The organism is Bacillus cereus, from assembly GCF_002577405.1.
GTDB classification, from domain to species: Bacteria; Bacillota; Bacilli; order Bacillales; family Bacillaceae_G; genus Bacillus_A; species Bacillus_A cereus_AU.
On sequence record NZ_NULR01000003.1, the window covers coordinates 57672 to 114973 of the forward strand.

Here is a 57302-nt window from a genome sequence, read left to right on the forward strand (position 1 = left end):
ATAATTCAAGAAATCAACACCATGTGATAAGGTAAGTTGTTTTAAAGAACTTATTTGATAAGTACTGTATTTTTCAATTAATAGCCAATTTAAGAACTGTACAATGACATCAGCAGCTCTTTTTTGCGAGTTAAAATTGTGATCTGTTTTCCCATAGCGTTGTTTAATAAAATTGGTTGTAGGGTGAACTCTAAAAAACTTAGTCTTAGTGTCTTCAACAACTATAGTTGCATACTCCACTTGATAGTCATTTCCAATATCGACACATGCTTTCTTCACACTGAACTTGATATTTCTATTATTCGGATCCAATAGCATCCTCCTTTAGTAATCTAACCAATGCTTAAAGTCCTCCTAATTGATTAATCTCTTAAAATATCATCTTGAGATAAATTAAGTTTATCTGTAAATTACCTGTTAATCAACATATAATTCAGAATATTTATTTTAAATTTTAATTATTAGCGAAATCACCCACATAAAAGATTGTACGAAATACCGAAGCGACCAGATATTATTATTGTGAATCCAATTATGCATACGTATATGAAGTGTTCAACTTTCATAACTGGTTTAGCTTTGCAGTATGTCGCGCCGGAAGATTTTCATCAATATAGTATTGATGAATTTTTCATGGATATGACTGCAAGTATTCATTTGTTTGCGAGTAATCCGCACGAGTTCGCATTAAAGTTCAAACGAGAAATATATGAACGTACACGGATTGAAAGTACGATTGGTATTGGTCCGAATTTATTATTGAGTAAAGTAGCGATGGATGTGGAAGCAAAAAAGAATCGGGATGGAATAGCACAGTGGACGTATGACGATATACCCGAGAAGTTATGGAGTATTAGACCACTCAGTAAATTTTGGGGTATATCGTATAAAACGGAAATGAAATTGAACCGAAAAGGTATACATACAATAGGGGAGTTAGCGCAGTACCCTTTGAAATATTTAAAGCAGTCGTTCGGTGTAATAGGAGAAGAATTGCATTTACACAGTAACGGGATTGATTTTAGCAGAATAGCAGAAAAATATGTTCCTGCAACAACATCTATAGCGAAAAGCCAAATATTATTACGTGATTATTCGATAGAAGAGTTTATCGTTATTTTACTAGAGCACATAGAAGAAGTTTGTTACAGGTTGAGACGAGAAAAGAAATGCGCGCAAACAATTCATTTTTCAGTTGGATATAGTAAGGAATACGGCGGGGGAATAAAAAAGGCACATACGTTAAATAGAGCAACAAATTTAACGATGGATATTTATAATGTTTGTACATATTTTTTATATGAGCGCCATACAGGAGAACCGATTAGATCGATAAGTATTTCGCTAACCAATTTAATAAATGAAGGGGAAGAGCAAATTTCGCTTTTCGATAACATTGTACAAAGAGAAAAAGAAATGCGATTAACGAAAGTTATGGACGAAATTCGAACACGGTTTGGTAAGAACAGTATTTTACGAGGGATTTCCTACACAAGCGTCGCAACAGCAAGATATAGAAACACATTATTAGGAGGGCACAAATCGTGAAGAATGCTAACATGCCAAAAGGAAGAGGGATGGTAAAGTGGCAACCGTTTGCCAGCATGCCAGAACAGTTTGCAGTGATTAAAGAAATGATACAGGAGCAAACGAAAGCCCAGCGTCCAATCTTAACGCAAGATGCAAAAGAGGTGCTGGAAAATAAGTTATTAACTTCATTTTTAGGTGAAGAAGAGATTTTACTTACATATTATAAAGATGGTTATTTATATAAAAATTACATAACAGTAGTTGATATAAATCCAATAAATGAGACGGTTACTTGTACAGATGCTTTTTGTAATGAACGGATTTTTAAGTTTTTTGATGTGATTGAAGTGAATTAGAGGAGGGAATAGAAGTGATGATCTCTTCCTAACTTAATTATACCACGTAAATAAAGTTCAAAATAGACTGTTTCTTCTCATTTACTACTGCTACAATCAAGAACACATGCAAAATAAGGAGAGATGTTACATGAGTTCTTTCGTTCTCGATTTTCAGGAAATAGAAAAGGTGCAGCTTTCACTCGTCGGTGGAAAAGGATTGAATTTAGGGGCGTTATCAAACATGCGAGGGATACAAGTGCCAGAAGGATTTTGTGTTACAACGGTAGGGTATGAAAAGGCCATCGAACAAAATGAAGCGTTTCAAGCTTTGTTGCAACAGCTAACGAAGTTGAAAAGTGAAGACCGAACTCAAGTTGGTGAAATTAGCAGGAAGATTAGAGAAGTCATTATGGCAGTAGACATTCCTTTTGATGTTGAGAAAGCAGTTACTCATTATCTCTCACGTTTTGGCGATGAGCATGCTTATGCAGTACGTTCGAGTGCGACTGCTGAAGATTTACCACATGCCTCGTTTGCAGGTCAACAAGATACGTATTTAAATGTGATTGGAAAAGAAGCTATCTTACAACATATTAAAAAATGTTGGGCTTCTTTATTTACAGATCGAGCGGTTATATACCGCATGCAAAACGGTTTTGATCATAGTCAAGTTTCTATAAGTGTTGTCGTCCAAAGGATGGTATTCCCGGAGGCGTCGGGAATTTTATTTACTGCTGATCCGATTACTTCTAGCCGAAAGGTGTTATCAATCGATGCCAGTTTTGGACTTGGTGAGGCGCTAGTCTCAGGACTCGTCTCTGCCGATAATTATAAAGTAAAAGAGGGCGAAATCGCTGGAAAGATGATTGCAACTAAAAAAATAGCTATGTATGGACGGAAAGAAGGCGGAATAGAGACGAAGCAAATTGCTTCTAATCAGCAAAATGTTCAAACACTTACGGATCAACAAATTTTACAACTAGCACGTATCGGAAGACAGATTGAAGCTTATTTTGGTTGTCCGCAAGATATTGAATGGTGTTTAGCCAATGATACAATTTATATTGTTCAAAGCAGGCCAATTACGACTTTATATCCAATTCCAGAAGCAAATGATGGAGAAAATCACGTGTATATATCGGTTGGTCATCAACAAATGATGACGGATGCGATGAAGCCACTAGGATTGTCCTTTTTCCTATTAACGACGCATGCGCCTATGCGTAAAGCAGGGGGAAGGCTGTTTGTTGATGCTACACAAAAATTAGCCTCACCTGCTAGCAGAGATTTCTTAATAAACACGTTAGGAAAATCGGATCCACTCGTAAGAGATGCATTAACGACTGTAATCGAGCGAGATAATTTTATTACATTGTTACCGGATGATGAAAAAGGAAAGAGTGGTAGTAAAAGTGTGCCACCTACCAGTTCGCAACCAGAAATCGAGAACGATCCGGCAATTGTGATGGATTTAATAAAGAATAATCAAGCATCGATTGAAGAGTTAAAACGAAACATTCAAATGAAATCAGGATCGGCTGTATTTGATTTTATTTTAGAAGATATGAAGCAGCAATTACAAAAGATATTATTTAGCCCGCAAAGTACGGCTGTTATTATGGCAGGTATGAATGCTTCATCATGGATAAATGAAAAGATAGAGCAATGGTTAGGTGAAAAAAACGCAGCAGACACGCTGTCGCAATCTATACAAAATAATATTACGTCAGAAATGGGTTTAGCATTAATGGATGTTGCAGATGTGATTCGTCCGTATCCAAAGGTCATTGCATATTTACAGCACGTAAACGATAGTAGCTTTTTAGATGAACTCGTTCAGTTTGAAGGTGGAGAAAAGGCTCGAGATGCGATGAATGATTTTCTGAATAAATACGGAATGAGATGTAGCGGAGAAATCGATATTACGAAAACGCGCTGGAGTGAACAGCCAATTACAATTATCCCAATGATTTTAAATAATATAAGAGACTTTGAAGCGGGTGCTAGTAAACGGAAATTTGAAGAAGGGCTGCAGGAAGCTACGGAAAAAGAAGAAGAGCTAGTAGATCGATTGCAGCACTTGCCGGATGGTAAACAAAAAGTGGAAGAGACGAAGCGTATGATTCGTAACATCCGGAATTTCATCGGTTATCGTGAATACCCGAAATACGGCATGATTAATCGTTATTTCATATATAAGCAGGCGTTACTGAAAGAAGCTGAGCAACTTGTGCAAAGCGGTGTCATTCATGAAGTCGATGATATATACTACCTAACTTTTGAAGAACTTCACGAAGTCGTTCGCACGAATAAACTGGATTATGAGCTTATTCATAAGCAAAAAAATGATTACAAATTATATGAAAAACTAACGCCTCCGCGTGTAATGACGTCTGATGGAGAAATCATTACAGGTAAATATAAACGAGAAAACCTCCCAGCTGACGCGATTGTAGGTCTGCCTGTTTCTTCAGGTGTTATAGAGGGAAGAGCTCGTGTTATTTTAAATATGGAAGATGCGAATTTAGAAGAGGGAGATATATTAGTTACTGCTTTTACTGACCCTGGCTGGACACCATTATTTGTATCTATAAAAGGATTAGTCACTGAAGTCGGTGGACTTATGACGCATGGGGCAGTTATTGCACGTGAGTACGGATTACCAGCAGTTGTTGGGGTAGAGAATGCTACAAAATTAATAAAAGATGGGCAACGAATACGAGTACATGGAACAGAAGGGTATATTGAGATATTGTAGTTGTGCTTTAGATAAATAAAAAGATCGTCCGCTAAATATAGTGGACGATCTTTTTATGTTTTTAAGCTAGCTACTATTACCTGAAACTGAAAATCAAAATGAGCATATAAATTGGATTTCTTTGAATGTCCCTGTCGTAGAAGAAATTATACATGCCACGATTCGAATTCACATGCAAGAAGTAAGCGTTAAAAACATTGATGAATTAGAATGTATATCAATCTAAAACAAAGAATATTTTCAAAAATATTACAAATTAAGACAATGTATTGTGTAATGTCAGAATATTCTTTATTATATAAAAGTTGGAACATATTCAATATTGGGGAGGAATAGGGATGAAGAAAAAGCCTTTTAAAGTGCTGTCTACGCTTGCGGCGGCAGCTGTGCTTAGTTGCACATTTGGGGTTGGGGGTCAATCTGTTTATGCGGCAACGCCGTCTAATGTAGGATCTTTAAGTCCAATTGATGAAAATTTAATTCAAGAGGAGCGTTTAGCAGATGCGCTCAAGAAACGCGGTGTAATTAGTGAATCTACGTCGAAAGAAGACACATTAAAAGCTGTTGAAAAATACGTAGAGAAGAAAAAAGGCGAAAATGCTGGAAAAGAACCAGCAGCGGGGGACAGTGTTACAAGAGAAGCTGCTGACTTTTTGAAAAAAGTTAAAGATGCAAAAGCAGATGAGAAAGAAAAAGCAGATCAACCTGCTAGTGGCCCGGTAACTGGACAAGAGCCGGTTAAAGGGGGATTAAACGGCAAAGTACCAACTACTTCAGCGAAGCAAAAACAATATAACGGTGATGTTCGTAAAGATAAAGTTCTCGTATTGCTAGTAGAGTTTGATGACTTTAAGCATAACAATATTGATCAAGTACCAGGTTATATGTATTCAAACGATTTTAATCCAGAACATTATCAAAAAATGTTATTTGGTGATGAGCCGTTTACACTCTTTGATGGTTCAAAAATCCCAACATTTAAACAATATTATGAAGAGCAATCTGGTGGTAGTTATACAGTAGATGGCACAGTAACAAAGTGGTTGACAGTTCCTGGTAAAGCAGCGGATTATGGCGCAGATGCAGGAGATGGCGGTCATGATAATATGGGACCAAAAGGCCCGCGTGATTTTGTAAAAGAGGCATTAAATGCGGCTGTAGAAAGTGGTATTGATTTATCTGAATTTGACGAATACGATCAATATGACAATAATGGTGATGGCAATAAAAATGAACCAGATGGTCTGATTGATCACTTAATGGTCATTCACGCTGGAGTTGGGCAAGATGGAGGCGGTGGTAGATTAGGTGATGATGCAATTTGGTCACATCGTTGGAACCTTGGATCACCATATCCAATTGAAGGAACAAAAGCAAAAGTTGATAACTGGGGCGGTAAAATGGCAGCATACGACTACACAATTGAGCCAGAAGACGGAGCAGTTGGTGTATTCGCACATGAATTTGGCCATGATCTAGGTCTTCCAGATGAGTATGATACGAAATATTCCGGATCAGGTGAGCCAATTAACTCTTGGTCTGTTATGAGCGGCGGCAGCTGGGCTGGTAAAATTGCAGGTTCAACGCCACCGAGTTTCTCTCCGCAAAATAAAGAGTTCTTTCAAAAGAACATGGGTGGAAACTGGGCAAATATTGTAGAGGTTGACTATGATAAATTAAACCGCGGTATCGGCCTTGCGACGTACTTAGATCAAAGTGTAACGAAATCAAATCGTCCTGGGCTGATTCGTGTTAACTTACCAGATAAAGAAGTAAAAGGTATTCAGCCTGCGTTCGGTAAGAAATACTACTATAGTACAAAAGGCGATAATCTTCATACAACATTAGAAACGCCAGTGTTCGATTTAACAAATGCAACAAATGTGAAGTTTGATTACAAATCATTGTATGAAATTGAAACGGATTATGACTTCCTTGAAGTACATGCAGTAACAGAAGATGGTACGAAAACGTTAGTGGATCGAATTGGTGAAAAGAATGTAAAAAATGGTCTAGACACAACAGATGGTAAATGGGTAGATAAGTCATATGACTTAAGTAAATTTAAAGGTCAGAAAGTAAAATTAGTATTCGAATACATTACAGATGGTGGTTTAGCACCGAACGGTTTTACTTTTGATAATGCTACATTAACTGTCGATGGAAATGTTGTGTTCTCTGATGATGCAGAAGGCGAAACAAAATTAAAATTAAATGGTTTCGTTGTAGCAGACGGTTTTGATAAGAAGAAGCATAACTACTATTTAGAGTGGAGAAACTACGCTGGTGCTGATCAAGCGTTAAAATATAGCAGTGGTGTACCGTATAATACAGGTCTTCTTGTATGGTATGCAGACTCTAGCTTTACAGATAATTGGGTTGGTATGCATCCAGGCGAAGGTTTCTTAGGAGTTGTTGATTCTCACCCAGAGGCAATTGTTGGAACGCTAAACGGCAAACCAACTGTTAAAAATAGTACACGATTCCAAATCGCAGATGCTGCGTTCTCCTTTAACCAAGCGCCAGCATGGAAAGTTGTATCTCCAACACGCGGAACATATGATTACAAAGGGTTACCAGGTGTAACGAAGTTTGATGATTCTAAATCGTATATGAACGATTTAATCCCAGATGCAGGACGTAAAGTACCGAAGCTTGGATTGAAATTTGAAGTAGTTGGACAAGCAGATGATAGTTCTGCAGGCGCAGTTCGTTTATATCGTTAATAATGTAGAAGCTGTTGAAAGGGAGTCCTTTCAACAGCTTTTTTTTACAGAAACATAAATTCCAAGTTATTAATAAAATAATAGAAATTACTAAGCAAGCGGGCTTATTTCTTTAACCCAGCTGCATAAAAAGGTCCATGAACTGCGATTGTTGATAAAATATGAGCAATTTCCTCTGGTGTTTCTTTTTGCCCGCTATTTAACCATTGCTGAATGACACCTATATGAGCAGATGCCATATAAGAAGCTAAGTATTGGCTCGGGACAAGTAAATTCTCTTTCTTTATGAGAGCATCATTCGTATCTTCAAACAGTGTTTTCCACATAAAGTCTTTCAGTTTTGTTTGGAATGATAAATCCCCTTTTGGGCTAAGTACGGCTCTTATAAAATCACTATTTTCATTTAGAAATTCAAGAATAGAAGCGATAAGTACAAATGGAGTCGTTGGGGAAGGATTTGATCCAAGATCCGCAATAACTTCCGGAAATTTCTTTTTTGCAATGCTAGACATCTCATGCATAATTTCTTCTTGGCATCTCGTCATTAAATCAAATTTATCTAGATAATGTGTATAAAACGTACCACGGTTTATGTTCGCTTTCGTTGTAATATCTTTTACTGTAATGGCGTCAAAGCCTTTTTCTTCAATTAATTCCACAAATGCATTTCGTATTGCCGTTTTCGTACGAATCACGCGTAAATCTAAATTACTATCTCGCAAAGTATGTCCCTCCTAAATTTTCTTCAACATATTTATCAAATGTGTCTTATAACCGACACATTCGCGGTTTTTGATTATTGTATAAGGTTCAATGCAAACATATAATTCAAAATATAAATAAACAACACGTTGTTCGCTTATTGTAACTGAAATTAAAGGAGGGGAAAAGAACATGTTTAAAAATAAACTTTTATTATTATCACCAGTCATTGCACTACTTATTGTCTTTATTTTTTCATTAACATTATTCCCGACAGTTCAACCACAGCCAAAAAACTTGCCAATTGCAATTGTAAATGAGGATCAAGGAGTAGAAATTCCGAACCAATCTAAAATGAATATGGGGCAAACGATTGTTGATACGATTAAAAATAAATCAAAATCAGATGAAGAACCTGCGGTTAAATGGGTAGAAGTAAAAAATAAGGAATCGGTTCAAAAGGGGTTAAATAATAAAGAGTATTACGCGGCATTAGTTATTCCGAAAGAATTTAGTGCAAAACAAGCATCATTACGAACAACACAGCCGTCTTCGCCAGAAGTAGAAATACTCATAAATCAAGGAATGAATACAGCTGCATCAACTATGGCAGGGCAAGTATTACAGGCGATCGTTGATAATATGAACAATACTGTTCGTACGCAGCTACTAGATGGGTTTAAAGCAAAAGGTGCTACTTTAACAACAGATCAAGTTTCAAATTTAGTAACACCTATTGCGAAGAAAGTGACAAATGTGAATGAGGTTGGAAAAAATAGTGCGAACGGTAACTCGCCCATTTCATTATTCCAACCGCTATGGATTGCAAGTTTAGCGAGCGCAGCAATCATCTTTATTGCGATTCGTAAAATGCCAGTAGGTACACGAAAAGAAAACTTTGTATTAAAAGTAAAACAAATAGTAACAGGAGCTGTTGCGGCGCTTGTAATTGGATTTGGTCTTACATGGATTGCAGATGGAATGGTAGGATTAAATATTTCGAATGTAACGGATACGGTGTTGTTCTTATCTATTACAGCGTTTAGTTTCTTCTTAATGATTTCTGCAGTGCTCTCATTAGTTGGACTAAATGGAATCGGATTATTTGCTTTATTGCTGTTCTTCGGAGCACCATTATTATCGCTAGCGCCTGAAATGTTGTCGCCGTTTTATCAAGACTGGGTATACTCATGGTTGCCAATGCGATTTATGATCGAAGGATTAAGGGACATTTTCTTCTTCGGAAAAGGTTTAAGCTGGAATACACCTGTTACTGTGCTCGTTTGGATTGGGATAGTAAGTATGGTTGTTATACTAGCAACTGCATGGAAGTCTCGTGCAGTAAAGGGACATAAAACAGAATTACATGCTTAAAAAGAAAGGCCGTTTCACTAGTAGTGAAGCGGTTTTTATGATGAAATTTATATAGGTTTTTGCTGAAGCGAATGACCTTTCGTCTTTTCCATAGTATCGAGAGCTCTAAAGATCACGTACGTTCCAAACAATCTCACCGCGCTCGTCGTCCCACGTACTGTGATGCCGCTTAAAACCTATCTTTTCTAGCACGCGGAGGGAAGCAACATTCCAAGCGCCTACAGTCGACCAAAGTTTGTGGCGCCCAGTAGCAATCGCAGCGTCCAGTACAACGGATGCTGCCTCAGTTGCGTAGCCTTTACCGTGAGCACTACGGAACAACTCGTATGCAATCTCCGGCTCTTCAAGTGTGGAACGCCCGATAATCAAGCCGCAGTATCCGATGAAATCGCCTTCATCTAGCCTTCGAATAGTGAGAAGGGAAATGCCATTTTCGTCTGCCTTCTTGCGCATCTCAATAAGCCAGCTACGAACGGAGTCAACGGTTGGCATGTCCACACCACGTTCGCCAATTAATTTGCTCAGCCAAACTGCATCGGATTCCTCCCACATACTAAGCTCAAGTCTTTCGGTTTTCAGCTGGAACGCCATAGGTTTAAATAAAGATGGCATAGTGGTACCTCCTAGTTATATGAATGGATTCATAATAGCTTCGCATCTCAACACCACATCTGGTTGGAAACCCGATTCATTCGCGAATGTATAGTAACAGTTTACAAAAAAATAGTGATATTTTATCCGCCATTTGCCGTGCAGTAAAATCCCCACTGATTATAGTTTCACTTTATGAATAAGCAATTCCTTTGCAAAATAGACCATTGCAGCAATCTTTATTTTAGATCTACAGTTGTCCTGTTATATACACATGCTCCGAATATTTCAAAATGCATAAAATGTTATGCGAAATTAAGGAGGGGATACGATGTATAATTCGAATTATCATGATTGGTATAGACAGAATGATAAGTTGATTAGTGATATTGAAAAAGCGATTAATGGAGAGTATAGCGCTATCAGTTGCTATGCGAAATTAGCGAACATGGCCCCAAATCAAGTAGAACAAAAACAAATTCTTGAAATTCGTAACGATGAAATAAAGCATTTCCATCAATTTGTACAAATGTATACGAATTTAACTGGCAGGCAGCCGAAACCACAGATTACTGAAGACTGCCCGAATACGTACTTGCAAGGATTAGAATTCGCTATACAAGATGAGCAGAAGACAGTAGATTTTTATTTGGAAATTGCTGATGAAACATCAGATGCATCTATGAAAGAGTTGTTGCGGAGAATAGCTGCAGATGAACAAAATCATGCGGTGTGGTTTTTATATTATTTTGTGAAGTCGAAGTGAGTATTGAATACAATACTTAAGTATAAGTAGAAGAAAACCGTTTCACAGTAGTGGAGCGGTTTTCTTGCGATGAAATGCAAGTTACATAGGATCGACAAAATATAGTAGTTGAATTTGGTATATAATGTATGAAGATGAAATGAATCAAGGTTTTTACGTTGAATACGTTACAGACGAAAATGATGGTAGAACGCGTTTAACCGTTTGGTAGTAATATGAAAGGGGAACGACAATATGGAGAGAAATACAGTTGAAACTTATAACATTCGAATTGCTTCTCAAGAGGAAAGCGATAATATTATAATTCTATTAAAAGAAGTAGCACAGTGGTTACAACATAAAGAAGTAGATCAGTGGCAGTACCTTTTAGGAGAAGAAGCTACAGCTGAAATATTAGAAGCTATAAGAGAGACATATACATATGTTGTTATGAAAGAAGAAGAAATTGTCGGTACGGTTACAGTTTCTCCTAAACAAAGTGAATGGGATGAATATATTTTTGGTAAAGAGGAAGTTTCTGATTCGTTGTATATTCATAGATTTGCAGTGAAACGGAAGTATAAGGGGAATGGAATAGGAGAATGGATGTTACGATGGATAGAAGAGAATGTGCAACATGATAAAGAGTATTTGAAGTTAGATTGTGTAGGGCATAATCGGATATTGAATGATTTTTATAAGAGAAGTGGTTTTGAATATATTGGAAGTACGGATGGGCTTAGCAAGTTTCAAAAGAGAAGGGGAATGTGAATGCATCCAATTAACGTAAGTTTAGTTGAAAAGTTAATACAGGAACAGTTTTCTGAATGGGCACATTTAGAAGTGAAATCTGTAAAGCTTAGTGGGCATGATAATAGAACGTTTCATCTAGGCGATCAGATGAGTGTAAGATTACCAAGTGATGTAGCATATGCACCGCAAGTAGAGAAGGAAAACAAGTGGCTTCCTCTATTAAGCAAGGAACTTTCTTTACCAATTTCTTCTCCAATTGCGAAAGGGAATCCTTGTGAAGAATATCCGTGGCCTTGGTCAATTAATAAGTGGATAGAAGGAGAGACAGTTACGAAAGAAAATGTACGTGACTTAAATGAATTTGCGGCGGATTTAGGATCATTTCTAGTAGCATTGCAATCTATTGATGCGAGTGACGGACCGATAGCTGGAGCACATAATTTTTACCGAGGTGGGCTTATATCTGTATATGATAAAGAGGCGAGAGATGCTATCGAAAATAATAAGGACGTTTTTGATGAAACAGTATTAAAGCACCTTTGGGGTTTAGCACTTCAGTCAACTTGGAAGCGTAAGCCAGTTTGGGTTCATGGGGATGTTGCCCCAGGGAACTTACTCGTTAAGGATGGAAAGCTTTGTGCCGTAATTGATTTTGGCATATTAGGAGTAGGAGATCCGGCTTGTGATGCGGCGATGGCTTGGACATTCTTTGATCAGAATAGTAGAAACATATTTAAAGAAATATTACGTATGGACGAAGAAACGTGGAATAGAGCGAGAGGTTGGGCGCTTTGGAAGGCGTTAATTACATATGATGCAAATAAGGGGAGTAATAAGAAAGTGGCAGAAGAATCGTATCGTGTGATCCAAGTGATTGTGGATGATTATTCAATAAAGTGAAAAGGTTTATATAGCATCAGTTTTGATTGAAGTTACTTGACGTTTACTGTGCAATCAAAAGGAGGGAATATGATTGAAAGTCAAGCAAGGGAAATATGAAGAAATAAAATTGCGTGATGGCATTCCAGGTATGGTTGAATATATAGATAGCACAAGGCTTCCAGCTGATTTTCACTACTATATTCCTCCACACTGGCATAGAAGTATTGAAATTAGTTTAGTTATATATGGAGACGTTTTTTTATATGTAAATGGGCAAAAAAAGAAAGTGTCAGCTGGTGAGTTTATCTTTGTAAACAGTGGAGATGTTCACGAATTTGAAAAAGTTGAAAATATAAGTTGTGCAGTCATGATGTTAATTGTTTCTTATGAATTTCTTAAAGAGCTAAATGATGACTTTGATACATATAGATTTAATTTAAAAGAATCCGTCGTTCAGAACACAAAGCTCAAAGAAATATTTTATGAATTAAAGGGATTAGTCACAAACTCTGATGATTTAAGTTATATAAAAATTAATAGTTTAATTTATGAGATTGTTTATATTTTGTTGCGCCACTGTAAAGATGGGGAGAAAGTAGATAATGATTTTCAACTTGGAAATAAACAAAAAGAGATGATTACATATATTTATGAGCATTACGATGAAGAGCTTAAACTGAAAGATATGGCGAAACACTTTTTTGTAAGTGAGGAACATTTTTCCCGTATGTTCAAAAAATCTTTCGGATCAAATTTCACCTCTTTTTTAACTAGATACAGGCTTCATAAAGCTTATGAAGATATTATTAGCAGTACAAATTCTATACAAGATATAGCAATAAAACATGGATTTCCCAATGTAAAGTCATTCATTTCACAGTTTAAGGGGAAATATGGATTTACACCATTACAATATAGAAAAAATATGATATCAAAAAATGACAATAATTGAATCAAATATGAACAACAATAAAAATACGTTCCGTGTTACATTTTGTACATGGAACGTATTTTTATTTAGTAAATGGAAATTTACACGAGTATATAATTTTTTTAAAAATGTAAGCGTTTTAACAAGAGGTAGGGGGAATAAAAGATGACTAGACAATATAGCTTAGATTTATTAGAAAAAATTCAAGAAAAACAAGAAACCATCAATGTACAAGGTGCAGAAGTCTTAGTGAAAAACATACCAGATTGCGATGAAAAGGGAGCGATGGATCCACGTCTTTATAAAGACATGAAGGTTCAAATGAACATAATGAGATTTATGCCTAAAAATATGATAAAAATGGACGCTTCCGAAAAATCAGTAAAGAATATGAGAAAACAGTTTAATGGTATTAAAAGCGTTCCGATTGTCACTAAAGATATAAATATTATGAATGAAACAGTTAAAGCGGAAGATGGATATGATATTCCGATAAGAATCTATAATAGTATTTCTAAACGAGAGAATGCTCCAATTCTATACTTTATTCATGGTGGTGGATTTATGGCGGGATCACCAGATGTGGTAGAAGAACTTGTGAAATTAATAGTAGAAAAAACAGATATACTAGCCGTTTCCGTAGATTATCGATTAGCTCCGGAACATCCTTATCCAATTGGGCATACAGATTGTTACACTACTTTAAAATGGATTTATGAGAATGCTGAAGCATTCGGCGGTGATAAGAATAATATCTTTGTAGCGGGTGATAGTGCTGGCGGGAACTTAACTCAGTATTGTACAACGAGAGATATGGAAGATGGCAGAAACCTCGTAAAAGGACAATTGCTTCTGTATCCTACAATTAATATGTGTGACTATGAAGACGAGTTTTATTCTTGGAGTATAGATAAATATGAGATCGCTCCGAAATATAAAAAAGGATTAGAAAAACTGCTTAATGTGATGCATTCAATGGCCGGAGGGATGGCAGAAATACTTGGTACGCAAGACATTCATTCGAAGTATTTAAGTCCATATGTTGATGTAAATCCAGACTATCCATGTACATTTATTACGGTAGGAGAGCATGATTTTTTAATGATAGAATGTTTAGCGTATGCAGCTAAATTGACTAAAGAAGGAGTTGATACTGAAACAGTCCTTTATCGTGGTTTAGGGCACGCATATGGTGATAATGTAGGTGTCTATCCTCAAAGTGAAGATTTAGCGATTGAGATGGGTAATTTTATATTAAAACATAGTGGGAAGTAGGGGGGAATGATGAAAAATAAAACAGTGATAGTAAGTCTAACTTTTGCTATTTTACTATGCATATTCGCATTTACAGACCTACAGATATCCCATAGTTTATATGAACCAACTAATAAGATCGCTCTTTTTTTACAAGCTATAGGAGAAATTCCGGCGATGCTTATCGCCTTATTTTGTAGTATGTATTTATTTAAAACTAGAAAAAATAAAGGTTCAAGAGGATATTATCTATCTGGAATTGGATATGGAGTAATCATACTCTTGTTCGCTTTCATAGCTTCATTTATGTTAGTACATTATTTAACAATTTCAAAATCCTTAATTCCAATTATTATGATTTGCTTCATTGTAGCTACTTATATGATTTCTAAATTATGGAGTAAGTATGATGATGTAAGATTGAGAGATATTGCGTTAATTGGATTATTAAGTGTAGTGATCGTGTTAATTACATTTAATCTAATAAAATTAGGATGGGGTAGAGAACGCTATCGTCATATGATTTCTATAGGATCTTTTGAAGGATTTTCAAAATGGTTTATACCCCAAGGAATTGCTAAAAGTGATGAGTTTATGTCATTTCCTTCAGGCCATAGTGCGAATGCAGCGCTCGTTATTTGGTTGAGTTTATTACCAGGGTATTTTGCTTCATTCAAACGTAAAAAAATAGGTGTTTGGATTTTCATTCTTATGTGGATGATACTAGTGCCAGTTAGCCGTATTATGGTAGGGGCCCATTTTGCTTCAGATGTTACAGTTGGAGTCGCTATTTCATTAATTGTTTTTATATCTACGAAAAAGTATATATGGAGAAATAAGAAAGTTGATGTGCAGAGTATTCATGAAAGTATGTAAACACTCATTGAAATTTACAGAGTGGACTGTAATCAAAGGGAAGTCATTTTGATTCGAATGACTTCTTTTTGTTTGCCGTAAAGGTCAAATTTAACTTTCGAATATTCCTTGACAGGAATATTCGAACTTGGATATAATCGATTCAACAAGAAGATAATAGTAGTGATGATATGGATGTGTTATAACCGGAGACCATCGCTTAACGAGGTGAGTGATATGTCGGGGAAATTTCCGGGCGTGAACATGGCGACGCTGAATGCCTTATCTGAACCGAATCGTATGAATATCGTTGAACTTTTGCGTAACGGTCCTCTAACTGTTGGGGAAATTGCCGACCACTTGGGTTTAAGGCAACCACAAACTTCAAAACATTTAAAAGTGTTAAGTGATACTGGGATTGTGGAAGTGCAGGCGGAAGCGAATCGCCGGATTTATAAGTTACGACCTGAGCCTTTCCAAGCACTTGATTGTTGGATACAGTCATTTAAGCATGTAATGGAAGAGAGATTTGATAATTTAGATACGTATTTGAAGGAATTGCAAAATAAGGAAAAGTCTTAAGGAGGAATGAAGATGTCAAACAATACAATGGTATCGAGAGTAGAGAATGGCCAGGTATTAGTACTAGAGCGCGTTTTTGATGCGCCACGTGATCTTGTATTCAGTATGTTTAAAGAAGCAGAGCATTTGAAACATTGGTGGGGACCAAGAGGCTGGGAAATTCCATCATGTACTGTTGATTTCCGTCCTGGGGGAGTTTGGCACTACTGTATGAAGTGTGTTGATCAAAAACAAGGGCAATTTTTTGGTATGGAATCATGGGGTAAAGGTGTATATAAAGAGATTATTGAGCCTGAGAAAATTGTTTATACCGATTATTTTTCGGATGCTGAAGGCAATGTGAATGATTCTATGCCATCAACGGAGATCACATTGGAATTCATTGATTTAGGTGGAAAGACAAAGTTAATAAATCGTGCTGAATATGTTAACGAAAAGGCCCTTAAGACCGTTATGGATATGGGAATGCTACAAGGTATTACTGAAACTTGGGATCGTTTGAATGAACGGCTTGAGTTATTGAAATAGATTTTGTACTGTAATTTCATTTTTGACGATAGTTAAGTTTAATAAAAAATTGTAAGGGAGCGTTAAAATAAATGATTAATAATGTTGGGCAAATTATGTTATATGTGAATAACCAAGATGAAGTGAAGGGATTTTGGACAGAAAAAGTAGGGTTTATTGTAATTTCAGAGGAAGATAACGGTCAAGGAATGCGATGGATTGAAATTGCGCCGACTAAAGAAGCTGAAACAAGCATTGTTCTCCATAATAAAGAGCTTATTGCTAAAATGCAGCCTGAGTTAAATCTTGGTACACCTTCTTTAATGTTCTTCTCAAAAGACTTCGATCGTTTATATAGCGATTTAGTAAACAAAAACGTTACAGTTGGAGAAATTGTAACGATGCCTACAGGTAGAATCTTTAATTTTGCAGATAGCGAAAATAACTATTTTGCAGTAATGGAAAAGAAGTAAATTTCATTTGAAATTATGAGTGCGATGCTGGACTAAAGGCATCGCATTTTTTATTCTTGTTAAAAACGATTTAATTTTATATAATGATAAAACGATATACAATAGTATGTTATAGTAACAACAAAGGTGGGGTGAAAATGGAAATTATTCACGAAAGAGCAAAGTTACGGTTAATAGATAACAATGATGTCGAAACTTTGTTTTCAATTATAGAAGGAAATCGGGATATTTGGGCGTATTTAATCTCTAAAATGGATAGTGTTCAAGATATGCAGCAATACGTTCAAAAAGCAATAAAGGGCTACGGAAGGGGGACTCAAATACCTTTCGTTGTAGTGGATCAACGGACGAATACGATTGTAGGAAGTACACGGTTATATAATATTTCAGTAGAAGATAAGACAGTTGAGTTAGGGCAGACGTGGTATCATCCAAGTGTACAACGTACGAGTATAAATACAGAGTGTAAGTACATGCTTCTCCAATATGCTTTTGAAAAACTGCATATGCTAAGAGTGCAAATTAAGACGGATGTAAGAAATGAAAAGGCACAACGAGCAATCGAAAGGTTAGGCGCGGTGAAAGAGGGCGTACTGAGAAACGAAAGAAGATTGCCAAGTGGATATGTGAGAGATGCAGTTGTGTACAGTATAATTGCAAGTGGATGGCCAATTGTGAAAACTCGTTTATTAGAAAAACTAGAGTTATATAAAGAAAAGTTATAATTCGTGTTTTGAAAGGTATATGGATTGTGATACATGAAAAATATACCTTTTTTCTTACAAAATGCTACTATATTTTAATTACTTTTGTTTCATCGTTCCCTTCTGATAAAAAATTCGTTACAATGGAGTTGTATGGTAATAAACTTATATTACAAAAAGTAATGAGAACCGCAAACGAAAAATGAATTGATAATCCTCAATTTTAAATGAAAACCCTTTTATACAAATAAAACAAGAAAAATTTCTTCTTTTAAATAAATTCAAACAAACTGATTTGATATATACGTTTTTTATAGAAGTATGGATGATGTACGGAGGCAATTAAATGAAAGAAAATAAGAAAAGTAAAAAAAGACGAATCTTTCAAGTATTTTTACTAATGATTTGTTCTATCATTTTATATGTAAGTTATGCAGCTTACGATATTTGGAGTTACCGCTTTAAAACAGAGGATAATGTGAAGACAGATGCTGGTATCGTACTAGGAGCAGCTTCATGGAACGGAAAACCATCTCCTGTATTTAAAGAAAGAATTAATCATGCAATCTCTTTATATAAGAACGGAAATATTAAAAAGATTATTTTTACAGGTGGTACAAAGTTTGAGGCAGAGCTTGAGGAATCGCGTACCGCTAGAGTGTATGCACTGAAACATGGTGTAAAAGAAGAGGATATTCTAATTGAAACAAAATCCCTTTTCACAGAGGAGAATTTAAAGAATGCTAAGCAAGTTGGAATAGAGAACGGAATCGACACATATACGATCGTGAGTGATCCACTTCATATGAAACGTGCGATGAGAATTGCAAAACATATTAAAATTGAAGCGTATGCGTCACCAACGCCAACGTCAGCCTATAAAACGTTAGATACAGAAATCCCATTCTTCTTTAAAGAATTATTCTCGTATATTGGATATGTAACCTCATTGCCATTAAAGACATTGAAGGGAGACTAATATAAGGAAAGAACCTATTTTAAAATAGGAACTTTTCTTATCGTTCAAAAACATTGTATTTTTATCGGAATAGTGAAACAATAGAGAGGTAGCTTCATATAATCATAATGACAAAATGAACGGTTGATGAATCGGACATAAAGGAGATTATAATATGGCACTCTCATTTGTGGAAACAGAAGAACAGTCTTATATTATTAAGCAGTTAAATGCTTTAATTCCAAAGTTTATGGAAAGAGAATCGGAGTTAGATGAACTAGGTTCTTTTCCATATGAAAATATACGAAACTTAAAAGAAATCGGATATACGAAATTAACACTACCGAAAGAATGTGGAGGGAATGCAATTTCCTTATACGACTTCGTATTGTATCAAGAGAAAATTGCAGAAGGCTGCGGAGCTACTGCTCTATCAATTGGATGGCATATTGGTATTGTGAAAGAGCTAGCGGAAAATCGTTCTTGGAGTGAAGAGATGTTCCAATGGCTTTGCGAGGAAGTGCGTAATGGTGCGCTCTTTAACCGGGCAGCAACAGAGCTGAAAACAGGGAGTCCGACGCGTGGCGGAAAACCAGAAACAATAGCGGTTCAAAAAGGTGATAAGTGGATTATAAATGGAAGAAAAACTTTTACAACGATGGCACCAGTACTTGATTATTTTATTATTTCAGCAAGTATTGAAGGCCGAGAAGAAGTTGGTGAGTTTGTCATTCCAAGAAATGCGCAAGACGTGTCAATTGAAGAAACGTGGGATAGCGTCGCAATGCGAGGGACTGCTAGCCACGACCTCGTCTTACAAAATGTAGAAATAGAGAACCGCTTTTTTACGGATGTAAAGGGCGGGAAAGTGAAACAAAAGGGTATTGGCTGGTTGCTACATATACCAGCATGTTATTTAGGAATCGCACAATCAGCAAGAAATTATGCAGTTCAGTTTGCGGAATCATACAAGCCAAATAGTTTAAATCATTCAATTAGTTTATTGCCGAATGTTAGAAGATTAGTCGGAGAATTAGAACTTGAGCTTATGCAAGCTCGCGTCTTTTTATATCAAATTGCGAAAAAGTACGATGAAGCAGAAGATAAGCTTTCACTACAAGCAGAGCTAGCGGCAGTGAAATACGTAGTAACAAATGCGGCGATATCCATTGTAGATAAAGCAATGCGCATCGTAGGAGCAAAAAGTTTATCAGAAAAAAATCCACTTCATCGTTACTATTTAAACGTCAGAGCAGGATTACACAATCCGCCGATGGATGATGCGACACTGTCTATGTTGGCGGATGCGGCGTTTCGGCCATGATGAATAAGCGAAAAGGTTGTTCCAAAGCGGAACAGCCTTTTTGTCATTTCAGTTATTATATCTATGTAGTTTGTTTACTGAGGCTGCAGCTCAAGTCTCATACTACTCTCAGATCCATCTTCATTATAAGCGGATAAATAATAGTACCCTGGCTCTGGAGAAGAAACGAATGAACGCAAAGTAAATGTTTTACTTTCATTTGGTTGTATTGTATGTCTTACTAGTTGTTCTTCATTTTTTGTTTTGATTGAATATGTAAATGCATTTTTACCAGTATTTTCAACAGTGATTTTCAGGTCACCGAGACCACTAAAGTCGAATCCAGTACCTACGCTTCCGCGGAATGTATGTGTATTATTGAATGATGACGAACGAAATGTTGGGATGTCGTTTGTTTCAATTGATGAGAGAGTAATCGTTTCTGTTTCTTCTATGTTAGTAGGGATAGAATCTAGTTGTGTATTTTGTTTTGTTAATAAAGTAATAGTGCAAAGTGATGCGATGAGGATAAATGAACTAGAGATAAGGAAATGTTTTTTTGTAAGAAGCATATTTTGTTCTCCTTATAATAGTGTTGTATATGAAAAATATACCATTACCGATAACTGTTATCAATTGAAAAAATCTTTCTTTTCATTCTTCTTTTTATAGTTTTATAGTGGAATGCTATGCTTCTTATTTCACCTACTGTATAATAAGAAAAAAGCACGAAAAGAGGTTAACTCATGCTAGAGGTTATTGCAACATGTTTAGAAGATGTGAAACGAATTGAACGAGCTGGCGGGAAGCGAATTGAATTAATTTCATCTTATACAGAAGGTGGCTTAACACCGAGCTATGCTTTTATAAAAAAAGCGGTAGAAGCGGTACATATACCAATTCACGTTATGATTCGTCCGCATGCGAAGTCTTTTACATATACGGAAGAAGAAATTGAAATGATGAAAGAAGATATTATAGTTGCGCAGAAGTTGGGTGCAGCAGGCGTTGTATTAGGCGTATTAAAAGAAAAAAATGAAGTGGATGAAGAGAAATTAGCAGATTTATTGTCTGTTGTAGATGGAATAAATGTAACGTATCACCGTGCGATAGATGATACCGAAAATCCAGTAGAAGCGATGAAAACTTTAAAGAAATTTCATAAAGTGACTCACGTTTTAACTTCAGGTGGACAAGGAAATATAGTAGATAATATTCCAGTGCTTACAGAGATGCAAAAGGTAAGCGATGGTCAAATTCAACTTGTTGCTGGAAGCGGTGTAACGAAAGAGAATATAAAGAAACTACTAGATGAAACTGGAATTACGCAGGCGCATGTCGGTACAGCTGTAAGAGAAGGGAAATCATGTTTTTCTGAAATTGATCTAAAGTTAGTGCAAGAATTAGTTGAAATAATAAAGTAAGTATTAAAGAAAGAGGAGAAACGATGAAGAAAAATACGAAGAGAGAATTGATTTCATGGATTAAAACGATAGGTATTACACTTGCGATTGCTTTTATCGTTCGTGGGGTACTATTTACGCCCTCATTAGTACAAGGTGAGTCGATGATGCCAACTTTAGAAAATAACGAGCGAGTTCTCGTGAATAAGATTGGTTATAATATAAGTGGATTAGATCGCTTTGATATTATTATTTTCCACGGAAAAGAAGGATACGATTTAGTAAAACGAGTAATCGGTTTACCAGGTGATACAGTTGAGTATAAAAATGATGTTTTATATGTAAACGGAAAAGCGATGGAAGAGCCATATTTAAAAGAATTTAAAGAAAAAGCAGCTGGCCGTGTATTAACTCCAGACTTTACGCTAGAACAAATAACAGGGAAAACGAAAGTGCCAGAAGGCCAAGTGTTTGTTTTAGGAGATAACCGTGAAGTTTCTAAAGACGGTCGTATGTTTGGTTTTATTTCAGAAGATGAGATTGTCGGAAAAGGACAAGCTGTTTTCTGGCCGTTGAAACAAGTGAGAGCGTTATAAAGTAAAAAAGTATGGGAGAAATATTCTTCCATACTTTTTTTGTGTCTTTTTATTTAAATTGTTGGTTTTGCTATAACTTGAGCTTTTGAAAGAGTATCTTCGTTTGTCGCAAATGTCACATTATAACTTATACAAAAAGATAGCATAATTGCAGGAATCATTAGCAGTTTTTTCAAAAGAAACACTCTTTATATTTTATATGTTATTAATCCTAATTACATAATAAATGGAATGAATAGAAAGAATGATAGTTTAATATAATAATTTACAAATTTATATAATTATTTGCATTTTTTGAATTACTGACAAAATATATCGGGTTATGAACTCTAAAAAAAATATTGATAGAATTAAAAGAATATTTTATAATTTTAAATTATACGCTTGTTTCGAAAAACGGAATTCAAGTTCCGAAATTCGGAACAAAAAGGAGATAGGATGAGTATAAATAAAACAGCAGTAAAGACAATGGATATTTTGGAGTTGTTTTATGAGCATGACGAGCTAAGTTTAACAGAAATGGTTCAGCTTACAAATATGCCGAAAACATCTGTTTATCGTTTAATTGGCTCGCTAGAAGAAATGGAGTTTTTACAAAAAAGCGAGAAAGGGAGATATCGTCTAGGAGTCGTTTTTTTACGATTTGGTCAACTTGTTTCGCAAAGATTATCAGTAAGAAATATTGCGATTCCATATATGAAAGAGCTTAGAGATAGTTTAGGGCAAGCAGTTAATTTAATTATTCAAGATGGTAATGATGCGATTTACGTTGAAAAGATGGAAGGAGTTCAGCCGGTACGTGTTTATACGGCGGTTGGAAGAAGAGCTCCTCTATATGCAGGTGCATGTCCTAGAATTTTACTATCGTATTTTTCTGAGGAAGAGAAAAGAAAGTACATAGAGGAAACAGATTTAAAGCAGTTTGCAGATGGAACAATCGTGAATAAGGAGCATTTACTAGAAGTGTTACATATGGCAAAAAAAGCTGGATATACAATTAGTTATTCTGAATTAGAAAATCATACAGCAGCTATAGCAGCGCCAATTTTCGCAAATGATGGAACGGTTGTAGCGGGTATTAGTATTTCAGGTGTAGCAATTGAGTATAGCGAAAGTAACATTTCATATTTTATTGCGAAAGTGAAAGAAACAGCGAACCGTATTTCGAAAGAACTCGGCTTTTGGGCATAGAAAGAGGGAATAGGATGAAATTTTCTGCGTTAGGGGATCAAGCAATTATTGTTACATTTGGCGAAGAAATTAGGATGGATATATACGAAAAAGTACAACGATTATTTCAAGCACTGCAGCAGCACCCATTTGCGGGAATGATTGAATGCGTCCCGTCGTTTACTTCATTGGCCGTTTACTACAATGTGTACGAAGTATGGAAGGAAAATGATAGAAGTGTAAGACCATATGATTACGTATGCCAGTACATAAATGAACTATATGATACTAATAAGGAAGAGCTGAAAAGAGATGTGAAACATATTTCTATACCAGTTTGTTACGGGGGAGAATATGGGCCAGATTTAGAAGAGGTCGCAAATTATCATGGGTTACAAGTAGAAGATGTTATTCGAATACATAGTGAAACAACATATTTTGTGTATATGTTAGGTTTCACACCAGGGTTCCCGTATTTAGGCGGATTACCGAAAGAACTAGAAACACCTAGAAAAGAAACACCACGGTTACAAATTGCACCTGGTTCAGTAGGTATTGGTGGGAATCAGACGGGGATATATCCACTAGAAACACCGGGTGGATGGAATATTATTGGCCGAACACCGATTTCACTATTTAACCCGAAAGAAGAGACACCAACATATATTCAAAGTGGTATGTATTTACGATTTATACCGATAACAAAGGAAGAGTACGTATCGCTTGAGGGGGCTAAAGAATGGATGTAGAGGTTTTGCATGCAGGAATGTTTACAACAGTCCAAGATTTAGGGAGATCTCATTATCAACAATACGGTGTACCTGTTGGCGGGGCTATGGATCAAAGTGCACTTAGAATGATTAATATGTTAGTTGGTAATGAAGAGAATGAAGCGGGACTCGAAATGACGATTATGGGACCTAAATTGTTAATAAAGAAAACGACTTTACTCGCGATTGGCGGTGCGGATATGGAACCGTTGTTAAATGGTGAACGCATCCCGTTATGGCGTCCAATCCTAGCAGAAGAAGGTAGCATGCTTTGTTTCGGAAAAGCGAAAAACGGGTGTAGGACATATGTAACCTTTGCAGGCGGTATAAATATTGATCGTATGATGGGAAGTAAAAGTACTTACATACGTGCTGCTCTTGGCGGTATTGAAGGAAGAATGCTGAAAAAAGGAGATTATTTTCAAATTGGTAAAGGGGCAGACATTGCGAGTCGCTTCATCCAAAATTTACAAGATGAAGAGCGTATAAAAACGAAATGGGCAATTTGTAACAATGTTTTACCGAAATATAAGAAGCATCCAATACTTCGCGTCATAACAGATTTTGAATATGATCAGTTTACAGAAAAGAGTATAGACTCATTTTTTACGAAAGAGTATAAAGTGTCTAATTATGCTGATCGTATGGGATATAGGCTTGACGGAGAAGTTTTAAATAGAGTTAAAGAAATAGAAATTTTATCGAGCCCAGTTACATTCGGAACCATTCAAGTTCCAAACGGTGGACATCCTATTATATTAATGGCAGATAGACAAACGACAGGTGGCTATCCGAGAATTGGCAATGTCATTTCAGTAGATTTACCTCTTCTTGCTCAGCTAAAACCAGGGGACTATGTTTCTTTTGGGAAAATTACGATAGAGGAAGCTGAGCAATTATATATAGAACAGGAAAAAGATATGAGTCTATTAAAGAAATTCATCGCTTTACGAAGCTGAAATTAGGAGGAAAACATCATGAAGACAATCGATTTAAATTGTGATTTAGGAGAAAGTTTTGGAGCCTATAAGATGGGGAATGACGATGAAATCCTTCCATTCGTTTCCTCTATAAACGTTGCTTGCGGTTTTCACGCTGGTGACCCGACTGTTATGAGGCAAACTGTTGAAAAGGCCTTGGAGCATAACGTAGCAATAGGCGCACATCCTGGATTTCCTGATTTAATTGGATTTGGGAGAAGAAATATGAACGTTTCAGCAAGTGAAGTATACGATTATGTTTTATATCAAATCGGCGCATTAGATGGGTTTGTGAAAGTGGCTGGAGGGACTATGCAGCACGTAAAACCGCACGGTGCGTTATATAATATGGCGGCAACGAATTCAGAAATTGCAGATGCAATTGCAAAGGCAATTTCACATATAAATCCAAATCTATCACTTTACGGGTTAGCAAATAGCGAGGCATTTATACGGGCTGCGGAAAAATATAACGTAACTCTCGTGCAAGAAGCTTTTGCGGATCGTACGTATAAGCAAGATGGAACATTAACGAGTCGTACAGAAGAAAATGCGCTCATAAAAAATGAAGACGAAGCAATAAAGCAAGTGCTTCAAATGGTGAAAGAAGGATATGTAGAAGCGGTGCACGGAGGGAAAGTAGCAGTTCAGGCACAAACAATTTGTTTACATGGTGATGGAGAGAAAGCAGTACAATTTGCGAAAAGAATATACGGAACATTCGAACTTAATGATGTTACTATATGTGCGCCGAAATAAAAAATGAGGGGAAGTGCTAGAAATGATTAAATTAATCGGGATACTAATCGTTGCAGTTGGGTTTTTATTTAGACTAAATACATTGTTAGTAGTTATGGTTGCAGGTATTGTTACTGGTATGGTTTCTGGTTTAAGTTTTCATGATGTCATCAGCATGTTCGGTAAATTTTTCATAGAAAATAGATATATGTCTATGCCGATTATACTAACTTTACCGGTAATCGGAATTTTAGAGCGTTATGGCTTAAAAGAAAGAGCAGAAGCACTTATAACGAAATCAAAAGGAGCAACAACTGGAAGAGTATTAATGTCCTATTTTACGATAAGAGAATCATCAGCAGCGCTAGGTCTTAATATTGGTGGTCATGCACAAACGGTAAGACCACTCGTTGCCCCGATGGCAGAAGGAGCTGCGCAAGGAAGATACGGTAAACTCCCTGAAAAATTGAGAGAAAAGATTAAAGCAAACGCAGCAGCTGCGGAAAATACAGCTTGGTTTTTCGGAGAGGATATATTTATCGCGACAGGTGCCATTTTATTAATGAAAGGATTCTTCGATTCAGTAGGTATGCATGTCGGAGTATGGGATATGGCGCTTTGGGGAATTCCAACTGCAATATCCGCACTAATTGTGAGCTGGATTAGGTTTAGAAGATTGGATAAATATATAGAGAAAACAATGAAGGCAGAAGTAAAAGAAGAGAAGGAGGCAATATAATATGAACATCATAACTATGGATACAATCTACTATGTATTAGGTATAATTGTTGCCTTTATCGCTGTGCGTATTGCATTCGATCGTGAACATCCAAACAGATTTGGTTCTAGCTTGTTTTGGGCATTGTTTGCAGTTACATTTTTATTTGGAAATGTAATACCTTCGTTTTACGTTGGCTGTATCGTACTCGCTATGGTCGTGTTAGCTTCACTCAATAAAGTAACAAAATCCGAGGAAAAAGAAGTAGCTGTAGAAGAACGTGTGAAACATGCTGAGAAATTAAAAAATAAAATTTTTATGCCTGCACTGTTAATACCTATTTTTACAATTATCGGTACACTGACATTAGGGAAAATCAAATGGGGAAATGTCAATCTTGTTGATCCTGATAAAGTAACGTTAGTCGCATTAGCGTTAGGTGCATTACTCGCATTCGTTGCAGCGATGCGTATTACAAAAGCAAAAATAACAACGCCTGTTCAAGAAGGAAGTAGACTATTACAAGCTGTTGGCTGGGCAGTTATTTTACCGCAAATGTTAGCGGCACTTGGTGGTATTTTCGCGAAGTCTGGCGTAGGACAAGTCGTTTCTGATTTAGTCGGACAAGTGTTACCGACAGAGTATCCGTTCGTTGCTGTAATGGCGTATTGTTTAGGAATGATGCTATTCACAGTTGTAATGGGAAATGCATTCGCAGCGTTTGCCGTTATTACTGGCGGAATTGGTTTACCTTTAATTGTTCAAATGCACGGCGGGAACCCGGCAATTATGGCAGCACTCGGTATGTTTGCTGGATATTGCGGAACGCTCATTACGCCAATGGCGGCAAACTTTAATATCGTTCCGGCGATGCTTTTAGAACTGAAAGATAAGAACGCTGTTATTAAGGCGCAAGTACCAATTGCTCTTTCCATTTTCATTATAAATATGTTTATCATGTACAGCCTTGTATATCGTTTCTAATTAGGAGGATAAAAATATGAAAACAGTATTACTAACAGGATTCGATCCGTTTGGAGGAGAAAGCATCAACCCAGCTTGGGAAGTAGCAAAAAGTTTACATGAAAAAACAATCGGAGAATACAAGGTTATTAGTAAACAAGTTCCAACTGTCTTTCATAAATCAATAAGCGTATTAAAAGAGTATATAGAAGAACTAAAGCCTGAAATGATTATATGTATTGGACAAGCTGGGGGTAGACCAGATATTACGATAGAGCGAATAGCAATTAATGTTGATGATGCAAGAATTGCTGATAATGAAAGAAATCAGCCAGTGGATGTACCGGTTGTAGAAGAAGGACCGATTGCGTATTGGTCTACGCTGCCGATGAAAGCAATTGTAAAAAAACTTCGCGAAGAAGGTATACCAGCTTCCGTTTCACAAACAGCAGGTACATTCGTTTGTAATCATTTATTCTATGGTCTCATGCATGAATTAGAGAACCATGATAAGAAAATAAAAGGCGGATTTGTTCATATTCCGTTCTTACCAGAACAAGCTACTAACTATCCAGGTCAACCGAGTATGTCACTTTCTACTATTAGTAAAGGGATAGAGTTGGCAATTGAGGTAACGACGGAAGTAGAAGTAGATATTGTAGAGTGCGGGGGCGCGACGCATTAAGTAAAAGTATGTTAATTAAAGAGGGCTGATGTAGCCCTCTTTGTGTGTTTGTATTAATAATAATTCGTTATTTATATACTTTTATTTAATAATTTTATAAATTCATGTGATTTTAATATATTTTGATATTAAAAGAGTGATTGCTAAATATACACCTATTATTTGTAAAAAAAATGTGAGATAATCTTTTTAATAGATATAATTCCTATAATGAAATAAATCGATAAATGGTTTCATTAGTGATTGTTTAAGTGTAAAGAATTACATTAACGAAGTGAGTGAATTGAGTGGATGAATTTGAAAAATTAATTATTAGGAGTAAAAAGCTAGAGAATGAATCGAAGTTGTTACGAGAAGATATGAAAATGATTATTGATGAAAATGATAGGGTTAAAGAAGTTGCTGAAAACGCAAGTTTCTATTTGAAAGATATTGATAGGAAGTTTGCAGAAGCAACGAAATTAGACATCAAGGATTATTCATTTCTATTTTTAGCAGTGTCCTTACAATGTTTAAGGCAGTATCTTTTAACTCCTTTTGAAGAACGCAGTACCCACGATGTCAGTGAAAAAGACTACAAAAAGAGAGAAAAAGAGATTTTTGATGATAAGTTTGGTCAAATAGATAACGAAGCAAATAGCATAAGTTATACAGCTTCATTAAGTGACATAATAGCAAATGGGGTACCGTATGATGTGCAATTTGGTAGTCCAAATTTTGATCTTGGGCTGAGTGGTAATGCGCATCGTTATAGAACGCTGGGACATGATCCATTATTAGGTTGGATATTTGGAACTTCGAACATTATGACTAGTACTCTAACTAGCTGGAAACTAAATACGTATCATATAACGCCATCTCCAATGGCAAATGGCAATTTGAAATCAAAAATAACGGAACAGGCTGATACTGCAATCATGTTTGAGAAAGCAAAAACTCGGGCTTTTAATGAACCGGAGATACTTGCGGCTGCATTAATAAAACAAGGATTACACATAAAATCTGATGAATATTCAAAAGCAGGCTTACCGATACCAGGTACTATTTTACTTTCACCAGACTTTTCTCAAGAACTTGCTCAGTACGGTATTGATGCTGGTAATTTAAAAACAGTTGGGAAACAAGTCACATACTCTATATTAATTAATATGTTAATAGCTATGCTTCATAGAATCTTCTATAACGAAGAAACATGTGGCTCATTAGATTTATATAAAGTGAAAACAAGAAAAATATTGATGTACTCAAATATAATTGCTTCTGCTAGTAACCTTGTTGTAGTGGCAGTTGAGTCTGCACTAAAAAGAAAACCAACCATAAGGAATTTAGATATTGGGGGTTTGTTGGTTACTTTATATCGTATTGCCACAGATACTCAATTTATAGCAAATGTAAAAGCTGAATTCATTTACAATAATTTTAATCAGCTAATACAAGGTGAAGAATACAATTTTAATATTAAATAAGGGGTAAAGAAATGAATCCAAATTCGAATGAGAGAATGAAAACAGACAATCTTTTGAGGAGGATACATGCGCAAAAGTGCGACTCTCTTTTTACACGATTATTTAAATCAGAAAGTGATTATTTAGATGAGGGATATAAAGAAGCAAGTGATGTTTACGCTAGAATAATAGAGGAACTAAATGAGGGGTTTCTGGAAATGTTGTCAAAGCTCGAGGAAACTGATGAAGAAAAGAAAAAATTAATTAATTACTTAATATTAGTTATTAACAAGCTAAGAGAAGATAATTTAAATACTGACAACGACGAACGAATGAAATTGCTTAATAGATGTTTAGATGTATTTAATGATGATGTAAACTCTTTTTCTTCTAATGATATGAAATACTTGGCATTAGATAATAAATTTTCTGATTGGAGACATGTATATGGTATTTCTAAGTAGTACCGAACGAAGGTTCAGGATGGAAGGATATTCTAAATGTGAATCAATATATAATAAAAAGATTGAGGAGCAAAAGGATGAATTTGATAAAAAAACACAAGATTTAATGAAGAATCTTGATGAAAAAGAACAGTTGATAACAGACTTAATTTTGATGTTAAAAAAAGAAAAAAATAAATCCGATAAAGACTCAAACATTATTAATGTTCTAGAAATGAGTGTTTCTGTTCTTCGAGAGGATATTGAAAATCTTTCGGGATTAAGCGCAAATAATTTACTAGAAGATAAAGGGATTCCTACCCAAATAAAATTATTAGAATAAGTTGGATATATAGTATTTTAGTAACTCTCTACATAACTTCATTTACTGTAACAACCAAAAAACTATTTCTTTTATTGAAATCCTCCAAAAGAAATAGTTTTTTCACATATATCCCTTTAGTAATCTTTATTTTATTTGTATATATAGCAATGGGAAAACTCCAGCTCATTAGTATTTTAAACCATGAATGAGTTGGGGGTTTGGTCTTTTATTCGCAAATTTCCCGGTCATCAAGTAAATCGATGACGCAGTCTTTATGTTTAAAAAGCTCCTCTTTAGATAAATAGTCAGCTCTCTTACCAAGTTGCAGTAGTCTATTAGGTATGTTTTGTTTTCCTAGAAATATCATTGCTCCAGCATACAGTATATTGCGTTTGTGTGGAGATTGCTATGGTTATAGAAAAAAAGAGTAACCCGTTTGGCTACTCTTCACATAGAAATTTGTATTTGTTTATTTCAATAAGAGACCGTTATTGAAGTCCCTTCATGAAATTTTGGATTTTTGATGATAATGCAAACAGCAGGATGCTAACTAAAATGGAGATAGCACCAATAACACCAAAGTAAATTGATTCTGTTGCAGGATTATACAGTTTAACAACTTGGGCATTTATTGCTTGCGCAGACGCAGTTGATAAGAACCATAAGCTCATGGTTTGCGAAGAGAAAGCAGCTGGAGCCAGCTTCGTCGTTATTGATAATCCTGAAGGAGATAAACAAACTTCTCCAATTACAATTAAAAAGAAGCTAAGGACTAACCACATAGGATTCACTAAAGAGTGAGTACCGTTGATTAAAGCCGGAATAATCATAACTAAGAATGATAAACCTGCAAATAGCAATCCAATAGCGAATTTTTTTGCCGTTGAAGGCTGCTTCTTGCCTAACTTTATCCAAATCCATGCAAAAATCGGTGCAAGTGTTACGATAAAGATTGGACTTAATGATTGGAACCAAGCGGAATGCAATGTAATTCCATTGAACTGTAATTGAGTTCGTTGATCCGCATATGTCGCTAAGATAATAGCACCTTGTTCTTGTATAGACCAAAATATTGTAGCTGCAATAAAGAGTGGTATATACGCAAGAAGACGAGATTGCTCTACTTTTGTTGTTTTAGGGCTACGATACATATAAATGAAATAATAAGCTGGAATAACAATTCCTAAGATACTAATCAGGAATGTAAAACGATTTATAGTTAACAACCCAGTTGGAATTGTAACCACACCTAGCAATATTAGTACAATCAGACCAACACTGAAATACTTAATAGTCTTTTTTCTTTCCGATTCTGATAATGGATTAGGTACTTGCGTACCGACTAGACCAAGGTTTTTCTGTTTTGTTCCAACAAATACCCCTAACCCAATTGCCATACCAATTGCCGCAACTCCAAAACCAAGGTGGAAATTATATTGCTGACCTAATGTTCCGACAACTAAAGGTGCAAGTAAGGCACCTAAGTTAATACCCATGTAGAATATACTGAACCCGGAGTCACGACGCGCATCTGTTTTACTGTATAAACTTCCTACGATGTTCGATATGTTAGGCTTTAACAACCCTGTTCCTAGAATTAAGAAGACCATAGAGATAAATAACGCACTTTTACTACCTGGTAAAGCTAAAATAAGATGGCCAATCATAATTAAAACGCCACCAAAGAATACGGTTTTACTTGGACCAAATAAACGATCCGATATCCATCCACCGATAATACTAGACATGAACAGTAAGGAGCCGTAAATTGCCATTATCGAGGTTGCGGTAGATTGATCAATTCCTAATCCACCTTTTGCGACCGAATAGTACATATAATATAGCAAAATAGCTCTCATTCCATAATGAGAAAACCTTTCCCAAAACTCAGTGAAGAATAAAGTGAATAATCCTTTTGGATGCCCAAAAAATCCTGTTTGAGGAATACTTTGAGCAAGTTCGTTTTTTTCTTTCATAATGTTAATATTTCCCCTTATTAATTTTTGATATTATATAAGTATAACTTAAGAGGCTGGAATTTAAAAGGTTTTCCCCAGTAGTCCGTAATTATTTAAGCCCATCGATGAAGAAAAGCAGCCTTCTGGCTGCTTTCTAAATGAATTGAAAAATCGTCATGTAGTAAGTAAACCGAATTATACAACACCTACTGTAAACAACTGGTATAATAAGTATAGGAAAATACATAGAGGTGATTTTTGTGCAGCAATTTGAAGAAGTACGTTCAATTTTAGAAAAAGCGAAGAAAATTACAGTATTAACAGGTGCTGGTGCCAGTACGGAAAGCGGTATCCCAGATTTTCGTTCAGCAAATGGATTATATGCTGATGCGAATGTAGAGATGTATTTATCAAGAGGATATTATAACCGAAGTCCGAAAGAGTTTTGGAAGCATTATAAAGAAATATTTCAAATTAATACATTTCACCAGTATAAAGCAAATCGTGGGCATCGCTTTTTGGCTGAGCTAGAAGAACAAGGGAAAGATATAACGATTTTAACGCAAAATATTGACGGTTTGCATCAAGTAGGTGGTAGTAAACATGTCATTGATTTACACGGAACACTGCAAACAGCACATTGTCCGAAGTGTAAATTGGGATATGATTTACAGTATATGATTGATCATGAAGTACCACGCTGCGAGAAGTGTAATTTCATTTTAAATCCAGATGTTGTTTTATACGGAGATACACTGCCGCAATATCAAAATGCGATAAAACGTTTATATGAAACAGATGTACTTCTCGTTATGGGAACGTCATTAAAAGTACAGCCTGTCGCTGCATTCCCAGAAATCGCAAAGAGGGAAATAGGAGCAACAACTATTTTAGTAAATGAAGAATTAACAGGACAGGAATATAATTTTGATTTTGTTTTTCAAGAAAAAATTGGTGGATTTGTTGCAGGGTTATCTTCGATTAAATAAATTGATGTTTTCGTAAAGAAACTGAGGTGTATAGAGAGCACCTCAGTTTTTTATTTGGGTAATCGTTGTTTTAAACCACATGAAAACATGTCGATAATGTAGTAACCACATCTCTATAATTTATAAAAAAGTGTTTGGTAGGTAAAATAGCAGCGTAAGAAGAAATATTATCTTTAGCGAATACACAATCGTCATAAAGTAAGCTAATATGTAGCAGGTGTAAAGGTTCTATTTGATTTTGCTTAAGATATAAAACTAAGTCATTATAAAGTTGCTCACTATACTCACTTACAGAATGTTCTAATGAAAGCTGACCTGCTATGCTAGTCCACCATACTTTAAAACTACATATTAATTCTTTGAATGATTCTTCATTACATACACGGGTGTCAAAAAGCTTCTCATAAAACATATGATTCTCCTCATGGAAAATTTGTAAATCATATCTGTCGTTAGCAATTTGTTTATGGAGTGTATGCCATAATTCTTTGAAATTTGCTTCAAAATCATTAGAGAAATTTAATTTTCTTGCTATGTAAGGGAACCGTAAATTCCCTTTGTTCTCTTTTTGATTGAGATAAATATTTTGAATATAAATCATAAAGTTTAAACAATGCGACGTATTAGTATGTATTGTAAACGAATCAGGCATTTTCATTTACTCCTCCGTAATGTCTTTTATTGATTTATCTCTTTAGTATACAAAGAAATGTAAACGAATGGTATAAAAAACCAGTTTTATACTCTCTTTCTTTTTGAATACCGTTCATGTTATTGCTTATTAAGGGAATGGTAATAAATAGGATGATAAATTAAAAAACTGAAAATTAAATCTTTTCTTTCTTTTGTAATTAATATAAAATTCTATATATATCATATAAATAAATTTGATACATAATCATTTAAGCGTAGAAGTTAATAGAATGAAGCGAGGGAGCGAAATGAGGCAGAAAAAGGAGAAACAGAAACAGCCGAAAAAGAAAAAGACTCATATTCCATTTCGGTTAAATGTACTATTTTTTATCGTCTTTCTTTTATTTTCAGCTATTATAATTCAATTAGGTAAAGTACAAATTATTGATGGAGAAACGTATAGAAATGAAGTGAACAAAAAGGAAGATGTGACGGTGAGCACTCCGGTTCCTAGAGGGAAGATGTATGATCGGGAAGGTCAAGTGATTGTAAATAATAAACCGTTACGAACTGTTACATATACGAAAATGAAAGGAGTAGACTCGAAAGAGGTTTTACAAGTAGCAAGGGATTTAGCACAGTTAATTGAAATGCCGCAAGAGGATATGGATAAGTTAACGGAGACTGATAAGAAAGATTTTTGGATGCAGTTAAATGAAAAGCGTGCCGCAACAAAAGTAACGAAAGAAGATGAAAGTAAATTTAGAAAGCAGGAAGTAGAAGGGAAAGAATTAGATAAAAAAGTAGAAGAATTGCGCCGAGAAAGAATTACACAAGAAGAATTAAATGAACTTTCAAAAGATGATATAGAAGTGTTAGCAATTAAAGGTAAAATGAATGCGGGATATAAAATGACACCGCAAATTGTGAAAAAAGATGTGAGTCTAAATGAATATGCAGTCGTAAGTGAAAGGTTGGCAAGTTTGCCAGGAGTAGATACGACTGTGGATTGGGAACGTGAATATCCAAATGATAAAATACTCCGTTCTGTCCTTGGTAGTGTTTCTAGTGAAAATGAAGGATTACCGAGAGAGCAATTAGACTACTATTTAGTACGAGATTATAATCGAAATGATCGTATTGGTAAGAGTTATATCGAAAAACAATACGAAGATGCGCTGCATGGCACGAAAGAACAGACGAAAAATATTATAGATAAAACTGGAAATATAGTTCGGACTGAAAAAGTGACAAAAGGAAAAAGTGGAAATAATTTAATGTTAACAGTTGATATGGAGTTACAGAAAAAAGTGGAGGAAAGTCTTGAAAAGAATTTACGAGCATTTCATTCTTCAGAACCGATGATGGATCGCGCATTCGTTGTAATGATGAATCCGAAAAACGGTCAAATTTTATCAATGGCAGGAAAAAGAATTGTAAATAAAGAAGGCGAGATGCAAATAGAAGACTACGCTTTAGGAACGATGATAAGCTCTTATGAGTTAGGATCGACGGTGAAAGGAGCTACGTTATTAGCTGGATATCAAACAGGAGCGATTAAGCCATATACGCATTTTTTTGATGCGCCAATGTACTTTAAAGGAAGTTCGAAGCCGAAGAAATCGTGGAAAGACTTTGGAGATATTGATGATTTAAGAGCATTGCAAGTTTCATCCAATGTCTACATGTTTAATACAGCGTTAAAGATTGCAGGGATTGATTATGTACCAAACAATCCGCTAGATATTAAACAAGAAGCGTTTAATAAAATGCGTTATTACTTTAGACAATTTGGTTTAGGTGTGCCAACTGGTATTGACCTGCCGAATGAATCGATTGGTCAAGTAGGTAGAACTGATAATATACCTGGTTTTTTACTTGATTATGCGATTGGACAATATGATACATATACACCGCTTCAGCTCGCCCAATATATTTCAACGATTGCAAATGGCGGTTACCGAATGAAACCACAAATTGTGCAAGAAGTTAGGGAACAACCAAATAGACCAGAGGATGTTGGAAAAGTCATTCGGACGATTGAACCAACTGTATTAAATCGAGTAGATATGGACATTTCCTATATAAATCATGTGAAAGAAGGATTTAGAAGAGTATTCCAAGAAGGGGATGGAACAGGTACTGGAACGTTTAAAGGATTACCGTATAAACCAGCTGGAAAAACAGGAACAGCTGAGACAGTGTATGGTGGAGAAAGTGATATTGGAAGAGATGAGAACTATAACCGAAAAAAATGTTATAATTTAACTCTTGCCGGTTATGCGCCATATGATGCTGATCCGGAAGTCGCTTTTTCAGTTGTTGTACCATGGGTGAATAATGATAAATCAGGAATTAATTCCGCGATTGGTAAAGAAATTTTGGATGCGTATTTTGAATTGAAAACGAAAAGATCGGGTGCAAATCCAGTCCCAATAGAGCAACAGAACAAGGCACAGTAAAAATAGTATCATTGCACAGAGACAAATTGTGCAGTGATACTATTTTTGGAGTTAAAAAGCGTTTGAATAAGGTGGGAATGGATATGAAAGAGGAGATTAAGGGAGGCTGGGGGAAGTACATATTATTTATATTCGTCATGATAATAGCGTACCATTCGTTTACTTTATGTAAGGTGGAAGGAAAATCAATGCAGCCGACTTTATATGAAGGAGACTACGTATTTGTAAATAAAGCAGCAGTTCATTTTTCAAATTTACAGTACGGAGAAATTATCATTATTAAAGCAGAGGATGAATCGAAATATTATGTGAAACGTGTAATAGGGCTTCCAGGTGATGTAATTAACATCACGAATGGAACTGTATATGTAAATGATAAAAAGAAAGATGAACCTTACATAAATCAAGATTTATATAACAATACACAAGTGTTTTACAACTTTCAAAAGACAAGGATTCCACCCAATAAGTTATTTGTAATGGGGGATAACCGTGAACTTAGTAGGGATAGTCGCAATGGTTTAGGATATATTGAAGAAGATAATGTAATCGGAAAGGTAGAATTTGTGTATTATCCTTTTTCAAAAATGAAAATCATAGAATAAGTGGGGAATTCATAAAACCCCACTTATTAAAGTGTCACTTTATTTTCTTTAAAAAACCTTTTGGATTAAAAGATATGAAAAATTTATGTTTAGATTCATCGATTATGAAATTGTTGTTTTTAGTTAAAAACTCTTCAACAGCTTCCATCGGGCCAGGACCCCAATTGGGAAGAAGAGGGTTCCCGTTAATAGATGTATCCTCTACAATAATATAACTACCAGTAGTGACGATAGATTTATATAGTAAGAGTTCTTTTGATACATGCTCTTTGCTATGATCAGAATCTAAAATAACTAAAATGACATCATCAGGTTTGCGCATACTTACTATTGTTTGTACGGCCTGTACAGAAACAGAAGAAGCTGTTAAATACGTAATTCGATTATGGGATGGCCGATTTGGTTGAGGAGTTATATCGATAGTAAGTACGTGACCTTTTCCAATTAAATCTAACATAGAAGCTAAATACAGTGCACTACCACCTTGAAAAGTCCCGCATTCAATAATTAAATCGGGCTTTAGTTCATAAATGATTTCTTGGTACAAAAAGAGATCGGAGGGAAGTTTACAGATTGGAACACCGAGCCAGTGTGTATCTTTTACCCAAACGAGGCTGTCGTAGTATTGTTTTAGAAATTCACTGCTTATAGTATCGATTTTAAATGCTCCTTTCTAAAAAGGATTCTTTCGTTTGCTGTAAAGTGTTTATGAATGAAAGTTGTACTATATCTTATGTGATAAGGAATTGTAAAGCGAGTGTTTTTACTTAAAAATAAGTTAAATACCTCATGTGTAAATGGAAGGAAGTGATCGTATGTATAAGTACACAATTTGCTTTATTAGAAAAGGAAATGAAATACTCTTATTAAATAGGAATAAAAAACCGAATATGGGAATGTGGAATGGTGTTGGTGGAAAAATTGAAGACAATGAAACGCCATATGAAGGAATAATTAGAGAAACGCTTGAAGAAACAGGCATAGATCTTCCAAGTGTAACGTATAAGGGGAATGTGATTTTCAAAAATAAGGATGAGCCTAGGGGTAGTGAAGGGATGTATGTATTCCTTGCTGATTTACCAGATGGAGTACATATGGACACACCAATAAGCACGGATGAAGGCATCTTAGAATGGAAAGAAATTGATTGGATAGTAGATTGTGATAATAGAGGTGTAGTTAGCAATTTATCCAAATACTTACCAAAAGTATTAACAGAAGAAAATAAGTTAGAGCATATATTTACATATGATAACCGGAATATTATTAATTACACAACTGTACTTTTGACAGAAGATGATATGAAAAAACGTTATAAAAAACAACTTGTTTCCCAATAGAATGCATGATTAAAAATCACTCTAATCTCTAGTTAATAAAATTTTTGCATAGAGCAATCGGCAAGTAGGTTTCGATTGCTCTCACTATAATAGAGCATATATAATTGTAATTACTTAAACTGGAACAAAAAAGAGGTGGCTTTGCCATCTCTTTTTTGTTATCTGTGAATCGCTTTAATCATAAAGCGATGTTGATTCACATCAAAATATCCTTTTTGTAAGATAATCTCATGTATACGAAATAATTCTTCATAATACCTTTCGACAGTAAAATCAGGCATTTGCCACGGAATTGCTTTTAAATAATAGACGATAGCGCCAATGTCATAAAAACGTTGGAAAGGAAATTCTTCTTTTGCTTCTAAAATAGTAAATCCATTTTGCTCTAACTCACCACATGTAGTTTCGAGTGACCAACTTGCAAATTCGCTATTTAGCGGTGTGCCAAACTGCTCATTAAGTTCCGCACAATCAAGACCGCCAACTTGCTGTGTAAGAAATATCCCATTAGGAGAAAGGATTCTGCTTACCTCAGAAGCAGCATAGGATTCATGTTGATTCATAATGAAATCAAACTGACCATCTTGAAATGGTAAAGCAGTATCATCGGTCAACTCTACAACAGTAACCCCTAAAGGCTCTAATTTTTTTCGAGCAATTGACACGTTTGGTGCGTAGCCCTCAGTTGCATAAATAGTTGAGGGGAACGGTTGTAACATAGACAAAAACTCTCCGCCGCCAGTACCCATATCTAACATTGATTCTGCACGCTGCATAAGCTGGAAAGCTGTGCTGCCGTACGACCACGATAAAGGCTCGCTCTTCATTCGGCCCGTTTCTGAAATGAAAGAAAAATCCCAGCCGCTAAAATGTGTATTTGCACTTTCTAATAGCGTTAAAAATAATGGATCACGTTTCATAATTTTGTCCTCCTATTTTTTAATGGATGATATGATGAGAAAAAAAGGGAGGACCTCTTATTAAAGAGAAGTGGTTTTACGTTTCGTGTTCGAATCGATTCATATAAGTTTGCTCCTTGCAAGAATGGTTATTTATATATTCGGGATAATTGAGTGAAAATCCTTTGAAGCTATAAGAGAGGGCAATTGTTTAATGAAAAAATGGATTGAGTTTATCGTGTAATTTTTCATTCATATGCTACAAAAAATATTTTTATTTTCTCCATAAAATGGTAAAATTAGATTGGGGTGGAATTGTGAAAAAATTTAGTGTGTTATCAATAACCTTGATGATTTTGGGACTAGTATTGTTTGGATTAAATTGGATAATAGATGGCAATTCTGAGCCTATTGTCCTTTTGGGTTATATCTCTTTTTTAGTCGGCATTGTTCTAAGTTTTATCGCGATTGTTAAACGTGAAGATGGAAACTTAAAATTCATATCACTTATTTCTTTCTTCGTTGTGATGTTTTTAATTACTTGGTTTGAGTCGTTTCAGATACTACGAATTATTACGTGGTTAAAAAATATCTATTAAAATCTAAAATGTCGGTAAAAATGGGGAACCTTAAATTTAGGAAACCCAACATATACTTAGGGGTTTCCTATTTTATTACACAGTTTTAGTATAGTCCGTCCCTCATAATTGTGTAAGTGGAGAGTTGCTAAAATAGTATTATTTTCTCATTACTCTCCCGATAACTTTTTGTGTTTTTTCATCAACAAGTTTGATAATGTCGCCCAACAAAGCACTTTTTTTAGAACTTAACGTAACCATTGACACTTCTTTACCATCGAAGGAAGGGTCAATTAAACTAAATCTCTTTGTGTCTGCTGTTACTTTACTTACTTTTGCGTCTTTCCAATCACCGACAATTTCTTTTCGTTCCGAGTCAGTAAGCGAATTCCAAGCAATTTCCCGCACGTCTTTTGTTGTTTGTACTGCTTTTGTTCCTGTTTGCTTATCTGAGCTTTGGCAACCACTTAAAACGAAAGAGTGTAAGACTATTGCTGATAGAAGTAGAATTCTCATTATTTTCAAAGTAATTCTCCTTTCTGTGTATAGATTTAATACTAATTAGATTATCTTATCTTATTTTCTTTAATTAATTATTATCGAACTATTCGGATTACAAAGTTTTAATCGAAACTATACATTTGACAATCGCAAACTGTCAAATGTGTAAGTCATTTCAAATATAAATGATGTTAATAGAAATTCTTTAATATGTTGCTTAGTGCTTTCATTACTGTGACTAACAGAGCCTATTCAAAAAGCAAAAACGCTTATACTTCATTTTTGAAGCATAAGCGTTTTTGTGTAAAATACTCAAAAAGAAAAATCTTTTGGTAAAGTACCATTTTTTATCACCGTTCGTAACCCATGTTTTATAATCCAAGGGTTAACTGGATGCTGGTTATCGCGTAATTGCTGTAACCATTGAAAAACGAGCTCTTTATTTTCTTTCGTAATATCATTAATATGATTGGCTACAGATTTTTGAACATATTTAGAAGGGTCATTCATTAATGGCTCAAGAAGTTTTAAATTGTTCTTAAAATCACCTTTCAGAGCTCCCATTTTTTTAGCCCAAGGAAGTCTTGGTCTAGTACCTTCAGAAACTAATCTTCTAATGTGGCTGTTGTCGTCATGAATCCACTTTTGTAATATGTTTAGTGTGTCTTCGTGGTATGTTTCAAGAAAAGGCCGGATGGCATATTCAGCAGTATTCCGTTTTGTTATTTCATACATGGCGTCGAATGAGGATTGAAAATCGTTAAGCCCATATTTTTCAACGTATTTTGCAATAGGCATGTACATATATCCGTTTGTAAATGTGCCTACTTCTGTTGTATTTTCTGGTCCCAATGTTTTCAGTAATATATGTATTGCTTCACTAAAATCTTTTTGTAATGCATTGTGTAATTCATCTGCGATTACTTCAATACGTTGCTTTAATTCTAAATTTTCAACTTTACATGTTACGGAAGCTACAAAGGTTTTTTTAGAGAAATTAGAATCATGTTTACAAATAGAATCAGCCATTTTTTCTGCTAATTCTTCATTAAATAAAAATTTTAACGGAACATATTTACCCATATTTTCACCTCAGTGATCAGTTGAAAACAAGTTTTATTTTTTAATCGACAACCCATAAACCAAAGTTTCACTAGGAGTCGTAATACTAAAACCTGTCGTCTTATAATCCAGTTTCACTGTATCACCAGTATAGTCTTTCGTGAATGAATCCATTTGTACGATAAGGTCTGCATCTTCATAGACAACATCATCTGCATGATAGGTATCCCAAATTAAATCAACATCAACGAAAATGCTACAAGAGTTTGTCATTGTTCCCCTAATGCGAATGATTTTTTTATCTTCACGTTCTAGTCTATGTATAGCTGCTTTTGCTTCATCAGTAATACGAATGTTCATAGTATCCCAACCTTTATGTATATTTCCTTTATTATTGCAAAAACAGGAGCAATAGGGAAGGGAGAAGCATTGCAATAAAAAACGAGCAAACAAATTTGTTTGCTCGTTGCACTTTTATTTTAGTTCACATTTATCAAGTGGAATCACTTTTGTTTTCTTCGTAAATTTATATCCTAACCATAGTACTAAGAAAAGTGGTAAACCGATGTAAGAAACGAATACACCGTTCCAATCGATAGATTCTCCCATGAATGCGCCATAGTTTTGTCCTAAAATGACGATGACACAAAGTGCAAATGCGAAGATTGGACCGAACGGGAACCATTTTGCTCTATATGGTAAGTCTTTTAAATCTTTTCCTTGTGCGATATATGCTTTACGGAAACGATAATGACTAATTGCAATTCCGACCCAGGCGATAAAGCCAGACATTCCAGATGCGTTTAATAACCAAATGTATACAACACCGTCACCGAATAAAGAAGCAATGAAAGCGACACTACCAACAATTGATGTTACGATTAATGCGTTAACAGGTACGCCGCGGCTATCCAATTTCCCTAAGAACTTCGGTGCTTTGCCTTGGCGAGCTAAATCCCAAAGCATACGAGTTGATGCATACATACCAGAGTTACCAGCAGATAGTACGGCAGTTAAAATAACAGCGTTCATAACAGAAGCAGCAAAGGCAACGCCCGCTTTTTCAAAAATAAGTGTAAATGGACTTACTGTAACATCACTTGCAGCAAGGCTTTCAGTTGTGTAAGGAATTAATAAACCGATAACGAGAATCGCAAGGATATAGAATAAAAGAATACGCCAAAAGATCGAACGAATTGCTTTCGGAATATTGCGTTCTGGATCAGACGTTTCACCAGCAGCTACCCCAAGTAATTCAGTACCTTGGAAGGAGAAACCAGCTGCCATAAATACACCGATAATTGCCATAATGCCGCCGTTAAATGGTGCATCTGCAACAGTGAAGTTTTTAAAGCCAACAGATTCGCCGCCCATAATGCCGAAAATCATCATAAAACCGACAATTAAAAAGATAATAATCGTAACTACTTTAATAAGTGCGAACCAATATTCAGATTCACCAAACCCTTTAACAGATAAGTAGTTTAAAAGGAAAATAATAGCTAAACAAAGGCCACTCCAAACGAGTGAAGGTGTATCTGGAAACCAAAATTTCATAATTAACGATACAGCTGCGAGTTCAGCCGCTATCGTAATTGCCCAGTTATACCAATAGTTCCATCCAAGTGCGAAACCAAGTGATGGATCAACAAATTTTGTTGCATACGTGCTGAAAGATCCAGTTACAGGCATGTATGCTGCGAGTTCTGCTAAGCTTGTCATTAAGAAATAAACCATAATACCAATTGCGGCGTATGCAACTAATGCACCACCAGGTCCAGCTGTATGGATAACACCACCGCTGGCAAGAAATAGTCCGGTACCAATTGTACCACCGAGAGAAATCATCGTAAGGTGTCTTGATTTTAAACTACGTTTTAATTCACCTTTTCCTTGTGTAGTTTGCGTTTTAGAGGTAGTTTGATTCGTTGCGCTATTCATGTTCAACACTCCTTTTCTTGTAAGATAGGAAGGAGCGGGGGGAGAAAAGTACAAAAACCGCCAAAGGAATTTGGCGGAACGTTTCACAAATAACCACCCCATCATACCCTTCCGTTAAGATAGCACCCCACGTTTACACGGTAATTTTGTAAACGTGACAGTTCTGTTCCTTTCGGAGACAGCCCCAGCTTATAGTTCCAGAGAAGAAATATAAACTTCGGCAACTTTTCCTTTCAAACGGAGTCGGTGACATTCTCTGTGTCTCGTCCATTTTACTTTTAAAAGTCGCAACCTCTACCTCATCGGACTGATGAGGATTTATATATTGCTAAGATTTTTAATATATCGCAATTGTAATCACTTTCTGAATATATTGCAAGGAATTTTGTTAGGAAAAGTCAAAAAATATCGGTTATTGTTTAGGAAACGTTTGCAAAACTCCACCCGAACCTACTGTTATGTAACAAAAAATAAAGAAAGAAATTGTTATACAAATGTTTCGCAAAAAATGATGAAAAACCCTTTAAAATTAAAAGAAAATTCGGAAAATATAATTCGACATTCATAATGTGGTCATATTTTTTGTTATAATGAGATAAACGTTTAAAGGAAAAGGGGAAATCATTATGAAATTAGAAACGGAAAGGCTCTATATAGTACCATGTACAGAAGAGATGTTTCGTGTTGCTGAAAAACAAGGGTATAACAGTGGTCCGCATATTATAGGCCATGTAGAACATGTAAAAGAAGATGCAGCTTTATTACCTTGGGACGCATGGTATGTCATTCGAAAAGAAGATGACATCGTACTAGGGGATATAGGTTTTAAAGGGAAACCAAGCGAGAATGGTACAGTAGAAATTGGTTACGGTTTTATTGAGAAATATTGGAATAAAGGATATGCTACAGAATCTGTAGCTGAATTAATAAAGTGGGCTTTTCAGACAGGAGAAGTAGAAACGGTTATTGCAGAGACACTTCTAGATAATTATGGTTCAATCCGTGTATTAGAAAAATTACATATGAAGAGAGTAGAAGCTACAGAAACGATGATCAATTGGAAAATAGAAAAATACCGCTCGAAATAAATCGGGCGGTATTTTTGTAATTAAGGTAGTATTTGTTTTTGATCTGTCGGGTATCCAATTGTCGAATGTTTCGAATGATTACGGACAGCAATAAAAATAGATATAATAACGACAAGACCAACTGCCACGTAAGAAAGTGAAATAATAGTTGGATCCACTTTAAATGTTGTAAGTAGTGTACGTATATTCGTAAAAATAATAAGGCCACCAACTAATACGCCAAGTAAATGAGATGGAACGATGCGTACTAACCATGCTGCAATTGGAGCTGCGACAATACCGCCAAGCATTAAGGAGAATACCCAAACCCAGCTTACTTGTTCCCAGCCAAGTGAGATGAAGAAGCCGATTGTTGCAGCGAGCGAAACAGGAAATTCACTCGTATCTACAGAGCCAATCACTTTTCTAGCTTCATTTCCTCTTGCAAGTAGCACAGGTGTCGTAATTGGACCCCAGCCACCACCGCCAGTTGAATCGACGAATCCAGCGAATAAACCGAGCGGTACAAGTTGTTTGGCAGACATGCGTTTTTTTGAAGCGACAATTTGTTTTTGAATAAGAAATCGTAATAAAATATAAACCCCTAAAGTGAATAAAAATATTGAAATGTACGGTTTAATCACATTGCCAGGTAAATTACTTAAAAAACATGCCCCAATAAATGCACCAATTGCTCCTGGTAATGTAAGCCTGGAAACGGTATATTTATCCACGTTTCCAAATTTAATGTGAGATGCACCAGAAGCGGCAGTTGTAACGACTTCAGCTAAGTGAACAGAAGCGGAAGCTACAGCCGGTGCGATACCAAACATTAATAATAGAGAAGTAGAGGTTACCCCATACGCCATACCAAGTGCTCCATCAATCAATTGAGCGAAAAATCCAATAATAGCAAAGACAATTAATTTCTGCATAAATAATCCCCCTGTAATAATAAATGAAAAAGGCACTTTTCCCGTATGAGAAAAGTGCCTTTGGTTTTTCCAATCAGCAATAATTAGATTTGTTTCATTATAATACACATTAATCGTATAAATCAACTAGGTTTTAAAGTTTTTTGAATTGAATGAAAGAAAAATAAAATATACAATAAAAGGATGGAGAGAAAGGGGAGAAAGACAATGTTAGCATTTGATCATCTCGTTCACGCAGTGCATTGCACACCGGAGGAAGCAGCAAAACAAATGCAGGAGCGTGGGTTTCATACTGCATTAGGTGGACAACATACAAACTGGGGTACTTGGAATAGTTTATGTTATTTTGATTTATCATATATAGAGTTTTTAGCCGTTCAACATGAAGAAAAAGCGAAAGAAGCAGAAAATCCATTAGTGCAGGAAACGGTCGTGAAATTACAAACTGGAGAAGGAATGCTACAAATCGCAATTCGAACAGATGCAATTGAAGAATTAGCAGTTAAGTTCAGAAAGCATGGCATACAAACGATTGGACCATTTGAAGGGAAACGTATGAGAAAAGATGGACGCCTTTTAGAATGGAAAATGTTATTTGTAAAGCAAGAAGAGAACGGACCGAAATTACCCTTCTTTATACAGTGGAATGTAACGGACGAAGAAAGAAGAATCGATTTACATAAAACAGGGACGATTGCTGAACATAAAAACAAAGTACAACAAATTGAAACGATTCATTATGCAGTGAAAAACGTTCGAGAAACGGTGCGAAAATGGAAAGAAGTAATGGGGCTAACGGCAAGCCGGATCGTGAAAAATGAAGAATGGAATGCAGAGTGTCAAAGCGTATCATTTGGTGACATTTATGTACAGTTTTGTGAACCAATTGGGGAAGGATTAGTACTAGAATGCTTGAAGAATCAAGGCGAATATCCTTTTGAAGTGGAGTTTAAAGGGGAAAATAAACGAGAGCATGAAGTGTTAGGTAGTTTGTACATATATTGAAAGAGAGAGTAAACCGAATTTTAGAAGATCATAATCATTTTTCATCCTATATTCCAAAATGGTATCAATCACAACATGTAGATATAATAAACAATAAATAACGGAGGAATTCATATGGATAAAATAGCAGTAATTTCAGATATACATGGTAATATTCCAGCTTTAGAATCTGTGCTACAAGATATTAAATTAAGAGGAATCGAGCGCATTATTTGTCTTGGAGATTTAGTCGGAAAAGGCCCTCATTCAAGCGAAGTAATTGAAATTATTCGTAAAGAATGTGAAGTAGTCGTAATGGGAAACTGGGATGATTTTATAACAAAACCGACTGAATTTGAAGCGTTAAAATGGCATCAAAAACAACTATCAGAAGAACAAAATGAGTATTTAAGAAGTTTACCATTTTCAATCGAGTTTTATATGAGCGGGAAACTCATTCGTATGTTCCACGCTTCACCGAGAAGTTTATACGAAAGAATTCAACCACACGCTGCAAGAGAAGAACGTGTTAGCATGTTCGAAAATAGTGACCTCACAGAGAATATAGAAGGAGAAAGACAACCAGATGTCGTTTGCTACGGTGACGTTCACCAAGCATTCGTTCAAAATTTCAGAGGCAAAACGTTATGTAATGCAGGTAGCGTAGGAAATCCTCTCGAAATTACACAAGCTTCCTATTTAATTTTTGAAGGAACTTACAATGAAAAAGAAGCAGCAAGTTTTTCCATCCAACTCGTACGAGTACCGTATGATATTGAATTAGCTATCAGACTAGCAGAAGAACTCGATATGCCGGAAATTGAAGAATATAAACAGGAGTTACGGACTGCTTTGTATCGAGGGTTTAAGGGGAAGTAAGCGAATAATAATATATCAACGATTTTTCAAATATATCTATCGTAACTTAAAATATATCAACGATTTTTTCGATATATCTAACACAACTAAAAATATATCAACAATTCGACAAAGAATATCGATTTACCGACAAATAGTGACATACTTTGTTACTTGTAATTATATTATGTAAACTAATTACAGGAGGAGATATCATGAACCGAAAACAAATCATTAAAGAAATTACAGGTCATATTTTAACGTTAAACTTAACGCATCCAATAAGAGTTGGAGTAAGTGGTATTACAGCATCAGGAAAGACAACATTTGCAAACGAACTTGCAGAAGAAATAAAGAAACGAGGAGTACCAGTAACACGCGCCAGCATTGACGATTTTCATAATCTAAGAGCGGTTCGATATGCGCAAGGAAAAGAATCTGCAAGAGGATATTATGAAGATGCGCACGATTATACAGCTTTTAAAGAAAGGTTATTAATACCTTTAGGGCCCGCTGGGAATTTACATTATGAAACGATTTCTCATAACTTAATAACGGATATCGCTGTACAGAATGAACCGCTAGTAGCCCTGCAAAATATGGTATTAATAGTAGATGGAACATTCCTATTGAAAAAAGACATTGAGCATTTATTTGATTACAAAATTTTTGTAGATACAGATTTTGAGATTGCGAGAAAACGTGGTGCGAAGCGGGAGACTGAAGCTTTTGGAAGTTATGAAGAAGCAGAGAAAATGTTTTTGAACAGATATCATGCAGCTTGTAAAATGTATATAGATGAGCATAATCCGAAAGAGTGTGCGGATGTTGTATTTCAGAATAGTGATTTAGAAAACCCAAAAGTTATATTTCATGAAAGAGAGTAAATGCGTAATCATAAATATATGTATAACCTTATATTTATTGTTATAATTCTCGTATAATGAAATTAATTTTCCGAAGTAATTTCCAGGGGATAAGGAAAAAAGGCAAGTTAAAAAACATAAAAAGGGGATAGAACATATAATGAATGAAGTACTAGAACTAAAAGAAGAACTACAACAAATTAAAAATAACAATTATGCTGTACCAGAAGATGTGGACGCATATCCATATGCACAGTGGATGCTAGATTATATCGGATCACCAGATGCTGAATTACGTGATGAACTAATTTATAGTACGCTTCACAAATGGATTACAAATGATGTATTTAGACAAAAAGAATTACGAGGATTAATGTTACAAGCAATTAGTCCTGATTATTTATTTTATAAAATTGGAGAAAAGGGAACAGACTCTGTTTTTAAACGTGCGTTCTCCGTATTAATCCCGCCACTTATTTTATCTGTTCATGAAAGAGAACCGTTGTTATCTGAAGAACAACTGTACAGTGTGGCAGAACAAGTGCTAGAATATGTCTATTTAGAAGAAGACGTAAGAGGTTACGTAGAAGGAAAAGGCTGGGCACATTCTACTGCACATGCTGCAGATGCGCTAGATGCTTTAGCTCGTACAATCCAAAATCGTGAGTTTTCATATGCAATACTAGCTGCTGTTCGTCAAAAGGTTCGTTTAAATGACTACGTATACATACACTTTGAGGATGAGAGATTAGTAACGCCAATTATGTCGTTACGTAACCAAAATCTTTTAACTGAAGAAGAATGGAGTAACTGGCTACATAGTATAGCAATCGTTGAAGACATCCCGCACCCTCAGTATGATATTTTAGTTCAAAATATTAGAGCTTTCTTAAGAAGTTTATATTTTAGAGTTTTAGAGACAGAGGGCAGTACAGCCTTTACAGATGATATATTGGAGACTTTGAAGGATTTGCGTAGATATTAAAAATACATTTTCCTAAGAGAAAAGTACATAAAACCACTACCTCCCAACCATACTAATAAAATGTGTTGGAGGTGAGTTTAATGGACAAAAAAGACTTTGAAAAAGTATATAATGATTACTTACATCAAGGGGAAGAGCAAGTTCAATTTGAAGTAGCTCAGAATGTCGTTTCAGGGGCAGAACAAATAATTGCCGTTCGTAAAAATGATGACGGGGATTTAATTGCTTTTAAAACAAGTGGCGGAAGAGAGTTAGATTATATTACTGCTCTTCATGAAGCAAAATCAGGGAAGTTAGCTCATTTGGACGTATTTCATAAGTATGGTAGAGATATTATACGTAGTGAACCGGATGGTATAAAGGAAAATAACTTAGATAATTTACCGTCTTTTTAAACGGGTAAACCTCAAGAAGAGAATGTTCATTTGGATATCCTCTTCTTTTTTTCTCTACAAATAGAAGGTTCATTTCGAAAGTGAAATTACACTTTTAAAGAGCTCTCTAAATTTCTCTTTATCTTCTGCTGTAAATGGTTTTGGACCTTTGGTGCGCTTGCCGCTTTTTCGAACCATTGCACTTAAATAACGTGTTTGTAATAGTTGGTCAATGTTTTCATTCGTATACTTATAGCCTTTATGGTGAAGAACGATACAGCCTTTTGCTAAAGCGAGCGAAGCAAGACCGTAATCTTGTGTAACGATTAAATCTTCTTTTTTTGCTAACTGCATAATCCGGTAATCCGCAGCATCTGCTCCAGAATCAACATAAATTGTTTCCACACCTGCTGGCTGTTTAGCATTAGAATAATGAGAAAAGCTAGTAACGAGGGTAACAGGAATTTCCACCTTCGTAGCTTCAAAGATTATAACATCTTTTACAGGGCATGCATCTGCATCAACGTAAATTTTCATTTTTATCACTCCTATAAAGTGAAACTTGAATTAGTGGGAGTTTTACTGCCCACAAATAGCGGGATAAATAGGTTCGACTTGATAATAATGGTAGATTTATCTTTTGTCAAACAAGATCTCTTTACCTAATGTTATTTTTCACAAACCAAAATAGCTTCACGCAAACGAGCAATACCTTCCTCAATTTGATCAATATTCACTTTCCCATAAGATAAACGAATATAACCATCTTTCGCGCCGAAAATACTACCTGGCATAAAGGCAATTTCTTGTTTTAAACTTTGCATAATGAGTTGTTTTTCGTTTATCGGTTCTTTTAATTTTCCCCATATGTATATACCGCCGGTCGGGTTTGAAAAAGAGATTTTATCGTGAAGGTGCTCGTTTAGGGCACGGACGATAACGTCTCTTTTTTCTGCTAGTTGTTTTCGTAACGGTACGATATGCGACTGAAATGGTACAGTTTCAAAAAATTGTTGCATAAGCCACTGCGGGAATATACTCATTCCTAATTCCATTTGATGCCGTGCATCTGATAATCGTTCGACTACAGACTGCGGAGCGACAAGCCAGCCAACTCGTAACCCTGGCGCGATCATTTTTGATAAGGAATGTACATAAATGACTGTTCCGTTTTCATCAATCGATTTCAAAGTAGGGCAAGGTTGTTTATTTTCTAGCGTTAGTAAACTGGACGGATCATCTTCAACGATCGCAATTCGTAAGTCTGCGCAAAGTGATAACAGCTTTTTTCTACGGTTTGGATGAAGCATCGTTCCCGTAGGGTTTTGGAAATTTGGATTTAAAAAGATCATTTTAATACGATGCTTTCTATATAACTCTTGCACATCGTCTGGATTAATACCGTGTTCATCGACAGGTAATGGGAAAATACGAATACCTGCTGATTGGAATAACGGCAGGGAATAACAGTGCGATGGACTTTCGAAAGCGACTGCATCACCAGGATTTAGTAAACATTGTACGATAAGGTGAAGTGCTTGTTGGGCGCCAGATGTAATCATAATCGATTGTTCGGTCGCTTCAATTTTTAAATAATCTTTCATATATTTTACTACCGCTTGTCTGAGCGGGAGATAGCCCTGGGGATGATCATAACTTAATGACTGCGTTAACGGTTGTTCTCGTAAAATCGTTTGAAGTTGATCGTGAGGATAGAGGTTACAACCGAGCTCTCCATTAGCGAAATCTATAATATTTTCATTTTGCTGTACTTCTGCCCGAATGTGCCGGAGTAACGGTAAGTTTGGTAAAAAAGTACCACCTTCTACGAAATTTCTCCAGTTTGGCGTTAATGTTGGAGAAACGCCCCACATATGTGTACTTACACGTGTACCTTTACCGGTTGTACTTTCTACAATTCCCATAGCGCGAAGTTCATTATAAGCAGTCGTTACTGTACTTCGGTTTACATTTAACTGCGTAGCTAATTTCCGTTCTGAAGGGAGGAAGCTACCTGGAGGAAGCTCTCCGTATGTAATACGTCTTTCAATAAAGTCAACAACTTGCTGATAAATAGGTATTTTACTGTCATTATCTAGCTTCCATTCCATACAAACGCCTCCGCATCTCTTATATACATCAAGTATAACAAATTGGCTGGGTAAAAAAACAGCCAATTGGACGGTGTTATATCCAGCCAATTTTACTATGCTAAATAGGGAAGGGGAGATTCGGATGAAAAGATGGCAAATGGAGTGGCTCCTAGTATCAGTTGCATTAGTATGGGGAGCAAATTATACAATTGGAAAGTATGGTGTGGCATTTATGTCATCCATTCAATTTAATAGTTTACGATTTTTAGTAGCATCACCGGTATTATTACTTATTACTTTTATAATGGAACGCTCATTACGTATTGAAAGAAAAGATTGGTTACGATTATTAGCAGTCGGCATCGTTGGAACGACGATGTATCAAACGATGTTTATGCTATCTGTGAAATATACTTCAGCAACGAACGCCTCATTATTAATTGCGATGTCACCTATATTTACAGGGATATTAGCAGTATTACACAAACAAGAACGTTTTTCGATGAAAGTGCAAATTGGTTCGATAGTAGCATTTATTGGTGCAGCATTCGTTTTATTAACAGGGCATACAGGAGGAGCTACTTACGAGTATGCATGGCTCGGAAATATAATTGGATTAGTCGCAGCAATTGCGTGGGGATGGTATCCAATTTTAGCGCAACCTCTCATTACAAAATACTCTGCAATGAGAGTCACATCATGGTCTACTTTAATTGGAATTGTACCTCTCGTTGTATATTGTTTATTCAATGTAAATACATTAACGTGGCCAGTAGATATGCCAAGCTGGGGTTCTCTAGCATATTCGATCGTCTTTGCGACAATCTTCGGACTTGCCATGTGGTATGTCGGTATTAGTAAAATCGGCTCAACGAAAGTAATGGTTTATATGTATCTTGTACCATTGTTCGCAGTTATCTTTGCAGCTGTAACAATCGGAGAGGAAATCAATATGATGCAATTAGTTGGCGGTCTTATTATTTTCATCGGTTTATATGTAGTCAAAAAAGGCGGAATCAAAAAGCCTGCTCTCAATTTGAAAAAAGTAAGTTAGTAGTAAAAATGATCTCTTTCACATAGAAGGAGATCATTTTTTATTTCGTAATAAAATCGCTTGTTCAATGGCCCATTTTTGATGATCATGAATGAGAAGCTCTATAGCAAGTAAAGGAGACATCCACCGCAAAACATGATCCTCCTCATAGTGTTCAGTTTGTTTCTGCACCATATTAGCAATATAAAAGAACCCATCGTTTAAATAATATGTATCTTCCTTTTCAGAATAAAAATATCGCATTGCATTACCGATATACTGCTCAATTTCAATTGCCCATCCTAATTCTTCTAGTAGTTCACGATGTAAGCATTCATCTTTTGTTTCAGTACCTTCCATACCGCCACCAGGTAAAAAGTATCGTTCCCCTTTTTGGACAACAGCAATCTTTGAAGAAGTTGAGTTAAAAATAATTGCATAACAACTAGGTCGTAATACATATTGCTCAGTAAGCTTTTTACAACCAAAAGTAAGTTTAGACATCATAAAACACCTCATCTTTCTATAAAATACATAAAAGGAATATTAAGGTAAAAATGGAATTGTATAAGTATAATCTTATGAGATGGGAGTGATACCACAATGATAAATCGAAAGTGTTCACGCTGTAAAGAAATAACAGGTACATTGCACGGTGGTAAAAAAATTAAGGAAGAATTTCTATGTGAAGATTGTTTGCAAAAAGGAATTGCGAGCGGAGAAATCGAATTATCACAAGTGGAGCAAGAACAAACTTCGTATCTTTCTATAAAAATATTAAAAATAATGAGTGTTATCTATTTAATAGCATCTATTTTGATGGCTTTTTCAACTGGTCCATTTATACATAATATAGGATTTGATGAAATATCCATTTCAGGCCCAGAATTAGGTTTAATAAGTATTGTTATGCTAGGATCTATATTTCAGTCAGTTCTTGTATTTTGCGGGATATGGGTATTCATCCTTTTAGTAGAAACAGTCATTAAAATTTATGAAAAAATGAAGTGAGTGAGAGGGAGAAACATATGCGAGTAAGAAACATCCAAAGGGAAGATTATGTAAAAATTCATTCTGTTTTAAATGATTGGTGGGGCGGGAGAGACATGGCTGGCATGTTGCCAAAATTGTTTTTCGTCCACTTTCAAGAAACGAGTTTTATTATTGAAGAAGAGGGAGAAACGTTAGGTTTCTTATGCGGATTCTTTTCACAAACGCATAAAGAGGAAGCGTACGTTCATTTTATCGGAGTAAATCCGAAGTATAGAAGAAGAGGAATCGCATCGACATTGTATTCTTATTTCTTCGATGTCGCTCGTGCAAATAATCGTAAAGTTGTAAAAGCAATCACATCACCAATTAATAAAAAATCGATATTATTTCATCAAGAAATCGGTTTTCGAATTGAGGCTGGGGATGATGAGGTAGAGGGTGTATCGGTACATACAAATTATGATGGGAACGGCGGTAGTAGAGTTTTGTTTTTGAAACATGTGTAGAGAAATAAGCTTTACCTAAACGCACTAAGTTAAATGTATATGAAAATGTTATCCGTTGCATAAAGAATGGTTGACTTTGTTAGCTTGATAGAAGGTAGTCTGATAGTCGAAAGGAATTTCGGTAACATAATTCATCTAAAAAAGAGGGATCTATATGAATTTTGAGAGGGATAGATATTTTTTACAGATGGCATTGGAAGAAGCAGAAAAGGCGTTAAAAGAAAACACCTATCCAGTAGGAGCAGTTATTGTTGATGGAAATAATAATGTCATTGCAAGAGGAAGGAATAGAGTGCATCCGCAAAAAGACATAACAGCTCACGCAGAGATAGATGCTATTCGCAATGCAGGGGAAGCAATGTTTGATGCAAAAATAAAAAATGAGAAGTTTACTATTTATAGCACGTTGGAACCGTGTCCAATGTGTACAGGTGGTATTTTATTTGCAAAAATACAGAGAGTAGTCTGGTTACTAAATGATGATTTAGGGTTTGGTGGATATAAAAAGATAAAAAATGCTTTAGTTTTCGAAGGGAAATTTAATAAAATCGACATGGTGGAAGAACCATTTGAAGACTTAAAAACAAGACAAAAAGAACTAATGAGACAATGGGAGCTAAATCCCAATAATATTATTAACTTGCGTAAGGTTATAAAAAAATAGTTGTTTCTTTAAATTAAATCGGGATACCGCCACATTACCATCAATTTAAAAAATATAGTGAAATTATATCGATTTAACAATAAAATATGGAAGAACCTATTACGAATAGAAAGCCGTCCTAAAAGTATTCTAGGATGGTTCTTTTTGTTGTGAGGAGCTAGAAATATGGAGAGTAAACAAAGTAGAAATGAGTATTTAAGACGCATACATAAGGTTCAAGATTATATAGAATCAAACATAGACAGTTCACTATCCATTGAAGAGCTAGCCGATGTAGCAGGATTTTCAAAGTATCATTTTCATAGAATTTTTAAAGGAATAGTAGATGAACCGTTATCCCGGTATGTGAATCGCTTGAAGTTAGAAAGGGCAACAAACCTTCTTACATATCGATTGGATATGACGATTACGGATATCGCTTACCATTTTGGTTTCACAGATTCAGCAGTTTTCTCTCGGACATTTAAAAGTTATTACGGTGTAAGTCCGTCTCAATATCGAAACCATAATAGCAAGAATTGCAAAGACGTAAGTGAACTTTCTCAATACAATGAATGTAAGAAGGTTCGAGGAAATGTTGAAATTGTAACAGCGGACGATATAAACGTCGCATACATAAGACATATCGGTACATATGAAGAGTTAACTATAGCTTTTCCGAAAATGATAGAGAAATTATTTCATTACGCAGCTAAGCAAAACTATCATGTATTTGAGGATACGAAAGTATTAACCATTTACCACGATCATCATGAATTTACTGAGGATTATCATTTAAGAACAAGTCTATGTGTAACAATTTCAGATGAATCCACAGTAGAAACGAATGACGTTGGAATAATGGTAATACCTTCTGGAAAGTATGCAGTAGGGCATTTTGAAATATTCCAAGATGAATATAAAGGAGCATGGGACTTTATATACGGTGAATGGCTGCCAAATAGCGGATATAAACCGAGAGATTCGTATCCTTTTGAAGTGTATAGAAATGATCCAAAGAAGCATCCAAAGCATAAACATATAGTTGATATATATGTACCTATCGAACCTTTTTAATTATAGGTTAAAGGGGAAGGAATAATGAAAACTGCTGAAAAGTTAGATCAGATTATAAAAGAAGAATATAAAAATATGAATGGTATGTTAGTAGTACAGAAAGGTAATGTTATTTTTGAAAAATATTATAACGGTCACGGTCCAGAGGATGCATTTCATGTAGCGTCAGTTACAAAAACGATAATCTCTGCGCTAATTGGGATATGTATAGATAAAGGCTATATAAAAAGCGTTGATCAAAAAGTAATAGAGTTTTTCCCTGAATATAAACTTAAGGCATCTGAAGTAACAGTACGCCATCTTCTAACAATGACAGCGCCATATCCTTTTGTAGACTGGCAAGAACCGTTAGAAGAACTATGTACACAAGAGGATTGGGTACAGTATACACTTAATAGAATGGGGAACGGCGGAGAAATCGGATCTTTTAAATACTCATCTGCAGGAGCGCATGTACTATCAGCAATTATTACGAGCGCAACAGGGAAAAGTGCGCGTGAATTTGCCAATGAATATTTATTTCAACCACTTGGTATGAGAGAAATTCCAAACTACAATATGAAAGCATTTGGATTCGATGACTTATTCGGAAAAGATGTGAAAGGGTGGGTTCACGATCCAAACGGTATTTCAACAGGTGGCTGGGGACTTACGTTGACAGCTAGAGATATGGCCAAGTTTGGAGGTTTATATTTAAACGAAGGTACTTATAATGGAAACCATATTCTTTCAAAATCATGGATAAAAGAATCAACGGAAATGAGCGAGAATCAATATGGTTACTTATGGTGGTTAAGAGAAGAAGATGGGGTCTTTTCATACAGTGCAATGGGTGATGGTGGGAATGTGATTTGTTGTATTCCGGAGGAGGAATTGGTGGTGGCCATAGCAGCTGGAATTATATTGGAAGCTAAGGATATATGGGAGTTAATTAAGCGATGTCTATAGTTAAATTTAAAAATCTTCCTACACTGCAGGAGGATTTTTTCTTTTATTAAAGTTTATTTAAAAATTAAAATTAAGAAAATCCTTTTTTGTTTATTTTGTATATTTGCTACTAATTTTAGCCTACTAGTTTAGCTGTTAATACAAATATAATTATATTTGTATAATAAAAACGTTTCATGTATAAGTATAATGTGTTAATATCATAGCTGGAATGGAGAAAGGTATGTGCATTTTTTGTATGAATAAACAGGGTCTTTTGTTGTAAGAAAGGAAAAGGAAGGTATTTAGGTATGTATGGTATTTTTATGTTTTTATTAGTGTTCGGAATGATAATCAGTGGGTTATTCATTGTTAGATTTCATAAGAGAATGGACTGGCAAAAAAGAATGAAAGCAATTGTAGCATGTCTCGGATGTTTTTCAGTTGCATTCATTTGCATTGTATTTGTTCCGAAAAAGGACACTTTTACGGTAAATGAATCGAAGGTAAGTGAAGAAACGACAAGTGAAGAGGATTCAAAAAAAGAAGAAGTAACTTCTTCGGATGAAGTAAAGAAAGATAAAGAGCCTATATATAAAGAGTATAGTACAGAAGAAATAAAATCTTTGTTTATTACTGGTATGAGTACTAAGGAATTTGATGATAAAAAAGAAGAGAGTAAAATAAAAGTACGAAATTATAATAACTATAATCCAGCTGGACTATACACATTTGATACTAAAGAGGGACAAATTGTAGCAGTAGTATTAAATGCAAAGGAAGTAATTAA

The 57302-nt window shown here is 35.5% G+C and carries 63 protein-coding genes, 3 pseudogenes and 1 riboswitch (2 of these 67 cut by a window edge); of the genes and pseudogenes, 49 read left to right on the forward strand and 17 right to left on the reverse strand.

Going from position 1 to position 57302, the window contains the following annotated elements:
* Positions 1 to 312 carry the 5' portion of a hypothetical protein gene (locus COC96_RS05135; RefSeq protein ID WP_074651249.1) on the reverse strand. It extends 1074 nt beyond the left edge of the window, so the window shows 312 of its 1386 coding nt (coding positions 1-312); its start codon is at positions 310 to 312; its stop codon lies off the left edge, out of view.
* A 171-nt stretch (positions 313 to 483) separates the two neighbouring features.
* Between COC96_RS05135 and COC96_RS05140 the strand changes: the two are divergent.
* The 4 genes and pseudogenes from COC96_RS05140 to COC96_RS05155 all read left to right on the forward strand — a co-directional run.
* Positions 484 to 1548, forward strand: a pseudogene (locus tag COC96_RS05140) (Y-family DNA polymerase); the annotation flags it as partial.
* On the forward strand, positions 1545 to 1886 hold the full coding sequence (locus tag COC96_RS05145; RefSeq protein ID WP_088229579.1) for a YolD-like family protein: 342 nt from the start codon (positions 1545 to 1547) through the stop codon (positions 1884 to 1886). The pseudogene COC96_RS05140 and the gene COC96_RS05145, both read left to right, overlap by 4 nt.
* 130 nt (positions 1887 to 2016) lie before the next feature.
* Complete coding sequence (ppsA, locus tag COC96_RS05150) at positions 2017 to 4626, forward strand: phosphoenolpyruvate synthase (RefSeq protein WP_098768402.1); 2610 nt, start codon at positions 2017 to 2019, stop codon at positions 4624 to 4626.
* 338 nt (positions 4627 to 4964) lie between these two features.
* A complete protein-coding gene (locus tag COC96_RS05155; RefSeq protein ID WP_098768403.1) occupies positions 4965 to 7352 on the forward strand; it encodes an immune inhibitor A domain-containing protein in 2388 nt (795 codons plus the stop codon).
* A gap of 104 nt (positions 7353 to 7456) precedes the next feature.
* Here COC96_RS05155 and COC96_RS05160 read toward each other — a convergent pair whose 3' ends face one another.
* On the reverse strand, positions 7457 to 8074 hold the full coding sequence (locus COC96_RS05160) for a TetR/AcrR family transcriptional regulator (protein ID WP_098252498.1): 618 nt from the start codon (positions 8072 to 8074) through the stop codon (positions 7457 to 7459).
* A 172-nt stretch (positions 8075 to 8246) separates the two neighbouring features.
* Here COC96_RS05160 and COC96_RS05165 point away from each other — a divergent pair, with 172 nt between their 5' ends.
* Entirely contained in the window at positions 8247 to 9428 is a 1182-nt protein-coding gene (locus tag COC96_RS05165; RefSeq protein ID WP_098768404.1) for a YhgE/Pip domain-containing protein, read from the forward strand.
* Between the two features lie 105 nt (positions 9429 to 9533).
* Here COC96_RS05165 and COC96_RS05170 read toward each other — a convergent pair whose 3' ends face one another.
* Positions 9534 to 10040 carry a GNAT family N-acetyltransferase gene (locus tag COC96_RS05170; RefSeq protein WP_098266270.1) on the reverse strand — a complete coding sequence of 169 codons (507 nt, stop codon included), beginning with the start codon at positions 10038 to 10040 and terminating at the stop codon, positions 9534 to 9536.
* 310 nt (positions 10041 to 10350) lie between these two features.
* Between COC96_RS05170 and COC96_RS05175 the strand changes: the two genes are divergently transcribed.
* The 13 genes and pseudogenes from COC96_RS05175 to COC96_RS05235 all read left to right on the forward strand — a co-directional run bounded on the left by COC96_RS05175 (position 10351) and on the right by COC96_RS05235 (position 19987).
* Positions 10351 to 10785 carry a ferritin-like domain-containing protein gene (locus COC96_RS05175; protein ID WP_088229573.1) on the forward strand — a complete coding sequence of 145 codons (435 nt, stop codon included), beginning with the start codon at positions 10351 to 10353 and terminating at the stop codon, positions 10783 to 10785.
* 121 nt (positions 10786 to 10906) lie between these two features.
* A pseudogene (locus COC96_RS28670) lies at positions 10907 to 10996 on the forward strand (DUF2691 family protein); the annotation flags it as partial.
* 23 nt (positions 10997 to 11019) lie between these two features.
* The gene (locus COC96_RS05185) at positions 11020 to 11535 is read left to right on the forward strand and encodes a GNAT family N-acetyltransferase (RefSeq protein WP_098768405.1); all 516 of its coding nucleotides are present in this window, start codon (positions 11020 to 11022) and stop codon (positions 11533 to 11535) included.
* Complete coding sequence (locus tag COC96_RS05190; protein ID WP_098768406.1) at positions 11536 to 12417, forward strand: aminoglycoside phosphotransferase family protein; 882 nt, start codon at positions 11536 to 11538, stop codon at positions 12415 to 12417.
* A gap of 73 nt (positions 12418 to 12490) precedes the next feature.
* Positions 12491 to 13351, forward strand: coding sequence for an AraC family transcriptional regulator (locus tag COC96_RS05195; protein WP_098768407.1), 861 nt, complete (start codon positions 12491 to 12493; stop codon positions 13349 to 13351).
* Positions 13352 to 13495: 144 nt separating this feature from the next.
* Positions 13496 to 14605, forward strand: coding sequence for an alpha/beta hydrolase (locus COC96_RS05200; protein WP_098266274.1), 1110 nt, complete (start codon positions 13496 to 13498; stop codon positions 14603 to 14605).
* A gap of 9 nt (positions 14606 to 14614) precedes the next feature.
* Positions 14615 to 15460: a phosphatase PAP2 family protein gene (locus tag COC96_RS05205; protein ID WP_098768408.1), complete on the forward strand. Its 846-nt coding sequence runs from the start codon at positions 14615 to 14617 to the stop codon at positions 15458 to 15460.
* Between the two features lie 216 nt (positions 15461 to 15676).
* On the forward strand, positions 15677 to 16021 hold the full coding sequence (locus COC96_RS05210) for an ArsR/SmtB family transcription factor (protein ID WP_088229567.1): 345 nt from the start codon (positions 15677 to 15679) through the stop codon (positions 16019 to 16021).
* Positions 16022 to 16033: 12 nt separating this feature from the next.
* Positions 16034 to 16549 carry an SRPBCC family protein gene (locus tag COC96_RS05215; RefSeq protein WP_098252488.1) on the forward strand — a complete coding sequence of 172 codons (516 nt, stop codon included), beginning with the start codon at positions 16034 to 16036 and terminating at the stop codon, positions 16547 to 16549.
* 71 nt (positions 16550 to 16620) lie between these two features.
* The gene (locus tag COC96_RS05220) at positions 16621 to 17001 is read left to right on the forward strand and encodes a VOC family protein (RefSeq protein WP_098768409.1); all 381 of its coding nucleotides are present in this window, start codon (positions 16621 to 16623) and stop codon (positions 16999 to 17001) included.
* A 137-nt stretch (positions 17002 to 17138) separates the two neighbouring features.
* Positions 17139 to 17726: a GNAT family N-acetyltransferase gene (locus tag COC96_RS05225; protein WP_098768410.1), complete on the forward strand. Its 588-nt coding sequence runs from the start codon at positions 17139 to 17141 to the stop codon at positions 17724 to 17726.
* Positions 17727 to 18051: 325 nt separating this feature from the next.
* Positions 18052 to 18684, forward strand: coding sequence for a YdcF family protein (locus COC96_RS05230; protein WP_098266277.1), 633 nt, complete (start codon positions 18052 to 18054; stop codon positions 18682 to 18684).
* A gap of 154 nt (positions 18685 to 18838) precedes the next feature.
* The gene (locus tag COC96_RS05235) at positions 18839 to 19987 is read left to right on the forward strand and encodes an acyl-CoA dehydrogenase family protein (RefSeq protein WP_098266278.1); all 1149 of its coding nucleotides are present in this window, start codon (positions 18839 to 18841) and stop codon (positions 19985 to 19987) included.
* 74 nt (positions 19988 to 20061) lie between these two features.
* On the opposite strand, the gene COC96_RS05240 is transcribed toward COC96_RS05235, so the two are convergent.
* On the reverse strand, positions 20062 to 20538 hold the full coding sequence (locus tag COC96_RS05240; protein ID WP_098266279.1) for a hypothetical protein: 477 nt from the start codon (positions 20536 to 20538) through the stop codon (positions 20062 to 20064).
* Between the two features lie 174 nt (positions 20539 to 20712).
* Between COC96_RS05240 and COC96_RS05245 the strand changes: the two genes are divergently transcribed.
* Both COC96_RS05245 and lepB (COC96_RS05250) read left to right on the forward strand, forming a co-directional pair.
* On the forward strand, positions 20713 to 21390 hold the full coding sequence (locus COC96_RS05245; protein WP_098266280.1) for a copper homeostasis protein CutC: 678 nt from the start codon (positions 20713 to 20715) through the stop codon (positions 21388 to 21390).
* Between the two features lie 23 nt (positions 21391 to 21413).
* On the forward strand, positions 21414 to 21965 hold the full coding sequence (gene lepB / locus COC96_RS05250) for a signal peptidase I (RefSeq protein ID WP_097906259.1): 552 nt from the start codon (positions 21414 to 21416) through the stop codon (positions 21963 to 21965).
* Positions 21966 to 22018: 53 nt separating this feature from the next.
* Here lepB (COC96_RS05250) and COC96_RS27915 read toward each other — a convergent pair whose 3' ends face one another.
* Positions 22019 to 22141 (reverse strand): hypothetical protein, encoded by a 123-nt coding sequence (locus COC96_RS27915; protein ID WP_255287921.1) that lies wholly within the window; start codon positions 22139 to 22141, stop codon positions 22019 to 22021.
* Between the two features lie 262 nt (positions 22142 to 22403).
* On the opposite strand from COC96_RS27915, the gene COC96_RS05255 reads away from it, so the two are divergent.
* The 10 genes from COC96_RS05255 (at position 22404) to COC96_RS05300 (ending at position 30221) form a co-directional block, all read left to right on the forward strand.
* On the forward strand, positions 22404 to 23156 hold the full coding sequence (locus tag COC96_RS05255; protein WP_098768411.1) for an IclR family transcriptional regulator: 753 nt from the start codon (positions 22404 to 22406) through the stop codon (positions 23154 to 23156).
* A gap of 14 nt (positions 23157 to 23170) precedes the next feature.
* Positions 23171 to 23884, forward strand: coding sequence for a 5-oxoprolinase subunit PxpB (pxpB, locus tag COC96_RS05260; RefSeq protein WP_098266282.1), 714 nt, complete (start codon positions 23171 to 23173; stop codon positions 23882 to 23884).
* The gene (locus COC96_RS05265) at positions 23875 to 24864 is read left to right on the forward strand and encodes a biotin-dependent carboxyltransferase family protein (RefSeq protein ID WP_098266283.1); all 990 of its coding nucleotides are present in this window, start codon (positions 23875 to 23877) and stop codon (positions 24862 to 24864) included. The genes pxpB and COC96_RS05265 overlap by 10 nt, the downstream gene beginning before the upstream one ends.
* A gap of 18 nt (positions 24865 to 24882) precedes the next feature.
* On the forward strand, positions 24883 to 25644 hold the full coding sequence (gene pxpA / locus COC96_RS05270) for a 5-oxoprolinase subunit PxpA (protein WP_098266284.1): 762 nt from the start codon (positions 24883 to 24885) through the stop codon (positions 25642 to 25644).
* Positions 25645 to 25666: 22 nt separating this feature from the next.
* Entirely contained in the window at positions 25667 to 26362 is a 696-nt protein-coding gene (locus COC96_RS05275; RefSeq protein ID WP_140417276.1) for a DUF969 domain-containing protein, read from the forward strand.
* A 1-nt stretch (position 26363) separates the two neighbouring features.
* Positions 26364 to 27326, forward strand: coding sequence for a DUF979 domain-containing protein (locus tag COC96_RS05280; protein ID WP_098768412.1), 963 nt, complete (start codon positions 26364 to 26366; stop codon positions 27324 to 27326).
* A gap of 16 nt (positions 27327 to 27342) precedes the next feature.
* Entirely contained in the window at positions 27343 to 27990 is a 648-nt protein-coding gene (gene pcp / locus COC96_RS05285; RefSeq protein WP_098768413.1) for a pyroglutamyl-peptidase I, read from the forward strand.
* Between the two features lie 287 nt (positions 27991 to 28277).
* Positions 28278 to 29456 (forward strand): hypothetical protein, encoded by a 1179-nt coding sequence (locus COC96_RS05290; protein WP_098768414.1) that lies wholly within the window; start codon positions 28278 to 28280, stop codon positions 29454 to 29456.
* Between the two features lie 11 nt (positions 29457 to 29467).
* Positions 29468 to 29899 carry a hypothetical protein gene (locus COC96_RS05295; RefSeq protein WP_098768415.1) on the forward strand — a complete coding sequence of 144 codons (432 nt, stop codon included), beginning with the start codon at positions 29468 to 29470 and terminating at the stop codon, positions 29897 to 29899.
* A 19-nt stretch (positions 29900 to 29918) separates the two neighbouring features.
* A complete protein-coding gene (locus COC96_RS05300; protein ID WP_257201523.1) occupies positions 29919 to 30221 on the forward strand; it encodes a hypothetical protein in 303 nt (100 codons plus the stop codon).
* A gap of 470 nt (positions 30222 to 30691) precedes the next feature.
* On the opposite strand, the gene COC96_RS05305 is transcribed toward COC96_RS05300, so the two are convergent.
* Positions 30692 to 32179, reverse strand: coding sequence for a peptide MFS transporter (locus tag COC96_RS05305; RefSeq protein ID WP_098768417.1), 1488 nt, complete (start codon positions 32177 to 32179; stop codon positions 30692 to 30694).
* 242 nt (positions 32180 to 32421) lie between these two features.
* On the opposite strand from COC96_RS05305, the gene COC96_RS05310 reads away from it, so the two are divergent.
* A complete protein-coding gene (locus COC96_RS05310) occupies positions 32422 to 33150 on the forward strand; it encodes an NAD-dependent protein deacylase (RefSeq protein ID WP_142339955.1) in 729 nt (242 codons plus the stop codon).
* Positions 33151 to 33220: 70 nt separating this feature from the next.
* Here COC96_RS05310 and COC96_RS05315 read toward each other — a convergent pair whose 3' ends face one another.
* Positions 33221 to 33802: a hypothetical protein gene (locus COC96_RS05315; protein ID WP_098768419.1), complete on the reverse strand. Its 582-nt coding sequence runs from the start codon at positions 33800 to 33802 to the stop codon at positions 33221 to 33223.
* Positions 33803 to 34073: 271 nt separating this feature from the next.
* On the opposite strand from COC96_RS05315, the gene COC96_RS05320 reads away from it, so the two are divergent.
* Both COC96_RS05320 and lepB (COC96_RS05325) read left to right on the forward strand, forming a co-directional pair.
* Complete coding sequence (locus tag COC96_RS05320) at positions 34074 to 36245, forward strand: peptidoglycan D,D-transpeptidase FtsI family protein (protein ID WP_141535922.1); 2172 nt, start codon at positions 34074 to 34076, stop codon at positions 36243 to 36245.
* Between the two features lie 83 nt (positions 36246 to 36328).
* On the forward strand, positions 36329 to 36850 hold the full coding sequence (gene lepB / locus COC96_RS05325; RefSeq protein WP_098768420.1) for a signal peptidase I: 522 nt from the start codon (positions 36329 to 36331) through the stop codon (positions 36848 to 36850).
* Positions 36851 to 36884: 34 nt separating this feature from the next.
* Here lepB (COC96_RS05325) and COC96_RS05330 read toward each other — a convergent pair whose 3' ends face one another.
* Entirely contained in the window at positions 36885 to 37508 is a 624-nt protein-coding gene (locus COC96_RS05330; protein WP_098266290.1) for a cephalosporin hydroxylase family protein, read from the reverse strand.
* Positions 37509 to 37647: 139 nt separating this feature from the next.
* Between COC96_RS05330 and COC96_RS05335 the strand changes: the two genes are divergently transcribed.
* Complete coding sequence (locus COC96_RS05335; RefSeq protein ID WP_142339956.1) at positions 37648 to 38190, forward strand: NUDIX hydrolase; 543 nt, start codon at positions 37648 to 37650, stop codon at positions 38188 to 38190.
* A gap of 158 nt (positions 38191 to 38348) precedes the next feature.
* On the opposite strand, the gene COC96_RS05340 is transcribed toward COC96_RS05335, so the two are convergent.
* Positions 38349 to 39110: a class I SAM-dependent methyltransferase gene (locus COC96_RS05340; RefSeq protein WP_098768422.1), complete on the reverse strand. Its 762-nt coding sequence runs from the start codon at positions 39108 to 39110 to the stop codon at positions 38349 to 38351.
* Positions 39111 to 39406: 296 nt separating this feature from the next.
* Here COC96_RS05340 and COC96_RS28345 point away from each other — a divergent pair, with 296 nt between their 5' ends.
* Entirely contained in the window at positions 39407 to 39688 is a 282-nt protein-coding gene (locus COC96_RS28345) for a hypothetical protein (RefSeq protein WP_098266292.1), read from the forward strand.
* 138 nt (positions 39689 to 39826) lie between these two features.
* On the opposite strand, the gene COC96_RS05350 is transcribed toward COC96_RS28345, so the two are convergent.
* From COC96_RS05350 to COC96_RS05365, 4 genes are all read right to left on the reverse strand, one after another.
* Positions 39827 to 40183 (reverse strand): hypothetical protein, encoded by a 357-nt coding sequence (locus COC96_RS05350; RefSeq protein ID WP_098252548.1) that lies wholly within the window; start codon positions 40181 to 40183, stop codon positions 39827 to 39829.
* Positions 40184 to 40480: 297 nt separating this feature from the next.
* Positions 40481 to 41251 (reverse strand): DNA alkylation repair protein, encoded by a 771-nt coding sequence (locus tag COC96_RS05355; RefSeq protein WP_098266293.1) that lies wholly within the window; start codon positions 41249 to 41251, stop codon positions 40481 to 40483.
* A 33-nt stretch (positions 41252 to 41284) separates the two neighbouring features.
* On the reverse strand, positions 41285 to 41590 hold the full coding sequence (locus tag COC96_RS05360; protein WP_141536134.1) for an iron-sulfur cluster biosynthesis family protein: 306 nt from the start codon (positions 41588 to 41590) through the stop codon (positions 41285 to 41287).
* A 114-nt stretch (positions 41591 to 41704) separates the two neighbouring features.
* The gene (locus COC96_RS05365) at positions 41705 to 43171 is read right to left on the reverse strand and encodes an amino acid permease (protein ID WP_088229538.1); all 1467 of its coding nucleotides are present in this window, start codon (positions 43169 to 43171) and stop codon (positions 41705 to 41707) included.
* 112 nt (positions 43172 to 43283) lie between these two features.
* Positions 43284 to 43476, reverse strand: a riboswitch (Lysine riboswitch).
* A 321-nt stretch (positions 43477 to 43797) separates the two neighbouring features.
* Between COC96_RS05365 and COC96_RS05370 the strand changes: the two genes are divergently transcribed.
* A complete protein-coding gene (locus tag COC96_RS05370) occupies positions 43798 to 44259 on the forward strand; it encodes a GNAT family N-acetyltransferase (protein ID WP_098768423.1) in 462 nt (153 codons plus the stop codon).
* Positions 44260 to 44279: 20 nt separating this feature from the next.
* Here the strand turns inward: COC96_RS05370 and COC96_RS05375 are convergent, their stop codons facing one another.
* Positions 44280 to 45173 (reverse strand): sulfite exporter TauE/SafE family protein, encoded by an 894-nt coding sequence (locus COC96_RS05375; RefSeq protein ID WP_088229536.1) that lies wholly within the window; start codon positions 45171 to 45173, stop codon positions 44280 to 44282.
* Between the two features lie 207 nt (positions 45174 to 45380).
* Here COC96_RS05375 and COC96_RS05380 point away from each other — a divergent pair, with 207 nt between their 5' ends.
* The 6 genes and pseudogenes from COC96_RS05380 to COC96_RS05410 all read left to right on the forward strand — a co-directional run bounded on the left by COC96_RS05380 (position 45381) and on the right by COC96_RS05410 (position 49261).
* On the forward strand, positions 45381 to 46178 hold the full coding sequence (locus COC96_RS05380) for a VOC family protein (RefSeq protein ID WP_098768424.1): 798 nt from the start codon (positions 45381 to 45383) through the stop codon (positions 46176 to 46178).
* A pseudogene (locus COC96_RS05385) lies at positions 46166 to 46279 on the forward strand (aminoglycoside phosphotransferase family protein); the annotation flags it as partial. The gene COC96_RS05380 and the pseudogene COC96_RS05385, both read left to right, overlap by 13 nt.
* Before the next feature lie 13 nt (positions 46280 to 46292).
* Positions 46293 to 47036, forward strand: a complete 744-nt coding sequence (locus tag COC96_RS05390) for a metallophosphoesterase family protein (protein WP_098768425.1) — start codon at positions 46293 to 46295, stop codon at positions 47034 to 47036.
* A 194-nt stretch (positions 47037 to 47230) separates the two neighbouring features.
* Positions 47231 to 47902: a uridine kinase gene (locus COC96_RS05400; protein ID WP_098768427.1), complete on the forward strand. Its 672-nt coding sequence runs from the start codon at positions 47231 to 47233 to the stop codon at positions 47900 to 47902.
* Positions 47903 to 48041: 139 nt separating this feature from the next.
* The gene (locus tag COC96_RS05405) at positions 48042 to 48866 is read left to right on the forward strand and encodes a DUF2785 domain-containing protein (protein ID WP_098768428.1); all 825 of its coding nucleotides are present in this window, start codon (positions 48042 to 48044) and stop codon (positions 48864 to 48866) included.
* A gap of 80 nt (positions 48867 to 48946) precedes the next feature.
* Positions 48947 to 49261: a DUF3892 domain-containing protein gene (locus tag COC96_RS05410; RefSeq protein WP_098768429.1), complete on the forward strand. Its 315-nt coding sequence runs from the start codon at positions 48947 to 48949 to the stop codon at positions 49259 to 49261.
* Between the two features lie 69 nt (positions 49262 to 49330).
* On the opposite strand, the gene COC96_RS05415 is transcribed toward COC96_RS05410, so the two are convergent.
* Together COC96_RS05415 and pdxR are read right to left on the reverse strand one after the other, a co-directional pair.
* On the reverse strand, positions 49331 to 49777 hold the full coding sequence (locus tag COC96_RS05415) for a YaiI/YqxD family protein (RefSeq protein WP_098768430.1): 447 nt from the start codon (positions 49775 to 49777) through the stop codon (positions 49331 to 49333).
* Positions 49778 to 49908: 131 nt separating this feature from the next.
* Positions 49909 to 51351: a MocR-like pyridoxine biosynthesis transcription factor PdxR gene (gene pdxR / locus COC96_RS05420; RefSeq protein WP_098768431.1), complete on the reverse strand. Its 1443-nt coding sequence runs from the start codon at positions 51349 to 51351 to the stop codon at positions 49909 to 49911.
* 124 nt (positions 51352 to 51475) lie between these two features.
* Between pdxR and COC96_RS05425 the strand changes: the two genes are divergently transcribed.
* A complete protein-coding gene (locus tag COC96_RS05425; protein ID WP_098252471.1) occupies positions 51476 to 52387 on the forward strand; it encodes a DMT family transporter in 912 nt (303 codons plus the stop codon).
* A gap of 33 nt (positions 52388 to 52420) precedes the next feature.
* On the opposite strand, the gene COC96_RS05430 is transcribed toward COC96_RS05425, so the two are convergent.
* Complete coding sequence (locus COC96_RS05430; protein WP_098768432.1) at positions 52421 to 52873, reverse strand: NUDIX hydrolase; 453 nt, start codon at positions 52871 to 52873, stop codon at positions 52421 to 52423.
* A gap of 96 nt (positions 52874 to 52969) precedes the next feature.
* On the opposite strand from COC96_RS05430, the gene COC96_RS05435 reads away from it, so the two are divergent.
* The 6 genes from COC96_RS05435 to COC96_RS05460 form a co-directional block, all read left to right on the forward strand.
* Positions 52970 to 53377: a DUF3980 domain-containing protein gene (locus COC96_RS05435; RefSeq protein WP_098266304.1), complete on the forward strand. Its 408-nt coding sequence runs from the start codon at positions 52970 to 52972 to the stop codon at positions 53375 to 53377.
* A 17-nt stretch (positions 53378 to 53394) separates the two neighbouring features.
* Entirely contained in the window at positions 53395 to 53865 is a 471-nt protein-coding gene (locus COC96_RS05440) for a GNAT family N-acetyltransferase (RefSeq protein WP_098768433.1), read from the forward strand.
* 154 nt (positions 53866 to 54019) lie between these two features.
* Positions 54020 to 54529, forward strand: coding sequence for a nucleoside deaminase (locus COC96_RS05445; RefSeq protein WP_098252468.1), 510 nt, complete (start codon positions 54020 to 54022; stop codon positions 54527 to 54529).
* A 165-nt stretch (positions 54530 to 54694) separates the two neighbouring features.
* Positions 54695 to 55585 carry an AraC family transcriptional regulator gene (locus COC96_RS05450; protein ID WP_098768434.1) on the forward strand — a complete coding sequence of 297 codons (891 nt, stop codon included), beginning with the start codon at positions 54695 to 54697 and terminating at the stop codon, positions 55583 to 55585.
* Between the two features lie 24 nt (positions 55586 to 55609).
* Positions 55610 to 56533, forward strand: coding sequence for a serine hydrolase domain-containing protein (locus COC96_RS05455; protein ID WP_098768435.1), 924 nt, complete (start codon positions 55610 to 55612; stop codon positions 56531 to 56533).
* A gap of 290 nt (positions 56534 to 56823) precedes the next feature.
* Positions 56824 to 57302, forward strand: partial view of a hypothetical protein gene (locus COC96_RS05460; protein ID WP_098768436.1) — the 5' portion only. The gene runs 655 nt beyond the window's last position; 479 of the gene's 1134 nt are visible here — the first part of the coding sequence; its start codon is at positions 56824 to 56826; its stop codon lies beyond the right edge, outside the window.

What these genes read in the sequence shown, in the direction of transcription:
- COC96_RS05360 (WP_141536134.1), bottom strand. Translation starts at nt 41,590, where the DNA reads ATGAACATTCGTATTACTGATGAAGCAAAAGCAGCTATACATAGACTA.
- COC96_RS05240 (WP_098266279.1), bottom strand. Translation starts at nt 20,538, where the DNA reads ATGCTTCTTACAAAAAAACATTTCCTTATCTCTAGTTCATTTATCCTC.
- COC96_RS05190 (WP_098768406.1), top strand. Translation starts at nt 11,536, where the DNA reads ATGCATCCAATTAACGTAAGTTTAGTTGAAAAGTTAATACAGGAACAG.
- COC96_RS05335 (WP_142339956.1), top strand. Translation starts at nt 37,648, where the DNA reads ATGGAAGGAAGTGATCGTATGTATAAGTACACAATTTGCTTTATTAGA.
- COC96_RS05400 (WP_098768427.1), top strand. Translation starts at nt 47,231, where the DNA reads ATGAACCGAAAACAAATCATTAAAGAAATTACAGGTCATATTTTAACG.
- COC96_RS05445 (WP_098252468.1), top strand. Translation starts at nt 54,020, where the DNA reads ATGAATTTTGAGAGGGATAGATATTTTTTACAGATGGCATTGGAAGAA.
- pdxR (WP_098768431.1), bottom strand. Translation starts at nt 51,351, where the DNA reads ATGGAATGGAAGCTAGATAATGACAGTAAAATACCTATTTATCAGCAA.
- COC96_RS05365 (WP_088229538.1), bottom strand. Translation starts at nt 43,171, where the DNA reads ATGAATAGCGCAACGAATCAAACTACCTCTAAAACGCAAACTACACAA.
- COC96_RS05185 (WP_098768405.1), top strand. Translation starts at nt 11,020, where the DNA reads ATGGAGAGAAATACAGTTGAAACTTATAACATTCGAATTGCTTCTCAA.
- COC96_RS05450 (WP_098768434.1), top strand. Translation starts at nt 54,695, where the DNA reads ATGGAGAGTAAACAAAGTAGAAATGAGTATTTAAGACGCATACATAAG.
- COC96_RS05255 (WP_098768411.1), top strand. Translation starts at nt 22,404, where the DNA reads ATGAGTATAAATAAAACAGCAGTAAAGACAATGGATATTTTGGAGTTG.
- COC96_RS05295 (WP_098768415.1), top strand. Translation starts at nt 29,468, where the DNA reads ATGAATCCAAATTCGAATGAGAGAATGAAAACAGACAATCTTTTGAGG.
- COC96_RS05215 (WP_098252488.1), top strand. Translation starts at nt 16,034, where the DNA reads ATGTCAAACAATACAATGGTATCGAGAGTAGAGAATGGCCAGGTATTA.
- COC96_RS05205 (WP_098768408.1), top strand. Translation starts at nt 14,615, where the DNA reads ATGAAAAATAAAACAGTGATAGTAAGTCTAACTTTTGCTATTTTACTA.
- COC96_RS05230 (WP_098266277.1), top strand. Translation starts at nt 18,052, where the DNA reads ATGAAAGAAAATAAGAAAAGTAAAAAAAGACGAATCTTTCAAGTATTT.
- COC96_RS05275 (WP_140417276.1), top strand. Translation starts at nt 25,667, where the DNA reads ATGATTAAATTAATCGGGATACTAATCGTTGCAGTTGGGTTTTTATTT.
- COC96_RS05430 (WP_098768432.1), bottom strand. Translation starts at nt 52,873, where the DNA reads ATGATGTCTAAACTTACTTTTGGTTGTAAAAAGCTTACTGAGCAATAT.
- COC96_RS05305 (WP_098768417.1), bottom strand. Translation starts at nt 32,179, where the DNA reads ATGAAAGAAAAAAACGAACTTGCTCAAAGTATTCCTCAAACAGGATTT.
- COC96_RS05315 (WP_098768419.1), bottom strand. Translation starts at nt 33,802, where the DNA reads ATGCCTGATTCGTTTACAATACATACTAATACGTCGCATTGTTTAAAC.
- pxpA (WP_098266284.1), top strand. Translation starts at nt 24,883, where the DNA reads ATGAAGACAATCGATTTAAATTGTGATTTAGGAGAAAGTTTTGGAGCC.
- COC96_RS05280 (WP_098768412.1), top strand. Translation starts at nt 26,364, where the DNA reads ATGAACATCATAACTATGGATACAATCTACTATGTATTAGGTATAATT.
- COC96_RS05225 (WP_098768410.1), top strand. Translation starts at nt 17,139, where the DNA reads ATGGAAATTATTCACGAAAGAGCAAAGTTACGGTTAATAGATAACAAT.
- COC96_RS05390 (WP_098768425.1), top strand. Translation starts at nt 46,293, where the DNA reads ATGGATAAAATAGCAGTAATTTCAGATATACATGGTAATATTCCAGCT.
- COC96_RS05175 (WP_088229573.1), top strand. Translation starts at nt 10,351, where the DNA reads ATGTATAATTCGAATTATCATGATTGGTATAGACAGAATGATAAGTTG.
- COC96_RS05155 (WP_098768403.1), top strand. Translation starts at nt 4,965, where the DNA reads ATGAAGAAAAAGCCTTTTAAAGTGCTGTCTACGCTTGCGGCGGCAGCT.
- COC96_RS05435 (WP_098266304.1), top strand. Translation starts at nt 52,970, where the DNA reads ATGATAAATCGAAAGTGTTCACGCTGTAAAGAAATAACAGGTACATTG.
- COC96_RS05375 (WP_088229536.1), bottom strand. Translation starts at nt 45,173, where the DNA reads ATGCAGAAATTAATTGTCTTTGCTATTATTGGATTTTTCGCTCAATTG.
- COC96_RS05245 (WP_098266280.1), top strand. Translation starts at nt 20,713, where the DNA reads ATGCTAGAGGTTATTGCAACATGTTTAGAAGATGTGAAACGAATTGAA.
- COC96_RS05320 (WP_141535922.1), top strand. Translation starts at nt 34,074, where the DNA reads ATGAAGCGAGGGAGCGAAATGAGGCAGAAAAAGGAGAAACAGAAACAG.
- COC96_RS05425 (WP_098252471.1), top strand. Translation starts at nt 51,476, where the DNA reads ATGAAAAGATGGCAAATGGAGTGGCTCCTAGTATCAGTTGCATTAGTA.
- COC96_RS05165 (WP_098768404.1), top strand. Translation starts at nt 8,247, where the DNA reads ATGTTTAAAAATAAACTTTTATTATTATCACCAGTCATTGCACTACTT.
- COC96_RS05340 (WP_098768422.1), bottom strand. Translation starts at nt 39,110, where the DNA reads ATGAAACGTGATCCATTATTTTTAACGCTATTAGAAAGTGCAAATACA.
- COC96_RS05300 (WP_257201523.1), top strand. Translation starts at nt 29,919, where the DNA reads ATGGAAGGATATTCTAAATGTGAATCAATATATAATAAAAAGATTGAG.
- COC96_RS05405 (WP_098768428.1), top strand. Translation starts at nt 48,042, where the DNA reads ATGAATGAAGTACTAGAACTAAAAGAAGAACTACAACAAATTAAAAAT.
- COC96_RS05380 (WP_098768424.1), top strand. Translation starts at nt 45,381, where the DNA reads ATGTTAGCATTTGATCATCTCGTTCACGCAGTGCATTGCACACCGGAG.
- lepB (WP_097906259.1), top strand. Translation starts at nt 21,414, where the DNA reads ATGAAGAAAAATACGAAGAGAGAATTGATTTCATGGATTAAAACGATA.
- COC96_RS05410 (WP_098768429.1), top strand. Translation starts at nt 48,947, where the DNA reads ATGGACAAAAAAGACTTTGAAAAAGTATATAATGATTACTTACATCAA.
- COC96_RS05200 (WP_098266274.1), top strand. Translation starts at nt 13,496, where the DNA reads ATGACTAGACAATATAGCTTAGATTTATTAGAAAAAATTCAAGAAAAA.
- COC96_RS05355 (WP_098266293.1), bottom strand. Translation starts at nt 41,251, where the DNA reads ATGGGTAAATATGTTCCGTTAAAATTTTTATTTAATGAAGAATTAGCA.
- COC96_RS05220 (WP_098768409.1), top strand. Translation starts at nt 16,621, where the DNA reads ATGATTAATAATGTTGGGCAAATTATGTTATATGTGAATAACCAAGAT.
- COC96_RS05370 (WP_098768423.1), top strand. Translation starts at nt 43,798, where the DNA reads ATGAAATTAGAAACGGAAAGGCTCTATATAGTACCATGTACAGAAGAG.
- lepB (WP_098768420.1), top strand. Translation starts at nt 36,329, where the DNA reads ATGAAAGAGGAGATTAAGGGAGGCTGGGGGAAGTACATATTATTTATA.
- ppsA (WP_098768402.1), top strand. Translation starts at nt 2,017, where the DNA reads ATGAGTTCTTTCGTTCTCGATTTTCAGGAAATAGAAAAGGTGCAGCTT.
- COC96_RS05440 (WP_098768433.1), top strand. Translation starts at nt 53,395, where the DNA reads ATGCGAGTAAGAAACATCCAAAGGGAAGATTATGTAAAAATTCATTCT.
- COC96_RS05170 (WP_098266270.1), bottom strand. Translation starts at nt 10,040, where the DNA reads ATGCCATCTTTATTTAAACCTATGGCGTTCCAGCTGAAAACCGAAAGA.
- COC96_RS05455 (WP_098768435.1), top strand. Translation starts at nt 55,610, where the DNA reads ATGAAAACTGCTGAAAAGTTAGATCAGATTATAAAAGAAGAATATAAA.
- COC96_RS05210 (WP_088229567.1), top strand. Translation starts at nt 15,677, where the DNA reads ATGTCGGGGAAATTTCCGGGCGTGAACATGGCGACGCTGAATGCCTTA.
- pxpB (WP_098266282.1), top strand. Translation starts at nt 23,171, where the DNA reads ATGAAATTTTCTGCGTTAGGGGATCAAGCAATTATTGTTACATTTGGC.
- COC96_RS05235 (WP_098266278.1), top strand. Translation starts at nt 18,839, where the DNA reads ATGGCACTCTCATTTGTGGAAACAGAAGAACAGTCTTATATTATTAAG.
- COC96_RS05415 (WP_098768430.1), bottom strand. Translation starts at nt 49,777, where the DNA reads ATGAAAATTTACGTTGATGCAGATGCATGCCCTGTAAAAGATGTTATA.
- COC96_RS05350 (WP_098252548.1), bottom strand. Translation starts at nt 40,183, where the DNA reads ATGAGAATTCTACTTCTATCAGCAATAGTCTTACACTCTTTCGTTTTA.
- COC96_RS05265 (WP_098266283.1), top strand. Translation starts at nt 23,875, where the DNA reads ATGGATGTAGAGGTTTTGCATGCAGGAATGTTTACAACAGTCCAAGAT.
- pcp (WP_098768413.1), top strand. Translation starts at nt 27,343, where the DNA reads ATGAAAACAGTATTACTAACAGGATTCGATCCGTTTGGAGGAGAAAGC.